The 52,411-nt window shown below is 45.0% G+C and carries 32 protein-coding genes and 2 pseudogenes; 19 read left to right on the top strand and 15 right to left on the bottom strand.

The features are described 5' to 3' along the window. Nucleotides 1–321: 321 nt before the first annotated feature. The 6 genes and pseudogenes from RLO19_RS00630 to RLO19_RS00605 form a co-directional block, all read right to left on the bottom strand. Complete coding sequence (locus tag RLO19_RS00630) at nucleotides 322–477, bottom strand: HNH endonuclease (RefSeq protein ID WP_446352906.1); 156 nt, start codon at nucleotides 475–477, stop codon at nucleotides 322–324. A 120-nt stretch (nucleotides 478–597) separates the two neighbouring features. Further along, nucleotides 598–1,908: pseudogene (locus RLO19_RS00625) on the bottom strand (NF041680 family putative transposase). Between the two features lie 584 nt (nucleotides 1,909–2,492). Then, nucleotides 2,493–2,996: a group II intron maturase-specific domain-containing protein gene (locus RLO19_RS00620; RefSeq protein WP_446352904.1), complete on the bottom strand. Its 504-nt coding sequence runs from the start codon at nucleotides 2,994–2,996 to the stop codon at nucleotides 2,493–2,495. Next, the gene (locus tag RLO19_RS00615; protein ID WP_446352902.1) at nucleotides 2,989–3,474 is read right to left on the bottom strand and encodes a reverse transcriptase N-terminal domain-containing protein; all 486 of its coding nucleotides are present in this window, start codon (nucleotides 3,472–3,474) and stop codon (nucleotides 2,989–2,991) included. The genes RLO19_RS00620 and RLO19_RS00615 overlap by 8 nt, the downstream gene beginning before the upstream one ends. A gap of 534 nt (nucleotides 3,475–4,008) precedes the next feature. Then, nucleotides 4,009–5,613, bottom strand: coding sequence for a group II intron reverse transcriptase/maturase (gene ltrA, locus RLO19_RS00610; RefSeq protein WP_446352900.1), 1,605 nt, complete (start codon nucleotides 5,611–5,613; stop codon nucleotides 4,009–4,011). 859 nt (nucleotides 5,614–6,472) lie between these two features. After that, nucleotides 6,473–6,649, bottom strand: a complete 177-nt coding sequence (locus tag RLO19_RS00605) for a hypothetical protein (RefSeq protein ID WP_446352898.1) — start codon at nucleotides 6,647–6,649, stop codon at nucleotides 6,473–6,475. Nucleotides 6,650–7,461: 812 nt separating this feature from the next. On the opposite strand from RLO19_RS00605, the gene RLO19_RS00600 reads away from it, so the two are divergent. The 3 genes from RLO19_RS00600 to RLO19_RS00590 all read left to right on the top strand — a co-directional run bounded on the left by RLO19_RS00600 (nucleotide 7,462) and on the right by RLO19_RS00590 (nucleotide 12,958). Continuing rightward, complete coding sequence (locus RLO19_RS00600) at nucleotides 7,462–9,525, top strand: serine hydrolase domain-containing protein (protein WP_446352896.1); 2,064 nt, start codon at nucleotides 7,462–7,464, stop codon at nucleotides 9,523–9,525. Between the two features lie 215 nt (nucleotides 9,526–9,740). Next, nucleotides 9,741–11,024, top strand: coding sequence for a hypothetical protein (locus tag RLO19_RS00595; RefSeq protein ID WP_446352894.1), 1,284 nt, complete (start codon nucleotides 9,741–9,743; stop codon nucleotides 11,022–11,024). Between the two features lie 221 nt (nucleotides 11,025–11,245). Further along, complete coding sequence (locus RLO19_RS00590) at nucleotides 11,246–12,958, top strand: helicase HerA domain-containing protein (protein ID WP_446352892.1); 1,713 nt, start codon at nucleotides 11,246–11,248, stop codon at nucleotides 12,956–12,958. 123 nt (nucleotides 12,959–13,081) lie between these two features. On the opposite strand, the gene RLO19_RS00585 is transcribed toward RLO19_RS00590, so the two are convergent. The 4 genes and pseudogenes from RLO19_RS00585 to RLO19_RS00570 all read right to left on the bottom strand — a co-directional run. Continuing rightward, the gene (locus RLO19_RS00585) at nucleotides 13,082–13,981 is read right to left on the bottom strand and encodes a hypothetical protein (protein ID WP_446352890.1); all 900 of its coding nucleotides are present in this window, start codon (nucleotides 13,979–13,981) and stop codon (nucleotides 13,082–13,084) included. A 241-nt stretch (nucleotides 13,982–14,222) separates the two neighbouring features. Further along, nucleotides 14,223–14,789: a Uma2 family endonuclease gene (locus RLO19_RS00580; RefSeq protein WP_446352888.1), complete on the bottom strand. Its 567-nt coding sequence runs from the start codon at nucleotides 14,787–14,789 to the stop codon at nucleotides 14,223–14,225. Nucleotides 14,790–14,925: 136 nt separating this feature from the next. Beyond that, complete coding sequence (locus RLO19_RS00575) at nucleotides 14,926–15,273, bottom strand: translation initiation factor (RefSeq protein WP_446352886.1); 348 nt, start codon at nucleotides 15,271–15,273, stop codon at nucleotides 14,926–14,928. A gap of 129 nt (nucleotides 15,274–15,402) precedes the next feature. Then, nucleotides 15,403–15,675 (bottom strand): annotated as a pseudogene (locus RLO19_RS00570) (Na+ dependent nucleoside transporter N-terminal domain-containing protein); the annotation flags it as partial. Between the two features lie 238 nt (nucleotides 15,676–15,913). On the opposite strand from RLO19_RS00570, the gene RLO19_RS00565 reads away from it, so the two are divergent. The 4 genes from RLO19_RS00565 to RLO19_RS00550 all read left to right on the top strand — a co-directional run bounded on the left by RLO19_RS00565 (nucleotide 15,914) and on the right by RLO19_RS00550 (nucleotide 23,442). Beyond that, nucleotides 15,914–19,783: a PAS domain-containing protein gene (locus tag RLO19_RS00565; protein ID WP_446352884.1), complete on the top strand. Its 3,870-nt coding sequence runs from the start codon at nucleotides 15,914–15,916 to the stop codon at nucleotides 19,781–19,783. Between the two features lie 433 nt (nucleotides 19,784–20,216). Further along, nucleotides 20,217–21,545 (top strand): four-carbon acid sugar kinase family protein, encoded by a 1,329-nt coding sequence (locus tag RLO19_RS00560; protein WP_446352882.1) that lies wholly within the window; start codon nucleotides 20,217–20,219, stop codon nucleotides 21,543–21,545. A 355-nt stretch (nucleotides 21,546–21,900) separates the two neighbouring features. Further along, entirely contained in the window at nucleotides 21,901–22,434 is a 534-nt protein-coding gene (locus RLO19_RS00555) for a pentapeptide repeat-containing protein (protein ID WP_446352880.1), read from the top strand. 72 nt (nucleotides 22,435–22,506) lie between these two features. Further along, a complete protein-coding gene (locus RLO19_RS00550) occupies nucleotides 22,507–23,442 on the top strand; it encodes a CHAD domain-containing protein (protein WP_446352878.1) in 936 nt (311 codons plus the stop codon). Nucleotides 23,443–23,456: 14 nt separating this feature from the next. Here RLO19_RS00550 and RLO19_RS00545 read toward each other — a convergent pair whose 3' ends face one another. Next, complete coding sequence (locus RLO19_RS00545; protein WP_446352876.1) at nucleotides 23,457–23,750, bottom strand: hypothetical protein; 294 nt, start codon at nucleotides 23,748–23,750, stop codon at nucleotides 23,457–23,459. 734 nt (nucleotides 23,751–24,484) lie between these two features. Between RLO19_RS00545 and RLO19_RS00540 the strand changes: the two genes are divergently transcribed. Beyond that, entirely contained in the window at nucleotides 24,485–25,912 is a 1,428-nt protein-coding gene (locus RLO19_RS00540; RefSeq protein WP_446352875.1) for a hypothetical protein, read from the top strand. 77 nt (nucleotides 25,913–25,989) lie between these two features. Here the strand turns inward: RLO19_RS00540 and RLO19_RS00535 are convergent, their stop codons facing one another. Further along, on the bottom strand, nucleotides 25,990–27,135 hold the full coding sequence (locus tag RLO19_RS00535; RefSeq protein ID WP_446352874.1) for a response regulator: 1,146 nt from the start codon (nucleotides 27,133–27,135) through the stop codon (nucleotides 25,990–25,992). 305 nt (nucleotides 27,136–27,440) lie between these two features. On the opposite strand from RLO19_RS00535, the gene RLO19_RS00530 reads away from it, so the two are divergent. The 4 genes from RLO19_RS00530 (at nucleotide 27,441) to RLO19_RS00515 (ending at nucleotide 33,751) form a co-directional block, all read left to right on the top strand. After that, entirely contained in the window at nucleotides 27,441–28,313 is an 873-nt protein-coding gene (locus tag RLO19_RS00530) for an alpha/beta fold hydrolase (RefSeq protein WP_446352872.1), read from the top strand. A gap of 339 nt (nucleotides 28,314–28,652) precedes the next feature. Then, on the top strand, nucleotides 28,653–28,988 hold the full coding sequence (locus tag RLO19_RS00525; protein WP_446352870.1) for a hypothetical protein: 336 nt from the start codon (nucleotides 28,653–28,655) through the stop codon (nucleotides 28,986–28,988). 329 nt (nucleotides 28,989–29,317) lie between these two features. Further along, nucleotides 29,318–29,632, top strand: coding sequence for a hypothetical protein (locus RLO19_RS00520; protein ID WP_446352868.1), 315 nt, complete (start codon nucleotides 29,318–29,320; stop codon nucleotides 29,630–29,632). A 528-nt stretch (nucleotides 29,633–30,160) separates the two neighbouring features. Next, complete coding sequence (locus RLO19_RS00515; protein WP_446352866.1) at nucleotides 30,161–33,751, top strand: methyl-accepting chemotaxis protein; 3,591 nt, start codon at nucleotides 30,161–30,163, stop codon at nucleotides 33,749–33,751. A 382-nt stretch (nucleotides 33,752–34,133) separates the two neighbouring features. Here RLO19_RS00515 and RLO19_RS00510 read toward each other — a convergent pair whose 3' ends face one another. Then, nucleotides 34,134–35,912 (bottom strand): ShlB/FhaC/HecB family hemolysin secretion/activation protein, encoded by a 1,779-nt coding sequence (locus RLO19_RS00510; protein ID WP_446352864.1) that lies wholly within the window; start codon nucleotides 35,910–35,912, stop codon nucleotides 34,134–34,136. A gap of 800 nt (nucleotides 35,913–36,712) precedes the next feature. Between RLO19_RS00510 and RLO19_RS00505 the strand changes: the two genes are divergently transcribed. The 4 genes from RLO19_RS00505 to RLO19_RS00490 all read left to right on the top strand — a co-directional run bounded on the left by RLO19_RS00505 (nucleotide 36,713) and on the right by RLO19_RS00490 (nucleotide 39,186). Next, nucleotides 36,713–37,072 (top strand): hypothetical protein, encoded by a 360-nt coding sequence (locus tag RLO19_RS00505; RefSeq protein ID WP_446352863.1) that lies wholly within the window; start codon nucleotides 36,713–36,715, stop codon nucleotides 37,070–37,072. A 309-nt stretch (nucleotides 37,073–37,381) separates the two neighbouring features. Then, nucleotides 37,382–37,573: a hypothetical protein gene (locus RLO19_RS00500; protein WP_446352861.1), complete on the top strand. Its 192-nt coding sequence runs from the start codon at nucleotides 37,382–37,384 to the stop codon at nucleotides 37,571–37,573. Nucleotides 37,574–38,011: 438 nt separating this feature from the next. After that, complete coding sequence (locus RLO19_RS00495) at nucleotides 38,012–38,818, top strand: PEP-CTERM sorting domain-containing protein (RefSeq protein WP_446352859.1); 807 nt, start codon at nucleotides 38,012–38,014, stop codon at nucleotides 38,816–38,818. A 242-nt stretch (nucleotides 38,819–39,060) separates the two neighbouring features. After that, complete coding sequence (locus tag RLO19_RS00490; protein WP_446352857.1) at nucleotides 39,061–39,186, top strand: hypothetical protein; 126 nt, start codon at nucleotides 39,061–39,063, stop codon at nucleotides 39,184–39,186. Between the two features lie 207 nt (nucleotides 39,187–39,393). On the opposite strand, the gene RLO19_RS00485 is transcribed toward RLO19_RS00490, so the two are convergent. Then, nucleotides 39,394–39,984 (bottom strand): Uma2 family endonuclease, encoded by a 591-nt coding sequence (locus RLO19_RS00485; protein ID WP_446352907.1) that lies wholly within the window; start codon nucleotides 39,982–39,984, stop codon nucleotides 39,394–39,396. A 690-nt stretch (nucleotides 39,985–40,674) separates the two neighbouring features. On the opposite strand from RLO19_RS00485, the gene RLO19_RS00480 reads away from it, so the two are divergent. Next, entirely contained in the window at nucleotides 40,675–41,397 is a 723-nt protein-coding gene (locus tag RLO19_RS00480) for a THxN family PEP-CTERM protein (protein ID WP_446352856.1), read from the top strand. Between the two features lie 186 nt (nucleotides 41,398–41,583). Here the strand turns inward: RLO19_RS00480 and RLO19_RS00475 are convergent, their stop codons facing one another. Continuing rightward, nucleotides 41,584–47,901 (bottom strand): two-partner secretion domain-containing protein, encoded by a 6,318-nt coding sequence (locus RLO19_RS00475; RefSeq protein WP_446352854.1) that lies wholly within the window; start codon nucleotides 47,899–47,901, stop codon nucleotides 41,584–41,586. A 749-nt stretch (nucleotides 47,902–48,650) separates the two neighbouring features. On the opposite strand from RLO19_RS00475, the gene RLO19_RS00470 reads away from it, so the two are divergent. Together RLO19_RS00470 and RLO19_RS00465 are read left to right on the top strand one after the other, a co-directional pair. Next, a complete protein-coding gene (locus RLO19_RS00470) occupies nucleotides 48,651–48,866 on the top strand; it encodes a hypothetical protein (RefSeq protein ID WP_446352852.1) in 216 nt (71 codons plus the stop codon). Nucleotides 48,867–49,157: 291 nt separating this feature from the next. Continuing rightward, nucleotides 49,158–51,770, top strand: a complete 2,613-nt coding sequence (locus RLO19_RS00465) for a CHAT domain-containing protein (protein WP_446352850.1) — start codon at nucleotides 49,158–49,160, stop codon at nucleotides 51,768–51,770. Nucleotides 51,771–52,411: the final 641 nt, after the last annotated feature.

The raw sequence follows: 52,411 nt of genomic DNA, 5'->3' as shown, positions 1-52,411 counted from the left end.
GGAGCGTCACCCAAGTGATTATCATTCTCATTCCACTTTTCATTATCAATCAACCTGTCAATAAGCTGACATCTTTTTAAGGGGAAGAGGGGTGAAATGCAATGTAAGCCAAGCTTTTGAGCTGCTTGTCACCCCTTCAGGTGTAATTCGCACCAAGGACATTTACCCTTTTGTTGCTTGAGCAACTTAGCCTTACGACTAGGCATTTCGGGATTTTTCCCTAGTCTGGAACTCCAATAGTCGGGTAGGGCAGGGACATTGCTGTCCCCTTCCCCCCTAAGAACCGTGCTTGCAAGTTTCCCTGCACACGGCTCAAGCAAATCACTGTGTCTTCTCATGATGGATTTGCTGGTGACACATTAGATGAACAAGTTGATAATTGGAGTATGTGTCCTTTCCTCCGATTGCTTTGGGGGTCGAGTGGTGTTTATGTATGTTCTCGCCATTGAATAACGAGTCACCACACCACGGACACACATGGTTTTGTCTCTTGGCTATTTTTTGCCACGACTTATTAACTGGAGTTTAGACTACGAAAAACTAACCCAGCTATAACCGGAAGCTGAGCTGGAAGTAAAATTCCTAAAAAATTAGAGTTTAAGATGCTTTTTTGGAGGTTTTTTTGTGTCGGATTTTACCTTTTTTGACTACGGGATAACGAGTTCTTTTAGTACGTTTGTTTCCCTCAGTCCAACCAGGAGACTTTCCACGGGGTTTGGCAGCAACAGTCGGTGTGCCAATCTCCGGCAAAAGTAATGTAATCGACTGAGCGACCCAACAAGCGAGTCAAATTCTTTTGGGGGCTTTTGCCAAAGTAGATGATACTGTGACACTAAATCTCTAGCCAACCATAACTCCCAAGTCATAATCGGCATCAAATCACTCCAGCGTTCACATTGTTGAGGAGTGCTAAACTGAGGCACAGTCCAATGTAGTCGCTGCTTAATAAAACGATACCAATGATCAACCGCGAAGCGGCGCAAATATTTTCGCCAAATTTCACTCAGGGAAAGTATGGACTGACCGCTCCAGACTAACCATAAAGGTTTGGACTTGGGCTTTTCCGATTCGACTTCGAGCCGTTCTACTAAAAGCAGTTGCATTGGAGTCGAAGCACTACCTGAAAAATGTAGGTCTTTCCAGATTCGCACTCGAAGCCTCTCCAACTTAGCATCCTCAACCTCAATAGATTCAGCTGCTTCCCACCAAGTCGAGGGGTCATTCAGCTTAAATTTTTCACCATGTTTTCTTGGTCTTCCCTTACCTGTATACTCAGGAGGCGCTGCATATAAGCAACGATTAGAGCGAATCCTGAGCAAAAAGTCGGCTTCTATATCCCCTGTCTGATTCAGAAAAGAGGCATTCCCATACTCACTATCTAATAATATAATAGGGCGTAAGGGTAAATACCGACAAACTTGTTGGAGCAAGCCAGATAGCTTTACTAATTGGATTTTTCCAACTGGTAATACGCTCATGTCTTAAGGGTAATGCCCAACTTCCTTGTGCTTCAGGTATCCAAGCTATGGTACTATATCCTTGTCCAATGCTAATAGGCTTGTTAGAGACAATCGCACTCGGTTGATGTTGGTAAGTGCGGTATTGCAGTGTGGGTGAATGAAATCTTGCCCAAGGCGTATGATCGACTCCTAAAACTGGGCGTTTTTCTGTGGGTATCTGCTTGATATATAAGCGCATCAATTTGTTACGTGATGGTCTACAATCTTCTACAGCTTCGTAGACACTTGGCCATTGACGCCGAAAAAACGGGCTTAACGAAAAATCAGCTAGGCTATAGGAATTGCGAGTGGTGAGTACCGCATCCATTAACTCAAATGTTGCATCCTTGGCAAAGTTGAGTAGTTCATATACTGAGGCACGAAATTCCTGAAGTTGTTTATAATTCATAGAGGGGAGAGATGAGTGATTTTAGTTCATTCTCATTGTCTCCCCATTTAGTCATTAAGTATACAAAAGCTCACTCAAGAGAAGTTAAGTTTTTTCACGCCAAGTCGGTAGGCACACAAAACCATAGGGACAGTGAAAATACTGAAAATACATAACAGAGTCCAGACCGCGCCTGATCGCACGGGCTGTGTTAATACTCCACTACAACGATTGGATGCTCTACTCATTGAGCTACTTGATGGAAGGCTTAACCTAAAGTTCCTTTTTTACAAATACACCAATCATTTTCAAAGGACTGCCAGCGATTTCGTGGCGAAGCGGATGGCTGCCCTCGCTTAATATCACCTCTCAATTTTGGGACTCAATTAACTGGCGAGTGGCAGACACACGAAATCGAGCGCTAGCGGTCTGGCAGTCCTAGGGATAACGTTCGATAAATTCATCGCATTAGCACTTCCTGTTTTATAGTTTTTAAAAACTAAATTTAATTCGACAATTTGTAGTTTTTTAAAACTAACCAGCAGTCTTTGATTGTTGTATCCCTGTCACTGTACTTACCACCTATGGCTGATGTTGTTTGAGATTTAGTCTAAACTCCAGTTATTATAGTCCTTGGCTTGTTTTGCCCTGTTTTTCCTGAACCATTCTTGTACGTCTGGGTCAGGATTATCTGGAGAATAATCACCAGGTATCAGGGTGTGACGTTCGATATGGAACCAAGAGAATTTTGGGACGTGCGCCCCAGTTTGGTGGTCGCCAAATATCCAATTATCTTCCCTGTCGAGATTGAATCGTCCGAAATAGCGTTGGTTTCTCCATTTGTCACTTTTGTTTGGGTGTCTCTGTTTGGCGTATTTCTTAGCACGGTCGAACATCCACTTATCGAGTTCGTGGAAGACCTCGCAGGCTACCATCTTTCGGTGGTAATTTGCCCATCCTCTGACGACGGAAGTCAGTTCTGTAATGACTGCTCCGATTTCCTTGCCCCGGTTAGAGAGCCAGATTTGTCTGAGTTTATCGCGGATGTTTTTGATGGATTTGGCACTAGGCTTGATTAGCAGTTTGTACCCTGATTTTCTGTCAGACACTTTGTAATGTCTGAAGTTCCATCCCAAGAAATTGTGCTTCCCAGCATGGTTCTAGCGCGTTTAACACGATTGCCTGAAGACATCGATCTATTAGCGTAGGGATTCCTAGAGGACGCTTCTTGCCATTAGGCTTTGGAATGTACACCCGTTTAGTTGGTAGTGGCTTCCAGGGGATGAATTTCTTGAGGGCATCCACCAGAATTCCTCTTCCTTTTGGGTTGAGAACTACCAATCCGTCAACGCCTGGAGTTTTCTTGCCCTGGTTCTGTTGTGTACACCTCCTTACAGCCAGGTATATGTTCGACAGCGATTTCATCAACAATCGCTGAAGATTTCGGACTGTCTTCCAGCGTCCTTCACGAGTAGCCTTGAAGATTCGCTGTCTCAGGTTCTTAACTACACGGTTGGCTTTCCGCCAGTTGATGGCGTGCCATTGAGTGTCGTTCTTGTCAGTTACGTTTACGGCTCGAAGAGTCATATCTAACTTTTCCTGACAGGTTCAGCCCCGTCTCATTGAACTTCAAGAGATTCACCTGTCTTCCGTCTGCACCCTTTCGGGTTGGGTATCTCAGGTTTCTACCTGCCCTATCCGTCGAGTTATAGGCTTGTGCCTTTTTCCTCTGGACTTTCGTCCTGACGGCATTCGCTTCTGAAGACATCCCTCACCCGCTAAGGAATTAGAGTCACCTTACGGTTTCTTTACTACTGCGTTGGAAATTAGGCAGTAGACCTTATCGGGGTTATCTCGTTCCACACCAGATGGAGATATAACTAATTCGGTGTCCTGCTTTACTCCGGGGACTAGGCGCTCACACAATCCACCCAGCTCTTTGGATTATCTATTGTCCCTACACTCCTGTTTCAGTCACTTTCAGAAGCTCGGCTTAACGAAGCGTCATAGCAGGTTCGCTGTTGCTACACCTAATTAGTTTTGCCCTTGCCTCCCTTTGGGACGTGACTTCCTACTTAGGTTCGGCTTCTTTCCTTAGCTATGAGACACAAGAATTGCTTCTTATGCCCCAAGGAAATGGACACTGGCATTTGAGCGCTTGCCAGGGGAGTCTTTGAGGCTCCCACTCTCTCGTGCGGCTTCGATTCGCACAACCAGGTTTCCGTCGAATGGACTTTTATCGCCTTTAACTTTCACAAAGGTGGTGCTACTGCTGCTAAATTCCTTATGTAAAAGTAACCGCAGGGGGTTCGCTTCCCCTGTCCTGGTTGCGAATACCCATTTATTGCCGTTTATGGTTGTCCAGTATTTGGCATGACCATCACTGATATTTCCACATCGGCGTTTTGCCCATCTACGAAGTTTCAGGTATGTTAGGTGGTCTTGTTTGGATAATTCTCCAACTGTTTGAGCGTCAGAGTTTGCGAAATAAGAAGTCCATCCCCTTATTACAGGGTTAAGGTCTTTGATCAGAGCCGCTTGGGGTGAAGACCTATGTTTTTTGATGATTCTTTCGACCTGTTCCTGATGTGCCTTACTCGCCTTCTTTGATGGGGTGATGAGTGTGTTAAATCCCAATATCCTACCTTGAGCGTTTATGTTACTTCGGTATTTACCAGCAGGGTATTGTCGGATGTGATGACCTAGAAAGTCAAATCCGGCTTTACCATCCTCACTTAATTCTGGGTAGAGTGTGTGAGTTAGCCTCGTCTTTTCGGGTTTTAATTCCAAACCAATACCACTTAACCATTCCGAGATTATTTCTCGGCATCTTTGGACAACAGACTTATCCTCGTGTAGGACAACGAAATCGTCGGCGTACCGAATTAAATTGGGTGTTTTAAACTTGGTTCCTTTTTTGTGAAACCAAGTTTCCCTCATGGTATGACTCATTTCGGGAAATTCCTTTTTAATCCGTTCTTCCAATCCGTGGAGGGCGATGTTTGCTAGTAATGGGGAGATGACCCCACCCTGCGGTGTACCCTCAGATGTAGCAGTAAATGCTCCTTGGTCTATCACACCGGATTTTAGCCAGGACTTTATTTGTTGCCTGACCTTTCCTTTGATTTTTAAGTTTTGGAGCAGGGATTCATGGCTAATGCAATCAAAGCACTTGGCTATATCGGCATCTAGCACGAATTTTGCCTTTGAGTGTAGACAGTTTTTAATCTGTCTGATTGCATCGTGGCATGCCCGTCCTGGTCTAAAACCGTAGGAATTGGGTTCAAAAGCCGCTTCCCATTCAGGCTCTAATGCAGCTTTGATAACTGCTTGCAAGGCTCGGTCGTACATTGTGGGTATTCCTAATGGTCGCTTCTCATCTGTTCCAGGTTTTGGTATCCATACCCTACGTGTAGGGCGGGATTTTCTGGTTAATTTGAGACGCTTTGCTAGCTCAAATCGTGCTGTTGGGGACAGAGATTTTACACCATCCACTCCTGCCGTTTTCTTGCCAGTATTATCTTGTGTAACCCGTCGTACCGATAAGACCCTGTTATACCAAGACCTCATCAACGTCTTTTGGAGTTTACGAACTCGCTTGACATCGCCGCGACGTGAAGCAGCATAGATTCGCTTTTGTAACTTGAAGACGTATCGTTCGGCTGTTCGCCAATTGATAGACTTCCATCCCTCTGTATTCAGAGAATCAGAATTAGGCTTGTTCATCACTACTCATGACTCTAGCTTTCACACATTGCGGTTCACGTCTGCGTATCCCGGCAATTACGCCATCCCTTTTCAGGCATTACCCGTTGTTTCGGGTTGGGTTTTTGCTTCTTGAACCATCCCCCCCGTCCATTGCATCTGGCTTGACTACCTACCTTATCAATCGACCTCGATAAGGAGCAATGGATGGGTTACTTCGTTCCTACTATCCATTGATTGAGTCTTTAGGGCGTGTCTCTCCACCGGGGTTTTAAGAGGTGTGCTATCTCGGTAGCATAATCCTGATAGTCTTTACCCTTGTCGGATGTTTCCGACCCAAGAGGTAGGTGTGAACCTACAAGCTTATTTCCCTTGGCGGAGTGGTTACGGTGGTTCGGATGACACTTCGTTTGTTCTACCCAATGAACTCTTGCTTGCAGTAGGTGCTTTCAGCTATTACCACCTATTACTGCTTTCACCCCCGCTTTACAGATTTGATAGTCAGTCTCTTCTGTAGGGGCTACCAGATGTCTGGTAGTCTGTGTGCTTTCAACCCCACACCAGGGCGATAGGATTTAGTGTTTTCTGGATTGGGTTATGATGTCGGTGTGACCCTTCACTTTTCCCTTTCTCCCCTAGCTGTCTTAGCTATTGCTCGGCTAGGTTTCCTTGCCTACATGGATAGTAAGTTGTCAATTAGTAGAGGATTAAAGTGCGAACTCTACCCTATTGGGTTACTCTACTAAAGCCTGGAATCGCCCTATTTCTAGGTTTCTCCAGAACGAATCGCACATAGCCTTCCATCCCTCAGTATTCTTTTGTGAATCTGATTTAGGCTTATTCATCACTACTCCTGACTCTAGCTAGAACACATTGCGGTTCACGTCTGCTTATCCCGGCAGTTACGCCATCCCTTTTTAGGCATTACCCGTCGTTTCGGGCTGGGCTTTTGCTTCTTGAACCATCCTTCCTGTCCATTGCCTGTGGCTTGACTGCCTACCTCGCCATTCGACCTCAACGAGGAGCTTTGGACAGTTGTTTCGTTCCTACTATCCATTGGTTGAGTCCCTTAGGGCGCGTCTATCCACCGGGGTTCAAGGAGGTGCGCTATCTCAATGCAGGAAATTTGATAGTCCTTACCCTTGTCGGCTATTTCCGACCCAGGAAGTAGATTTAATCTACAAGCTTATATCCCCTGGCTCTGCGTTAAGATGGTTCATACGACGCTTTGCTATTTCTACCCATAGGCTCCTGCTTGCAGTAGGTGCTTTCAGCTATTTCCACCTATTCCTGCTTTCACCCCCGCTTTACAAATTTGATAGTCAGTCACCTTTGTAGGGGCTACCAATATTTGGTAGTTTGTGTGCTTTCAATCCCGCACCGGGACGGTAGGATTTAGTGTTTTCTGGATTGGGTTGTGATGTCGGTGAGACCTCCATCCTTTCCTTCTTCCCCTAGCTGTCTTTTGCTAATGTTCGGCTAGGTTTCTTCACCTACATGGATAGTAAGTTGTCATCAGTAGAGGACTAAAGTGCGAACTCTACCCTATTGGGTTACTCTACTGAAGCCAGTCATCCCTCTTTTTCAGATTTCGACTGAACGAATCGCACACCGCATAGCAGAGCAAACTGCTGTATCTACAGCGGCGGGAGCCGCTACTCCTGGGAGGCAGAGCCTCCCAAGGAGCATTCCTAGGCTCTGCCTAGGAACGAGAGTACGAGAGTGAGTGATGAGGGTAAGCGCCACGGGAAATCATCATCCTCTATGCAGATTCCAGCCATTCACCACCTTGGTAAACTGCCAAGGTGGGGATACTCATCCTGCAATATCCCGACCCAATTTCTGTTGCTGACTCCATCGTTTTGAAGAATGACCCAACCGCAGGTTGACAAAAGCCAGTATAAATTACCCCTAAAGCAATGGTTTAAGGGAATTATTAGTGGACTACTCGGATTCATCCTGTTTCTGTCCCTGTCAGGCTTTCCCTCTGTGGCGCAAAATGAACCCTTCCAGATTCCCACTTTAGATCGCCCACCGCAGGAAGCGATTGAAAAAGAACCCCCGGTTTCCCCAGAACCCGGTACGCCCGGAATTATTAGCCAACAGGAAGTTACCACATTTGTGAACAATTTCTTTGAACAGGAGATGCCCAAGTCTCACGTTCCTGGTGCGGTAATTTCTGTGGTTAAAGATGGAACTCTTTTATTCGCCAAAGGCTATGGTTATGCCAACATTGAGAAAAAAATTCCCGTTGTTGCCGATCGCACGCTGTTTCGGGTTGCTTCTTTGTCTAAACTCTTCACTGCTACCGCCACAATGCAATTATACGAGCAGGGACAGATTCATTTAAATGATGATGTTAGCCAATACCTGGAACGCTTTCAACTCGACAACCCATACTCTGAACCTGTGACCTTTGCCCAGCTAATGATGCATACCGATGGTAGCACGAAGCGTCTGGTTGGACTCGCCGCCCGCACTGAACAAGAGATGACGCCCTTAGGGGATTACCTGGCTGATCATATGCCGCCGATTGTCTGGCAACCGGGAGAATTGTACAGCTATTCCAGCCATGCTACAGCTTTATTGGGTTATTTGGTGGAACAGATATCAGGTCGCCCATTTTTGGAATATATTAACAACAATATTCTACAACCTCTAGATATGCAGCGCAGCAGCTTTGCTCAACCCCCGCCACCGGATTTAGCGGATGATTTGGCGGTTGGCTATCAGTATCAAAAAGGCAACTACAAAGCTGTTCCCTTCCTCTACCTTAATATTGCACCCGCCGCCTCCCTGAGTGCCACCGCCACGGATATGGCACATTTTATGATTGCTCACTTGCAACATGGTCGTTATCAAAACCAGCGTATCTTAGAGGAGGATACGGCGAAACTCATGCACCAAACCCATTTTAAACCTCACCCAAAATTACCCGGAACTAGCTACGGGTTTCGGGAACGCTTGGTTAATAATATCCGCGCGATCGGGCATTTAGGCAGCTTACGGGGGTATTCGAGTTCACTGACGTTAATCCCTGACCAAAATATTGGTATTTTTATTGCCTCTAATAGTTTTAGCGGAATTCATAGTAAATTACTCACTCAGTTTTTTGATCGTTATTTTCCGGTTGACCAAGAGTCTACACCGATTCAATCCCTTGATGCTTCCCAGGTAGAAATTGATCGGTTTACGGGGACTTATAGAGATATGGAATATCCACGCCATACGTTTACAAAACTGGCAGGAACATTCAAACATATCAATATTAAAAAAACTGATGACAACCGATTGGAAATTCAGGCTCCTAGTCTCTTCTTTTTGAATAAAATCAAACCCGTTCAGCTTGAACCTGTAGAGCCACTGTTATTTAAACGAGTGGATACGCCGACATTTACGGCGTTTGAGGAAAATGAGGAGGGACAGATTACATTTGCCTACAATCCCCTGTTTCCCAAGATTGGCACTTATGAGCGGATATCCTGGTATGAAGGGATTTGGGTGCATTTTGGACTTGTCGGGTTTTGTGTTGTGGTGTTCCTATCCGCCATAATTAGGGGAATCATACAACCCTTAATTCAATGGTGGCGGGGCAAGCCTAGTCAAGATAAACAGCAGTATAACTCAGCGTGGCGATTAGCGGGAGCGATCGCGACTTTAAATTTAGTCTTCCTGATTGGCTTACCCCTGTCACTCTGGCTGATCGGCGTCTGGAAGTTAGCTTATGGAGTTCCCCCTGTCGCGATCGCACTCTTGGGTATTCCTGTCTTAACTGCTTTAGCTACCTTGGGATTACTGGCTTTTACCGTGTTAGCTTGGAAAAAACACTATTGGTCTTTTGGGGCGCGATCGCATTATTCTGTGATCACATTAGCCGCCTTAGTTTTCATCGGGGTTTTGGCATACTGGAATTTACTAGGATTTCAGTTCTAATCTGGAATTCCTGACTTTCTGTCCCATTAACATCTTTAGCCTGACCCCTGCAAGTCTATTGTTTTGACGTTTTATTAGGAAATGTAAATAAATATCACAAAAAGGGGTATTTTCCGTAAAAGCTACCGTTCAATCTAGAGTAACTAGTGAAGGTGATTTCGTATCTGCTAACCGCTTCGATATAATCTGAATTTACTCAAACTGGAGACAGGGTTATGGCTGAGCCAAACACGTTAAAGCTTGCTAAGCAAGGTAATCCTAAAGCAATTGCGGCAATGATCAACCGCTCACTGCGAGCTAAGCACATTATCGCCAAGGTTAATCGTGAGGACGATTGTTTGCAAGTATTGGTGGAATCAGCGCAAATTCCCAATCAAAAAGCGACAGTTTCTTTTATTCGTCAGGGTTTAACCAAGCTAGGCGTTGAGACGATTAAAACGGTGCAAGTTTATGGGCGTCAGCAAGGACAAGAATCCCCAGCTTGGAATCAAAGCTTTGAGATAGAATCCTCATCCTCTCAATCCGCAGATGTTCAAGACTCAGATCCCGATTTAAATCTGTACCAAACTCCCGCAGACGTTGCTGCGGAAAATGATACATCTTCCAGTTTCCAATCTCCTGGCTTAGAACCACCACCGGGTTCCAATTTTGCCAAAGTTCCTAGTCACGCTGTTGGAGGGTATACATCATCACACAATCGACAAACAAGCGCCCATACTCCACACCATAGCACTCAATCCAGCCATTCCAGACCTCGCCAACCCATGAAACCCTTGAGTGTGGGTAATGTGGTTAGTGCGAGTCTGCGGTTGTATCGCGATCGGTTCAAACTATATTTTGGTCTGGCATTTCAGGCATTTTTATGGGGAATAGTACCGATTTATGGATGGGCAAAATTTTATCAAATTCAGGGTATTATTTCACGTCATGCTGTCAGTGAATTTTCTGAGCAACCGGAAACGATCGATAGTATTCGTAATCAGCTAGATCGGAAAATGTGGGATTTCTGGATAGCGCAAATTTTAATTGGTTTGATTGCTTTGGGAGTGAATTTTGGTTTGTCGATCGCCTCAGGAATCATCGGAGGAATAGCACCCAGTCTAGAAAGTATCATTAACTTGGTCACTCTCGGCATTTACCTCTGGGTATATGCCCACTTCTTTCTGACTGAGTTACCGTTAGCCGTAGAAGGAAATATGAAGCCCAAAACTGCCATTAACCGCAGTTGGGAGTTAAGCAAGGGATTTATTCCCAATATTATGGGGATAATTGCCGTTGCGAGTCTAATCACAATTCCGCTAGGCTTAATCGTCTTAATTCCTATATTGATAACGATTCCCACTGTACTGATTAATCCATCGCCAGAGGCATTACTTACTGCATTAGGAATGTTAGTGCCGTTACTCTTTATTGCCTTTGCCTGTATTGGTCTTTTAGTCATGCCCTTTTGGCAGATTATTAAAGCGCTAATTTACTATGATCTCCGCAATCTCCGGTAAGGAACAGGTTTACAGCTACGCCATTGATCCAACCGCTATAGGGTGCATCGTTTGTGTGACGAGACAAGGACTAAAAAGAAGATAATACTGACAAAAGAAATCGTGAGCAATCCGGTTTTCTTCAAAATATTGCTAATTTACCCATTAAATCCCAGGAAAACGCCCAATAACCCAGAAGAGAACGATAAGATAGGCTTGGCTTCGTTCAAACCCTAGCAGTAATGGATGTAGATAAACCCTTAGGTTCAGTCATTGAAGGTTCTCTCTCCGCCGGATTGGAAGTGCGATTACATGCGGATGTCTCCGTGGAAGATATGCGCGTGGGCAAATTTCTGGTTGTTAACGGGGTGCGATCGCGCTTTTTCTGTATGCTGACGGATGTGGCGCTAGGAACCTCCAGTCAGCGGATTTGGGCGAATCCCCCCCATCCCGATGATGAATTTTTGCGTGAGGTTCTCGCCGGAAGTGGCACCTTTGGTACGGTGAATCTAACCCCGATGCTGATGTTTACGCCAAACGCGGGAAAACGGGAGACACCTAACCTTAATCTGAATGGCAAAAGCCCTTTAGCGTCATTTCAACCTCAAAGCAGTGAGGACATGGAATTGCTTCCCGTTAAAACAATTCCCAGTCACTTCTCCCAAGTCTATGACGCCAGTGAACGAGATTTCCGCAAGGTGTTTGGCTGGGAAGATGACCCCCATCGGCGTAATTTTTCTGTCGGTCAACCCCTTGACATGGAAGTGCCAATATGCTTAGACCTAGATCGGTTTGTGGAACGCAGTAATGGTATATTTGGCAAATCGGGAACCGGGAAATCCTTTCTGACTCGCTTATTATTATCCGGGATTATTCGTAAGCAAGCGGCGGTTAATTTAATCTTCGATATGCACTCGGAATATGGATGGGAAGCCGTATCGGAGGGAAAACAATTTAGTACAGTCAAAGGATTGCGCCAACTCTTTCCCAATCAAGTCCAAGTTTACACCCTTGACCCGGAATCCACCCAACGCCGAGGGATTCGAGACGCCCAGGAAATGTATCTCAGTTTCGATCAAATAGAAGTCGAAGATATTATGCTGGTGCGAGGGGAGTTAAACCTGTCTGAGGCGAGTCTAGAAAATGCGATTATTCTCCGCAATGAGTTTGGCAAAACCTGGATTACTCAACTCCTGAATATGACGAATGAGGATATCCAGATATTTTGCGATGAGAAGCGGGGACATAAGTCTTCAATTATGGCATTACAGCGCAAGTTACTGCGTCTGGAGGAGTTAAAGTACATGCGAAGTGCTTGTCCTAACAATTATATTGACCAGATTCTACAATCCTTGGATGCGGGGAAGCATGTGGTGGTGGAATTTGGCTCTCAATCGAATATGCTCTCCTATATGTTGGCAACGAATGTGATGACACGCCGCATTCATGGTAAATATGTGCGTAAGGCGGAGAAGTTTCTGCAAAGCAAAAATCCATGCGATCGCCCGCGCCCATTGGTGATTACGATTGAAGAGGCGCACCGTTTCCTGGATTCAGCGACAGTGCGTCAAACGATTTTTGGCATTATCGCCCGGGAGATGCGGAAATATTTCGTTACATTACTAATTGTCGATCAGCGTCCATCGGGGATTGATAATGAAGTCATGTCTCAGGTTGGCACCCGAATTACCTGTTTACTGAATGATGATAAGGATATTGAGGCTATCTTTACCGGAGTTTCAGGAGGTCAAAGTTTGCGATCGGTTTTAGCTAAGTTAGATTCTAAACAACAGGCATTAATTTTAGGACATGCAGTACCCATGCCAGTTGTTGTGAGAACTCGTCCTTATGATCAAGCATTCTACGCAGAAATTGGCGAACCTTCTTGGGATGAAATGTCCGATGAGGAGGTATTTGCTGCAGCCGATGCAGCTAAAGCAGATTTAGGCTTTTAATCTAGGTTCGTCATTGCCCTGTCTTCGCCATAAGCTTGGAAACACTCATGAGTTATTTTGCCACCTACCTAAACAAAATCTGTACCTCCCAACCCATTCAATCGATTTATTTCAGTAACCCATTTAAGGAAGATTGCTAGAATATTCGCGGTGGAATTCTTCGTAAATTATCCTTAATATTTTTTCCCGGTCTTCCATGTCTTCAAATTGAGACGCTAACTTTAAGATTTCCTTAATAGTAATTGATTGAACCTTCATACTAATTAAGTAACTTTTAATATCTTTCGAGATATCATCAATAATCAAAATCACATTGCCATCGCTCAAGCGTTCCCGGTCAAAATTACCCTTAAGTTCTGCATAAATATCATCCGCTACAGCTTTGCTATAAACCTTTAGTTTTTTAATTTGATAAACCACCCCAAAGTTAGTCGATATATCAACTCCGCTATCATTTGCCGATGTGCGGGTATCTCGATAGAGTTTACAGGAAAATTTTTCAAGATGCACCTTGATAACAGCAAAGCTGAATATCTCAAAATTGGTTGAATTTTGACGAATATTCTCTTCTATGAAATTAAGAAATTGATTATTGTGCAATGATAGTTCAGAGCGAATTCCCCGATTGCTTAAGAGAGGAATTTCACCTAATTTACCGTTAATATGTTGCTCAATTCTTTCAGGAATCCATTGCTCCAGCAATTGAGCATTATTTACATAGGGTGACGTAAATTCATATTCACCGCTATTAATCGCTCTTAACACTCCGTATTTGGGTAGATTCCTCGACGGATAGGCATCATAGTATTTACCCCCTATATGTAAATCATGTTGCAAATAATCAATCATATAGTTAACAGTTTTTTGATAAGCTGCTTTAATCTCAGAGTTTAAAAAAATAGTTTTTTTATTAGATAGGTATTCCTTAACCAAGGCGAGAGTAATTACAGGAAAAATAACTTTAGTTTGCGAACGACTTAACATCATGTTGATGTTGTTTTTGCAAAAGTTTTCGTCATTCATGAGAGTATCTTAATATGAATGGCACAGACTTAAACCCTGAACCAAAGCTTATACCTTTTAAAACTCACATCTTGCACCAGTCTCATCAACCGCCTTGGGTTAAAACCCAAGGCTAAAAGCGAAAGTCGTCTTTAGACGACTGCATCTCTAGTTTTAGTCCATTAAAATGGACTTGAGCTTTTAGCCAAGAACTTGAGTTCTTGGCGGGTGTCAGGGCTGATAAGGCTTACTCTAATTTTTATTAAAAATCTACATCTTCATAAAGCGCTATCAACGTTCCGGTAAAATCAATACTTTCAAGTATAAATTCTTTCTGTATAGGAGTATAAAACTGTAACACCCACTGCCCTTTATCGTTGCGGCGGAAGCAATCAACTCGTTGCTGTTTAGTATTAATTAATACATATTCACGGAGACTTGCCAGTTCCTGATAGTCGGCAAATTTATCCCCTCGGTCAAACGCTTCAGTAGAATCCGATAAAACTTCGACAATCAGAGTTGGAAATCGTTTATAAGTCGAGGTTTCTTGATCCCGTGAGTCACAAGTGACCATAACATCAGGATAATAGAATCGATTTAATGATTCTATGCGGGCTTTCATGTCAGAAATATAGACTCGGCACCCCGAACCTCGGACATGACTACGGAGTAACGTGGCAAGGTTAAGGGCAATCGTAACATGAGGGTCACTGGCTCCAGCCATAGCATAGATTTGCCCATCAATATATTCGTGTTTGATGGGACTCTGTTCCTCCATTGTGAGATACTGATCAGGTGTAAGATAGGGATGTTCAGGAGCAGCAATCATCGTAATTTTTTTATAAAATGTTTTCCATAGTATAGCAAATGTAGGGGCGCAAGGCTTGCGCCCCTACATTTTGGGACGCAAGCCTTGCGCCCCCAACTAATTAGATACACTGACTACAACATTTTTACAAAAGACGCTAACCGCCACTAATTTTTGCTTTATACCCCAACTGGGTCAAAATTTCCAGCAATTTTTGAGCATGATCCCCTTGAATTTCCAAGGTATCATCTTTAACCGTACCACCACTACCACATTTAGTTTTAAGCTGTTTTAAAAGTTGGGTTAAGGTGTCCGGTTTACATTGAAAACCACTAATCACCGTAACGGTTTTCCCCTTACGCCCCTTACGAGAGGCTTGAATACGCAAGTTTTGCTGATTGGGTGGAAGTTCTTGGACTCCGCGTTCCGTAGCCACCGGATTACTACCAAATTCTTGGTAAGCTACACGCTTTTGGGAGGAGTTAGAGGATTGACGTTTAGACATAGCTGTTAAATCGTTTTGTTCAATTATCGGTGTGGAGGGCGGGTTTTGTTGTTCATTTATCGGTGAATATCCGAATTTAGTCCCTAAACCCGCCCCTACAGTGGCTTATTCAATTATTGGTGGCGAGGGGACTTTGAACGCAATAAAACGTTCCTCTAAATTTTCCCCCAAGACAAACTTTGCCCCAGCATCAGAGAAATCCAGGAACTGAGTCACTAACTGCCCTAAAAACTCAAAGACAACCACCCCTGGTGCTGTCCTGAGAATTAACACTGCCAGAATTAACTGCAAGGCAATTCCCCATAATACAGGTTGCCAGCGAATCGCCCGCCGATTGATTGATAAAACGTAGCCTAAGCCGATGAATACCAGCAGCCCCAAGGCAGAAATTAAGCGTTCCATGGTATTTCTATGACCCAAACATACAGAGATCCCCAAAAGTCGTCTATACTTAAGGTTTACTCATTGGACTTGATAGGTTTAATCGTAAGTCATTTATTGGCGATCGCAGAAAAAAAGTCACCCCTGCACGCAGTATGAAGTATTAAGAGAAAAAATGGGATAAAACCCTGAAACAAGTCTACAAATCGTGAATTAAATAGGAAGATAGAAAAACCTTTGGCTTCAGGAGCGCTTCTCCATGAGCATTGCTACTGCCTTTAAACTGAATCATAGCAACCGTTTAGCCATCGATCGCTACCCTCTAACCGCGACACCCGATATCTCGGTGAACGAGGCTTTGGCGCGGATGAGTCAGACTCACAGCAGTTGTCTACTCGTATTAGGGAATCATCAACCGAATAGTCCAGTTGTGGGTATTTTTACTGAACGAGATACGGTGCGACTGATTGCTTCTGGTGAAGACTTGCGTACCATGTCTGTGGCGTCTATAATGACCACTTCAGTGATTACGATCACAGAAACTGAAGCTCAAGATATTGTTACCGTGATTAATCGGCTACGTCAGTATAGAATTCGCCATCTTCCGGTGGTGGGAGAAAGGGGAAACTTAGTTGGTTTAATCACACCGCAAACGATTCGGGATGTTCTCCAACCCGTTGATTTACTCAACTACAAAAAAGTCTCTGAGGTGATGTCTACCCCTGTGATTCACGCCATCGGGACAGCTTCTATCCTGGAATTAGCACGATTGATGACTTCACAGCGAGTCAGTTGTGTGGTGATTGTCGAGGAGGCTGAATTCCCTTTTTCAACCCAAAATTCAGACGTATCACGTAAAGTCTCTACACTCAAAACATCGGTGGGGGCGGGTTTAGTCAAATCAGGGCGGGAAACAAACGATAATAGTGAAAAGAGCCCCTACATTCGGAAAAACTTGCTCCGTCCAATAGGTATTGTCACCGAACGAGATATTGTCCAGTTTAGCAATTTGGGATTAGATCTCGCCCACACTCCCGTCGCCGCCGTGATGAGTACCCCCCTATTACCGATTCAACCGACTGATTCTATTTGGACGGCGCATCAACGTATGCAGCAGCATCGAGTGCGAAGGTTGGTGGTGTCAGGTGAAGCGGGAGAATTAGTGGGTTTGATTACTCAGACGCAGGTGCTAAACGCGATTAACCCAATGGATATCTATCAAACTGTGGAAACATTGGAGCATTTGTTAGATCAGCAAACCTACCAATTACGCCAGTTAAATCAGCAACTGCAACAGGAAATTAGTAAGCGTGAATTACTACAAAAGAAATTATCCACGTCTGAGACAAAAATCCGGGCTGTGTTTGAGGCGATGACGGATGTCGTTTTAGTTATTAATACTTACGATAATCAAATTCAAGATGTCGAAGTCATCCCAACGGCTTCGAGTTGTCTAGGTGAAATGACGGATTTTATAGATCAGATCCAGGGATTGTTGAAAGATCCCAGCCAAACCAATCCGGTTTGGGTAGAAACGATTCAGCAGGCGATCAAAACCAAGCAAACCCTTACCCTAGATTACTCTGTTGAGCTACAGGGGCGAGAGGTTTGGTTTAGTGCGAGTATTTCCCCGATCGCAGAAAACTCCGTCGTCTGGGTGGCGCGGGATATTAGCGATCGCAAGCAAATGGAAGAAGCCCTGCGCGGAAACCAGCGGTTGCTGCGTGCGATTACTCAGGCAAATCCCAGTATCTTGTATATTTATGACCGCATCAGTAAGCAAATTCTTTATTTTAATCGCAAAATTCAGAACCTGCTTGGCTATACACCGGAAGAAGTGATTCAGATGGAAGATGATATTCTGGTTACGCTGATTCACCCCGATGATTTACCGGGAATTCTCCACCATTTTCAGCAACTAGAAACCGCCCAACTGGATCAGGTGTTTGATTTAGAATATCGGATTAAACACAAAACAGGGGAATGGCGTTGGCTTTCTAGTCGTGAGACAGTCTTTACGTGGAATCAGGAGGGGAAGCCGGAGCAAATTTTAGGGACAGCCACCGATATTAGCGATCGCAAACAAGCCGAAGCCGCACTCAGGGAAAGCGAGGAACGTTGGCAATTAGCCCTTCAGGGGAATCAAGATGGAATTTGGGATTGGAATATCTCCACCGGTCAAGCCTTGATTTCTGATCGCTACCGCAAAATCTTAGAATACGATGACGATCAATTTGAACTCGATTTTCCTGAATGGCAAAGTCGTTTGCATCCCGATGATCTTGACTTCGTTAATCATAGTCTCCAAGATTACCTGGAGCAAAAAATACCCCACTACGCCATCGAATATCGTCTGCGCTGTCAGGATGGAACCTATAAGTGGCTACAGTCTCGCGCTCAAGCTTTATGGGATGACGCGGGATATCCGGTGCGAATGGTGGGTTCAACCCGGGATATCACCGAACGCAGACAAGCTGAAGCCCAACTCCGGTATCAGAAAGAACTTCTACAAACTATTTTTGACCATATTCCGGTGATGATTTGTTTTTATGATGCCACAAGTCAAATTCAATTAGTTAACCGAGAGGTGGAACGGGTGTTAGGCTGGTCTAAAGCCGAACTTGATCAGATTGATTTGTTAACCGAATGTTATCCCAATCCCAAGGATCGCCAAAGCGTCTGGGATTTTATGTTAAATGCTTCGGGAAAATGGCAAGATTTCAGCATCCGGATTAAAAATGGTCAAACTATAGAAACCTCTTGGGCAAATATTCGCCTCAGTGATGGAACCAGTATTGGCATTGGACAGGATATCACAGATCGCAAACGCGCCGAAACTGAACTGAGAAAGAGTGAGGAACGCTGGCAATTAGCGCTCTCAGGTAATAATGATGGGATTTGGGATCATAACTTGATTACCCAGGAGCATTTTTTATCACCCCGTTGTCTGGAAATAGTGGGGTATGACTATGAGGAAATCGATAATTTTGACAAGTGGATGAGTTATATTCATCCTGAGCATGTTCCTTTAGTCAAGGAAACCTTTCAACGGCATCTCAACCGGGAAACTGCTGATTATTCCCTAGAGTATCAGATGCGCTGTAAAGATGGCAGTTATAAATGGTTATTAGCGCGGGGACAAGCCCATTGGGACGAGTTAGGAAACCCAGTTCGCGCTGTTGGTTCAATTACGGATATCACTGAGCGCAAACAAGCGGAAGAAGGAGAACGGGAAAAAGCACGGGAGCTACAACTCACCCTCAACGAATTAAAACGCACCCAAACCCAATTGATTCAAGCCGAAAAAATGTCCTCCTTGGGACAAATGGTGGCGGGAATTGCCCACGAAATTAATAATCCTACCAGTTTTATCTATGGGAATATCGAGCCAGCAACGGAATATGCTCAAACCCTCCTCCACGTAGTCGATCTCTATCGACAGCAGTACCCGGAATCAGTGGGCGCGATCGGGAAACAACTCGATAGTATCGATATCGATTTTATCAGCTACGATTTTCCCAAACTGCTGGCATCCATGCAAGAGGGGGCGAAGCGAATCACTAAGATAGTGAAATCCTTACGCAATTTTTCGCGTCTGGATGAAGCGGAGTATAAGCGGGTTGATATTCATGAAGGGATTGATAATACCCTACTGTTATTACAGCACCGACTCAAACAAAAATCCTCCCGCCCTCAGATTCATCTGATTAAAGATTATCATCAACTTCCCCAGGTTAAATGTTATCCGGGTCAGCTTAATCAGGTGTTTATGAATATCCTCAGTAATGCCATTGATGCCCTAGAGGAGAAACTGGAATTCGACCTAAACTTTGAACCTAAAATTTGGGTTCGCACGGCTATAATTCCCCGGAATCATGGGTCTGAGGATAGTGATAGTCAGGCAGGTTCAAAGGTGGTGATTTACATCGGGAACAATGGAGAGGAAATCCCTGGCGAGGTTTCCCAACACATATTTGATCCATTCTTTACCACAAAACCTGTAGGCAAGGGAACAGGTTTAGGGTTATCCATCAGTTATCAGATCGTCGTGGAACGCCATGGGGGTGAGTTACGATGTGATTCGATTCCAGGTCAAGGTACCGAGTTCGCGATCGAATTACCCAGTTAGTGATAATGCTGTCGCGCATTTAAATAGTTTAGGCTGACGGGAGAACTCCGGAGACGGGGCGAGATTTGGATGGATCAAAGTCCCCCTTTAGATCCCCCTTCCGTCCCCCTTGAGATCCCCCTCCCGTCCCCCTTAAGAAGGGGGAAGCCATAGGATGCTTCGCTTTTTTTGCACGGGGGAAACCAAAGGATGCTTCGCTTTTTGTTCCATGGGGGATGCGAGGGGGATCTAAACCCAATAGAGAAATCCCTAAACTTATTCAAGAAAAGAGCAACTTGAATAGAGATCCCCCCTCGCCCTGCTTCAAAAGGGGGGAACAAGTTTATTCTGTCTAGTGAACTATCCGACGCCCTAAACGTGCTTCCGACTCGATATCCTGATACTCTGAATTCTAGGGACGAATTAACCATTGCCGATCGCAGGACAACAAGAGATGACCAGCAAACCCAAAATTATCGTTTTGGATGATGACCCGACCGGTTCCCAAACCGTTCACAGTTGCTTGCTGCTGACGCGCTGGGATGTGCAAACGCTGCGCTTAGGACTAACGGACGCTTCACCGATTTTCTTTGTCCTGACAAATACTCGGGCGTTGACCCCAGAGGAAGCCGCAACAGTAACCTGTGATGTTTGCCATAATCTGAAAATTGCTATAGAAACCGAAAAAATCGACGATTTTCTCGTCGTCAGTCGCTCTGACTCCACCCTACGGGGACATTATCCCGTAGAAACTGATGTGATTGCCCAACAAGTGGGACCCTTTGATGCTCATTTCTTAGTCCCGGCGTTCTTTGAAGGTGGACGAGTAACCCGCGACAGTGTCCACTACCTGATGGTGGATGGTGTCCCCACACCCGTTCATGAAACCGAATTTGCCCGTGATTCGGTATTCGGTTATCACCACAGCTATTTACCCGATTATGTCGAAGAAAAGACCAAAGGAAGGATTAAAGCCGAAGACGTTGAGCGATTTGTCCTATCCGATATTCGCCAAGGGAGTTTAGAACGCCTCCTTAACCTGAGTGGGAACCAATGTGGTGTCGTTGATGGGGAAACTCAAGGGGATTTAGATAAATTTGCGGCTGATGTCCTTACCGCCGCCGCTCAAGGAAAACGATTTTTATTTCGCTCGGCTGCCAGTATTTTAACCTCTCTGGCGAATCTGGGCGCTCAACCGGTTCCGCCAGAGAATATGGCACAGTATGTGAGAGAGGGAAAACCCGGAGTTGTACTTGTGGGTTCTCATGTTAAAAAGACCACCCAACAGCTTGAACAACTGCTCAAAGTCTCCGATATTGTCGGGGTTGAGGTGGATGTTACTGATTTACTCGAAGAGTCACAAACCCAACGGGATGCACTTTTAGCCAAAGTTCTCGCTACCGTTGATGAGATTCACAACTCTAATAAAACACCAGTAATTTATACCAGTCGTGAGGAATTGGTCTTTAAAGACGTGGAAACTCGGCTCAAGTTTGGCGCAGCAGTTTCGGCGTTATTAATGGATATTGTCCGGGGCTTACCCGGAGATATTGGCTTTTTAATTAGTAAGGGCGGGATTACCTCGAATGATGTCTTAAGTACAGGATTAGAGTTGAGAGCAGCCCGGTTACTGGGTCAAATTATTCCTGGCTGTTCAGTGGTGCGAACCCCATCGGATCATCCCCAGTTTTCGGATTTACCTGTTGTACTGTTTCCGGGTAATGTCGGAGATGCGGATGGGTTAGTTACCGTTTATCAGCGCTTTTGCCAAGACAAAAAATAATAATACCCTTCTCCCTTATATCTAATCCCATTTATTGGTAACATTGACTTAATATTCACCCCTGCCAACCTCCCCTGACTAAGGGAAGATGTCGTAAGCGGTGGGGTAGATAAAGTGCAATTTTATACAGAATTGGGATAAATCCCTTTCTTTTAGCAGAGGGCGCTATAGTCTCTGATTCGAGTAAAATAGCGACGTAGATCACAGTGGGGAACAAATTAGAGTCACGCAGGATGGTGGGTTAAGTTACCTCGAAAGCGGATTAAATTCACCCAAAAGGAGGACGTTACTCAATTAATCGTCCAGCCCAATACCTGAAGATTAACTAAGTTCAATTTATCAGGAAAAAAAGGCTATGCAATCCTCTGATCGAAATATCCTTAACCAACACCAATCCTCGGCGTCGGCTAGAAAGCAAGAGTTGTTTAAGAAACTCGAACGGATAAGAGTAGTACCCGATCGCCTACTGGAGGAGTATGGGGCGGGAGAACGGGATTATCGGGGATTTAACCTCAGCAACTTAGAGTTAAACGGAGTAGATCTACAGAGAATCGACTTGAGTCAGGCAAATCTTGAAGGTATTATTTTAGAAAAAGCCAATTTGACTCGGGCAAACTTGAGTAGAGCTAACTTATGTCGGGCGAATTTACGCCGAGCAGATTTGATTTGGGCAAATTTACATTGTGCTAACCTACAAGGGGCAAACCTGAGAGGTGCAGATTTAAGTGGCGCAGATTTGAGTGGCGCAGATTTAACCGATGCGGATTTAGGGGGTGCAATACTACCCGACGGAACGATTGTTTTAACCAGTGAACAGTCAAGTCTGTTATGTAGTAGGCTGAAGAAATTGCCGCAAGGGAAACCACGTAGGATATATGTTGATATTTAATTCCCCCTGCTTCCCTATTACTGGCAGCATTGTCAGCTTACTCTAATTCCCAGCGCGATCGCACACTTAACCATGGCATATCGATTAAAGGCACACGAATCTATATCTCAGGGAGTTCAGCGCATTGCTTACGAACAAATTGACAAAGCATTAGCCCAATTATTGGGTCAAACCGATGATAGCCAAGAGGAAGCCGTTCACGATGCTCGTAAGCGGTTGAAGCAGCTACGAGCCTTAGTGCGCTTAGTTCGCGATGAAATTGGTTCACAGACGTACCACCAAGAAAATAACTGTTTCCGAGATGCAGGGCGATTGTTATCGGATGTGCGGGATGCTCAGGTAACGGTTGAAACCTTAGATGATTTAACCGAACATTTTGCCAAAATTATCTCAGCCAATGGCTTTAAGGAAGTTCGTCAAGCATTAGAAGCCCGCAGTCAATCCATTAGTGAGCGGGTTTTGGCAGAAAAAAATGCTCAAGACGATGCCATTCGGATGATTAAAGAGGCGCGGAAACGGGTTAAGCATTGGTCAATTAAAAGCAATGATTGGTCAGCCATCGAGTCAAGTCTCCAGCGTGTCTATAAGCGAGGGGATAAAGGATTAAATTGTGCCGTTAAGCAGCCCAGCGTTGAGAGTTTTCATGATTGGCGCAAGCGGGTGAAATATCTTTGGTATCACCTGCGAATTCTCAAATTAGTTTGGCCCGATTTGATGGATCAAATGGCATCCGAGACGAAAGAGTTAGGCGATTATCTAGGGGATGATCATGATCTGGCGGTGTTGCACCAGCTGCTGAAACAGGAGCCCAAACTAGCTCGCGATCGCACTCAACTAGACGCCCTATTGGGTTTAATTGACCGCCGACGACTACAATTGCAGCAATCCGCCCAGTTTTTGGGACGACGCATTTATGCGGAAAAACCGGGAGTGTTTGTTGAGCGGATTGGCGTTTACTGGCAAGTTTGGCGAGCGGAACTTGAGCAGCCAATTCCGGCTCAAAAGTAGGTTCATGCGTTGCGCTATCTTCGCCCTAAACGCATCAGATTTCCATCACAAACCACGTAAATCGCATCATCAGCCACCGCCAACAAAGACGTAATCGGCGCGGGTGCTTCCCACTCATCCAGGGTTGGACTTTGGGCGATATAAACTTGTCCTGCGGTTCCTACAGAAATTGCCACCGGAGTTTTTGATATCGGGTATTCCCATAACATCTCCCCTGACTCCGTTACTGAAACAACCGCTTTTTTCCCATCCACCCCGGCTGTAGCAATTAGCGTTAGTTCACTATCTGGAGACTCAAAAACTGTCATTTGAGCTTTGAGCATCTGCAAGCGGACGCAAGTTTGTATAGCTGCGATTTCCTTTTCAACAGGGGGAAAGTGCTTTGTAATACAAATATTTCCATTTCCGGTCTATTTGTCTTACACCGTCTCTATGTAGGAATAACTGAGAGAATAAACTCACAACCCTTGTATTTTCTATATTACGTCTATAGCTGCTTATAGCAATATGTTTCAATTTATCACAAACTGTTTTGTCTTAGGACTAAGACTGTAATACTAGAAGCATCTAATTGTGCCGACAAATTCATGAGCAGCTAATACAAAAAAATGCATTATATCACATCAAGACAATTACTAATAATCTTTTAATAAAACTTTTTTTACGAGTATTTACTCAAGTATATTTTTAGTTTTTTCACAATTACCTCTTCTATTTAAAGGTGGAGAATATCTCCGCAAACAAAAACTATTATCCATTTTTAACGGTTTCTCGCCATTTTTAGGCAAATCAGTTTCCTTAGGGTTAAAACCCTATCTATAATGCTTTTTGCTCTTAAATTCTCTATATCTAGTGCTTTTGCGCTTTATTTACCTAAATTACCAATTCAAAATGAATCATTTTATATAAAGAAACCATAAAGTAATGTTTTTGTTTTTTTAAAGCAATGATGAAGTTTTTTTCAGTCGTTAGAAAAAGGTTGCACAAGTTTAAATGAATTAGTTAATATGCTATTCAGAACGAAAAAACCAGGGAAACTTGCATGTCAAACTCTGCTTTGCCTCAAGATAGTCCAATGCACACCGCTTCAAATGCGAGCAAAACACTTAAGAAAACAAAGCAAAAGATTTTAATTGGCACGCTTGCCGTATGCATTGGTGTAATAGGTTTAGGAGGAGCTGGATTAGCTTATCGCCAGACCACTCGATATAAAGTCAGCGATGCAATTCAGGTTAATCTCAAGGAATTATCAAATACTAAATATCCAGCCAACACATCAAGTTTAAGTAAGCAATTCCGACGCTATAACGACCGGACATTAACCGTTATCAAACGAGATGATACCCATTTCGATTTTGTCCTAGAGCCGAATAACGACCACACGGCTAAAATCGTTATCAAAAATATTGACTTAAGCCTTTTAACCCCAAAAGCACCAGAATGGGTCAAAAACGATAAAGGGTTAGAAGTTATTGCCTTTACTGACCGCGAATGGAACCGCCAACAGATTAGTTTTCCGGCTGACTCCGAACATATTGAAATTAGTGGCGGCGATGGCTTTGAAAAAGAAAACCTCGTTCAAGTTGCCTTGGCAAATAATTGCATCAATGGTGGATTATGGGAAGTTATTCTAACCGCCAAAGAGGATGGAGATAAAGCCCTTTACTACCAAGGATGGTTCGACTTCCCCTTAGAATATTACAAACAAGTCTTTGAAAAAATCAACAATATATCCTATTGGAAATACTGGCGACGCCTAGAACATTGGCAAGATCCCAGTGGCACCGTTGTCAAGACTGATTTGCTGAGAAATGTCATCGATGAGCAAGAGGTTCAAGCCGATTTCCCCCTTGATGAAAAAATAATTGCTTCCGGTGAGCAAACCCGTAAAGTCAGAACAGTTCTCGCGAATAATTTACAAACCTGGGGCGATTTTTATAGCGGTGAACATGAGATTCAGTTTGCCTCTTTTGTTTCCCCTGGATACTATAATACAGATAAACCCTGGGGAAATGAATACTGGCGCATTGGTCAATTTGACAAAGCCGTTCTTCGGAATATTGATCCTGTAGGTGTCGATGAAACATTACAGGAACTGGAATTGACATTCACGGATACGAAAACCGGGGAAGAAAATAAGTTGTTTATCAGTGGCGTCAATATCAAAGACCTGCCGCAGTTACCTATAGACAACTATAATAAGGGGTTGTATATGCCTCTAGGGATTGGTATCCCTCCTTTTTATCAAGACTACGAAGAACTGAAAGCCAACCATCCGGATAAAAGTCCTTATTTCAGCGTATTACTGGATTCTAAGGGCGGGTGGATTGACCATCACAAACTCGCCTTAGATGGCGTTGTCATGCATCTTGATCAGGATAATCCCGAACTCTTGCATCTGTACTTCTTATCCTACGAAAGGATGACCCTAATTGCCCATTTCAAAATTGATGTGAAATCTCTCAATTAGTCACTTGTTGTTGTATAGCAACCACTGACATCGGTTAAGACACAGTAGAGACGTTCCGGCGGAACGTCTCTGTTCGCTTATCCCAGATGTTTCTGCACCATGTCCAACAATTCTTGGGGTTGAGGTGGTTTTGCTAAAAACCCTGTTGCACCCACAAGCTGAGCACGAGTCCGGTCAATTGACGTATTTTTAGCCGTCAATATAATAATGGGTATCTTTTTAAACACAGGAGTTTCTCTCAGAAACTTACAAATACTATAGCCATCAGCATTGGGCAAAAGTAGGTCAAGTAAGATTAAGTCTGGCTTGTATTCAATAAGTTGGGAAAATCCTCGCATCGGTTCGGGAATACTCAACACTTGATACCCATTGGGGACTAAAATTTTTCTTAAGGTGAGCGTTAACACCGGACTGTCATCAATGCAAGCAATTAAAGGCGTTTTGTTTTTGAGTGGAGTCAGTTTAAATTCCGGTGGTTTTCTGTCGGCGACTACCGGAGTATCTACAACGTTATCGTTACTCGTTGGTAACGCTAAATCACGAATGTCTTTAAATTTGAGCATCCCTTGCTTAACCCAATCCGTCAAAGACTGAGTGACATCAACTATGGATTTATTTAGCTCAACAGCAATATCCCACAAGGTTAATTTTCCGTTGAGATACTTGTTTTCAATCGGCAACTCAGAATTGTCTGCTCCCTCTTGTAAAATAGGAGCTAGAGTTGGGCTAAGGTGACTTAAGCCAGCCGCTTGCCATTGTTGCTGCATTTGCATGGCTGTACCCAGAATCGTTTGTATTTCGTTGGTGGATAAGGCGACAACCTTGCAAAATGTCGATATCGCTGTTTGGGTAGGTTTCCAGTCGCTGTTTAAATCCGGGTAAGGGCTAAGTTCAAATAAACATTCTTGAACTAAACTGCGAATGACTAACTTGGCTTGAATCAGACTAAGTTGTTTTTTGCTCAAGCCGCGATCAATGAGCTGACATTCCCAACTATGATTGTCTGAAAACTGGGAGTAATCATCCCTCCAGTTCCAATTCGCTCGATGCTGCCTTATTGCTCTGTTCCAGCGCCTCACTGGATGATGTTTACTCTTGGGATAAAGTAATTGACCCCGAACCAGGTAAAGTGTCCAAACTGTCTGAGCGTTTTGTAGAATTAGCTCGCCATTACCATGTTTACTAAAGTTGTTTAATTCTTGAATTAGACGGGTTAAATTCATTTTAAATAATTTTATAAATAAAAATTAATGTCAGGGTGCAAGCGGCTCCCCTACATCATCAACTAGATGTTCAGGTCACTTATGTTAATCTTTCTGTAGAAAATCAGCATCTGATTCGATGATGGAACCGATGTTCTAGAAGGGTAGATGCTTACCTTGAAATGTAAATGCCCTCTCGTTGACTCAACGGCGCGATCGCGATAAGAAAAAGGATGAATAATCTGAGTTCCAGCAAAATACCATGCCTGAATATAAACTAACGTACTTGGTTAAGATCTGTCTACTTGTCCCCCATCGGCACAGTTATGTTTGAGCAATTTACCCAGCACCGGATTTCTACCTCAGGTGCCACGATTAATCTGGTGATGGGTGGCGCAGGATATCCTCTGTTACTACTCCATGGTTATCCTCAAACTTATGTAATGTGGCATCAGGTTGCGCCACTTCTGTCACAGCACTTCACTGTGGTTTGTTCAGATTTGCGCGGCTATGGTGAGAGCGAGAAACCCACTTCTGATCCAGCCCACCTGACCTATTCTAAACGGGTAACAGCCCAAGACCAAGTAGAACTGATGGATATCCTGGGTTTTCAGCGCTTTTTTGCCGTCGGGCACGATCGCGGCGGACGGGTGTTGCATCGCCTCCTGCTTGACTATCCTGAGCGGGTTGAGAAGGCGGCGGTTTTAGATATTGTACCCACCCGAACTATTTTTCAAACGGTGGATAAAGAGTTAGCCACAGCTTACGAACATTGGTTTTTTCTGATCCAGCCGAATAATTTTCCCGAACGACTGATTGGTGCTGACCCAGAATTTTACCTGAAGACCAAGATACACCAATGGAGTGCGACACAGGCGGGGTTTACCGAGGCGGCGATGGCGGAATATATTCGCTGCTTTAGCCAACCTGCTGTGATTCACGCCACCTGTGAGGATTATCGCGCCGCCGCATCCATTGATCTAGAACACGATGAGGCAGATATTGACCAGAAGATTCAATGTCCTCTGTTGGTGCTATGGGGAGCAAAAGGCGTAATGCAACGCCGCTATGATGTCTTACAAACCTGGCGCGATCGCGCGATCGATGTTCGGGGTCAGGCGTTGGACTGCGGTCATTTTCTGCCAGAGGAAGCGCCGCAAGAGACAGCGAAGGCGTTGCTGGATTTTTTGGCGGAATGAGAAAGATGGGGTGCGGCGGTACACAGGAAAAATTTTTCAATTACCACTCACCTATCCCTAATCACCCATATTGGTGATCAGCCTATTGCCGAGAAGGGTGCAGATTGACTATCATGCTATTGGTGTATTACGTGTTTTACGCTATCTTACGGTTAAGTACGTTTTCAGGGTCATCGCAATGGCATAGAAAAGAAACCCTCCTTTGAGAAAAACTCAAGCCAGAGGAGGCATATTCTCTAGTCCGTTGCGAGTAAGTGCATCTACGACACCAAATTGAAGAGTTCAACCTTGAGTTCACCCATTGGGTGTATAACTTAACCTTTTTATTTAAGGTTTTTTTTGACAAAACAGTTATTGAATTATCTGTGCGAGGAGTTTATTTTGGCATTCATCCGACTCGCCGATTTGATCATAAATATGGACTATGTTGCTGCGGTGACGTTCAGCACCTACAACGGATTGGGTGAGGGAAACGAGATCCCGGTTGTTAACATTTGTTTAGCAATTCCAGAGGGTTCCCTAGATGGTCAAACTTCAGATGGTCAAACTTCATCATGTACAGGAGATTGCCAGAATTGTCGGGGTATAGAAAAGCTGGAATATGAGAATGATTTAGCGATCGCGATTTGGAACTACTTTACCCAATCAAGTGAGGTGACGGTTCTGTTTGAGTAATGTCTCAGGGGTGGGTGAGGAGGGGAAGTGATGGGGAAATTCTCCCTCATTTCCCCTGTACCCCCCTGTCCAAGTTTATGAAGACTCGATAAAACCTCCAAGACTTTGTTGCTGATACTCGTGTAGTTGCCCTATGATAAGGAAAGTGTCTTACAAGTTATACGACTGTCTTACAGATTCAACCAGATGTGGGAATGAAAGCCTAGAGTTAGCGATCGCTCACCTTTATTGCTTCCATTCTCCTCAAGGTTGGACACCACCAGGGTAATCTATCGTTTTCGCTTCAATCCCACTATTCCTGAATGTGGTGTTTTTTAGGTACTAGCGCTATGAGTTCATTCAAATCCGAAAACCAATTAAGTCAGATCAATCCCTCAACCCCTGATACTGTATCTTCTGAAGAAGTGCAGCAATTTGACCTAGAAAATCAATTAGCAGAACTTGCCGTTCCTTTAGCCCAAGCCTGGAAAGACAATCATCCAGAAGCGCAACCCGCATCAGAAGCAGATTTAGATGTTTGTACGTTGGCGGTGGCGATTGAAATGGCGATCGCGGGGGAAGCTGTTGGTGGTCCCATCGGCGCTTTGATTGCCTCTGGTGGGGGTGTAAAGGCGGCTAGTGTGGCTTGTAGACGAGTGCTTTAGGCGTCGTAGTTAATTGACAATTGAAAATTGACAATTGTCAATTATCATTTTTCATTCGTGAATTAGGATTCAAGCAAAAAGTGCGGGGTTTATTTTTGCACACCCCCTGAGGATAAACATCTGCCGTGTTTTTTACACCAAAGTCACTCGGATATCCTTTGGGATTTTAGATTTTAGATTTAGGTCTAGTTTTCTAATGATGTAAGGCTAATATAGCATTTCCCGTGTTGATGAGTGGGAGAGAGGAAGACAGGGGAAAGTTGAGCTGTTGTATTTAGAGCCAGCCTACAGAGTTTCGTCTGTCAATGTGGCAACGGATTTGGTAACAAATATAACCAATGAAGTATAAGGCTGTTTTGAGTTTTGAGTAGGGGTGCGTTTCAACATTATCTTTTTTTGACCCTGATGTTACTCAACCTATCCAGAGCCAATACCATAATTCTTTGACGTAGCTTGCTTCTCGAAGAGCGAGTATGACAATCAACAATCAAAAATCCAAAAAGACTCTCATTTCAAGGACATAATTTAATGGCTACTCAGTTTGATCCACTTAACACTTATAACTCTCAATCCCATGAACTCACCGAAGACGCTTTGAATAGAGGGTATCAAAAAAGTGCAACGAATTATCCCCACAGTCAACCCCCTCTAGAACCCGTTCCACCTCCAGGAATGACGCCTCCAGAAGGGGCTAAACAGCCTTTCGTGTGGCGTACTCTTTCCGGAGGCTACAATCAGTTGTCATCCCAACCCAGTACTCCCCTGCGGACTCAGTTATTACAAACCATTTTGCCGGCGGTACTGGTTCCCCTGGCATTAGCAGGATTGGTGACATCTGGAATTATTTCTGGGCGCAGCCAAAAACAAACTGAGCAGTTATTACAAAATGAAGCATTGTTAACCAGTGATCTTGTTAATGAGTTGTTAGCCGAAGCCGAAAAAATACCGGCGATTGTGGCAAATAACCCATTAGTTATTAACGCGGCTAAAAATACGGCGATAGTGGCTCAAGAAGAAGGACTGCCGACAATTCCGATTGAACAGCTTGAACAAACCTTTGCCACGAATAAAATTGTCCAACTCAATCCCTCTCTGAATAGTTATCTTCAGAAAACGGCAGAAATTGGCGAATTTGCTGAGTTATTTTTCACCGATAAGCACGGGTTTAATGTAGCATACAGTCAGCCACTTTCGGACTTTGTGCAACGGGATGAACAATGGTGGCAACAGACTAAAACGGGTGAGGGTCGGTTGCTCGAACCGACGTTTGATCAATCGGCAAATACCTTTGGGATTGAACTGAGCCAAGGGATTACTGATCCGAACTCTGGGGAATTTTTGGGTGTGGTCAAAGGTGTCTTACCCGCTACAGTGTTCGCGACGGTGCTGAATAATTTGCTCTCAGAACTACACCGGGTTGATTCCCAAATCATACAGCTTTTAGCCCTAACAAACGAGGGCAATGTCACCGTCATTCATAACGTGGGGATTCAGGATGAACAAGGTCAGCAGACAGTCGTAGGCGGTGATGCGATCGCGCAAGGTGTCAAAATGTTGCTTGATAGCGTACAGTCTCAGAACTCTGAGGCGGAATCGGTGGTGAGTAATCTACCATTTAAGGAGCTAACTATCGAGTCCGTCCCCTCTCAGGTTGGCGATTCCTTAAAACGTGCCACTTTTACCTACGCGGATCGCCGTTATCTTCTCGTCCCCGTTCCCAAAACCAACTGGGTAGTTGCAGTTTCCATGGAACTAAGTGATCTCCGCAAAACTGGGTCTCAAGCCACGTTGACCTTTTCCTTAGCGTTTCTGCTTTTAGGCGGTGCGATCGCGGCAACCCTGTTGTTTTTAGCCCGTCGCTTGGCAATGCCCTTAAAACAATTGGTTGGCACGGCTGAACAGATGATCGGTGGGGATCTCAATGTGCAAGCTGAACCCGTGGGTTCGACAGAAACCCGCCTCTTGGCACAAGCTTTTAATAATCTCGTGACCAGCGTTAAAGGATTATTATATCAGCAATCAGCAGAAACTCAACAGGCAGAATTATTTACTAAAATCGCCATTTCCCGCGCTCGTACTGAACGAGACTTAGAGGAAGTCTTCCAGACGGCTGTTCAAGGAGCGTTACAAATTCTCAGCGTTGATCGGGTGGTAATCTATCGGTTCCAACCCGATTGGCGGGGATACATCTCCAATGAAGCCGTCGCTCCCGGTTTTATTCGGGCTTTGGGGGATAAAATCGAAGACGCTTGTATTGGGGATGCTCTCATCGAAGCTTATCAAAAAGGGCGCGTCGTACCCACCAATAATGTTTTTGAAGCCGGTTTCCATCCGGAGCATCTCCAGTTAATGGAACGGTTACAAATTAAAGCCAATTTGGTAACCCCAATTCTCAAAGATGAGCAGTTATTTGGTTTACTCATTGCCCACCACTGTAATGCTCCCCATAATTGGCAGCAGTCGGAAATTGAGTTTCTCAAAAAGTTAGCGATTCAAGTAGGTCTGTCCTTAGACCGGGTGAACTTCTTGGTGGAGAAAGAAGCGGAAACCGAACGGGCGCAACAACTAAACGAAATTACGTCAAGCATTCGGGAATCTGTGACCGTGGAAGAAATTTATAATGCCGCGATTACAGGAGTTCGCAAAACGATGAAAACCGATCGCGCGATCGTTTATCTGTTTAACGAAAACTGGAAAGGAACAATCAGGGCGGAATCTGTGGCGGAAGGTTTTCCCAAAGCCTTGGGCGCGAATATTGCTGACCCCTGTTTTGCGGAGCAATATGTGGAGAAATACAAGAAAGGTCGAGTCAAGGCGATTGAAGATATTCAAAAGGCGGGTTTGACCAAGTGTTATTTGGGTCAACTCGAACCCTTTAAAGTCAAAGCCAATTTAGTCGCGCCGATTTTGGCGTATGGTGATCTTCACGGCTTGTTAGTGACTCATCAATGTTCCAGTACCAGAGCGTGGCAAGAATCAGAAATTACCTTCTTTAAACAGGTGGCGATTCAACTCGGTTCAGCCTTAGATCGTTTAGATTTCTTAGCTCAAATTGAGCAATCCCGTCAAAAAGCCCAAATGCTAGCAGAGGAGCAACGTCAACAAAAAGAAGCCATTCAAATGCAATTAGTTGAACTGCTCAATGATGTAGAAGGAGCAGCCAGAGGTGACTTAACAGTACGGGCAGAGGTAAACATTGGTGAAATTGGCACCGTTGCTGACTTTTTTAACTCGATTGTTGAGAACTTGCGGCAAATTGTAATGCGGGTACAAGAGTCAGCGCTTCAGGTGAATATGGCGGTTGGGGAAGACGAGAAAGCGATTCACCAACTGGCAGAAGCGGCACTGAAACAGGCAGAAGAAACAACTCATATTTTAAATTCTGTCGAACAAATGACCCAGTCGATTGAAGAAGTCGCAGAGAATGCTCGCCAAGCGGCTATAGTTGCTGGTACAGCATCCAATACTGCACAAATGGGTCAAGCCGCGATGGATTTAACGGTAGAGAATATCTTAAATCTGCGGGGTACAATTGGTGAGACAGCGAAAAAAGTGAAGCGTTTGGGTGAGTCGTCTCAACAGATTGCTAAGGTGGTATCTATCATTGAGAAAATTGCCCTACAAACCAACTTACTTGCCATTAATGCCGGGATTGAAGCAGCACGGGCTGGTGAAGAGGGTCAAGGCTTTGCCGTTGTTGCTGAAGAAGTAGGAGAATTGGCGGCAAAATCGGCAGCGGCGACTCAAGAAATTGAAGAGATTGTCGAGAGTATTCAACGGGAAACAGCGATGGTGGTTGAGGCGATGGAACAAAGCACCAAGCAGGTGGTAGAAGGGACACAGTTGGTGGATGATGCGAAGAATAGTTTAGGTCAGATGTTAGAGGTATCCTATCAGATTGACCAATTGGTGCAGTTAATTTCTACGGCTACGGTGTCTCAGACTCAAACGGCTCAAGCGGTGAGTAGTTTGATGTATGAGATTGCTATGGTTTCAGCCCAAACCTCAGATTCCTCAACGAAGGTGTCTAATTCACTGCGGAAAACGGTGGAAGTGGCGCGAGAGTTGCAGGCGTCTGTGGGGACATTTAAGGTTGATCCGCAACTGGATTATGAGTAAGGTTTTCTTGGCGGTTTAGGCGCTACCTGTAGGGGCAATTCATGAATTGCCTCTACCAGAGATTAAATTGTAGGGGCGGGTTTAGGAACTCAAACTAGCTTGTTACTAATAACTCCCCAACAAAACCCGCCCTGATTTAATTGTAGAGAAGAAATTTTAGGGAGTTTCTGGGCGCACGCCGTGCGCCCCTACCACTTTCTCAGAGTTTGATGCGATCGTCTTTGTTTTTACCTGATCTAGGAAATTTTCCACCCCTCCCTAACCATCCCAAAATCGGCGGTGAGGGAACAAGAAAGTCTTTAGTTTATCCCTGACAAAGGACTAATGACAAATAACGAATGACGACTCCACCGTTAACTTTTCGGCGTGCCTACCTAATTTATCAAAATGGCTGATAATCCAGGGAAAAGTGGAAACCCGATTCTTGCAGTGAATCCCCCCGTTGATTGACTTTAATTAAGGGGATGCCATAGTCTAAATGTAAGTCTAAATCGGAATTCATGCGCCAATTTAACCCTAATCCTAAACTAGCAATGGTGTTGGGATTTGGGTGATCATCTTGATTATTCCAAGCTGTACCGATGTCAAAGAATGGTACGAGTTGTAATTGATTGGGGTTTGAGGTGAGGGGAATCCGGACTTCTAGTGAACCCCAAATGCCATTATCAGTCACCAATTGATTTTGGCGATACCCTCGAATGCTATCTCCACCGCCCATCCCAAATCGTTCTAGGGAGAGTAAAGAGTCGGGAGTGAGTTGAGTATTGATTTGTGTCAGGAGTACGGTTTTGGGTGATAATCGCTGCACCCATTGAAATTGTCCTAACCAAGAAAAGAATCGCCCATCGGTTCCTGTATTATTAATTGTGGCATCAAAGGCATCTAGTCCGAGACTAAATTGAGAGCGAGCTGCTAAGATGCGGTTAGGTGTGCGATCGCTCCATTCCTGAAAGATGCGAAGTACGGTAACTTTGGATTCGCCATCCTCTGGTCCTTGGGAGAAGGAAAAGGGGATATCATTGAGTAGGAAGCTTTGGCTACGACGCCAATCGACAGTGACACCCAGGGCAAATTCAGTTGTAGGCGATCGCGCGATGGGTTGACGGAAATTTACAGATAGGGTGCGGGATTCGCTTCTGATGCCTAAGTCTTCAAAGCCGGCTTCTAGAATCCGACTGTTACTATTGCTATAGCTGAAGCTAATTTTACCATCACGGGCATTGATGGGAATCCCGTAGTTAAAACGATAGAAGTCTAATCCGGCGGTGAACCCGTATTCAGCAGTCACGCGATCGCCAAATCCGAATAGGTTATCATGGCTGATAAATAGATTGGCTTGTTCTGAGCCGATACTGGGAGATTGATTATTGGCACCAGATACACCGGCGTGAAAGGATGGTGTTTCTTGTAAGTCTAGGAGTAAGATGTTTTTGCCAGAACCACTGCCAGCGATTAGTTCAGCATTGACTTGATTTAGGAGGGGGTCAAGTTGCAGAAGTTGTAAGGCTTCTTCGAGGCGATGCTGATTGAAAGGAGTATCGGTTGCTAATTCCAGGCGACGGCGCACATATCCTGGTTTGAGGTGGTTTAATCCCTGGATTTGAATCTGTTCAATTTCACCTTCAACGACTTGAATTTGGATCATCCCATCACTAATATCTTGTTTGGGTAAAAAGGCGCCAGAGGTGACATAACCCTGTTGAATATACAGTTGAGTAATGCTTTGGCGTAGTTCGAGTAAGGCTTCAAAGGTGACGTCTTGGTTGTGATAGGTTTGGGTTAATTCGGCGATTTCTGATTGCAATACGGTATTGCCGAGAACTTCTATTTGATTAATGCGGAATACTTCTGGGGATAGAGAGGGAACTTGAGGCGGTTGGGGAGTCGCAGGTAACTGTAGGTTGGGTTGAGGTGGGGATAGGGGAGTTTCCTGTGGTAGAGGAGGGGATAAATCAGTTGGATTGGGAATGGTTTGTTCCAGGGTTTCTGGTGCACCTTCTGGAATCGTTATCCCAGGGGGTGGAGAAGATTGAGCCACTGTATCGGAATTTCCCAATGCTGATGGTACAGCTATCTGTAGGGGTGCAAGGCTTGCGCCCCCACATATTGAAATGGTAATGCCAACCTCTACAAATGTTGTCCGTTTCCCGGTAAGATACATCCTGATTTAATTGTCATTTGTTATTTGTCATTTGTCATTAGTCATTTGTAATTTGTCATTTGTCATTTGTCATTCGTCAGGGTAACATTATGGTTTTTCCGTACTTCAGAATGCTGGCATTACCTCAGATTACGCCCAAAAATTTTGCATTGATTTTTGATACAGCGCAACAGCAAGTTTTAGGACTTACGCACAGCCTCTGTCTGTAGGGTGTGTTAGGGTCGCGTAACGCACCATTCCCACTATAGATGGTATAGCTGCGTAAGTCCTGAAGTTTTTAAGGTACGGTATTTTCACCCTGAGTAATTAGTATTACTCCGTTTGTGTACTTCATTTACCTGCAATCTGCTGTAATTTCATTTGTCGTTGTCAGGTGACATTCATTCCCTTGTCGGGTTCCCAATTTCCGGTATGCTTGCGTCCGGCATTAATGTGACACGGGCGCAAGACGAAGCGCCCCTACATTCGCCCCGAAATTTGGGTGTAAAGGATTTTGTCAGATTTTACCAGATTTCCTTTTGTGGAGACGTTGCATTTTAGTCTCTACTGTCAATGTCTCTCAAAGTATTGATGGCTCAGGGTTTCCAGTTTGTGCGGCAAGCCCTATGTAGTTTTGTGCAATGTGATATGTAGTTTTGTGCAATCTGACTGGCTCAATCCTGCCAAGAGCCTTGTTGATTTACGCCATCAAATTGGCAGAAAAGGTTAATGCATTATATAAACCTGACTTTTATTCTAGAAATGTAGCGTATTTACGCAATGGCTCAGTAAACAATTCATTGACATAAAAATCAAGTAATATGGTTGTAAAATCTGGCGGTTCCGGAAATGACTTGCTACATGGCGGTTCCGGAGCCGATAAGTTTGCCTTCTATTCCAAAAACGAAGGGATTGATACTATCATTGACTTCGATGTGCGTAGTGACAAGATCCAAGTAGATGACCGAGGCTTTGGTGGTGGATTGCGGCGAGGCACACTGGATTCTAGTCAATTCACCATCGGTTCAAGGGCTTCAGATCGTAGCGATCGCTTTATCTATAACAACCGGACAGGAGCGCTTTTCTTTGATGCTGATGGCATAGGTGGGAGCGCACAAGTACAATTTGCGACGCTCGACAGGGGACTGAATTTATCAAGTAGTGACATTGTTGTTTTCTAAGTAGGTGGACACAATAAAAGCTAACGGTGGATATCGTCATTCGTCCTTTGTCATTCTTCCTTTGTAAGGGTTTGAGGCTTGTTTACAAAACTTAGTACAGTGCTGTTTTCTTTTGTCCGACTACTTAGAACTGATTCACAAGAAAACAGCGGCAGGATGGCAGCCTCGACAATTAAATCGAGGCTTGATACCAATGCGGCTCATTGATTGCCCTAACTGGGATATGTGAAAAGAAAGTTTCTCCCGCCATAGTTGCTGTAGTGGCTCGGCACACCTAAGCAAGGTGGAATAGAATTGTAGGGGCGCACGGTGTGCGCCCTTTTACTGCACCCATCTGCGCCCGATTTCACCGCCAAATCGCTTTATGCAGATGGAAAGTCCATGACTCGGGGCGCAAGCCTTCAGCCAGGGCGCACGTCTGTGCGCCCCTACGGGATTTGTGATAGTGTCATCCTGATCAATGGGATGCGATCGCGCTTTGTGTTGTCCTCTGTGTGTTAATCTGTGTGATTCTCAGAACCTGCGATCGCGTTGGCTTGATTTGAATGAAAACATTTGATGCGCTCGTCTTGGTTTTTCCCAAATCCACCCCACCCTAATCCCTACTTAATATAGCCTTACTCAAATAGCCCTTGGTAGAGTTCCGGTGGAACGTCTCTTACTGGTTTTCTAGGAACTGGTAAAGACGTTGCATTTTAGTCTCTACTGTCAATGCCTCTGAAAGTCTTGATGGCTCAGGGTTTCCCGTTTATGCAGCCAATTTTGTGCAGTTTTGTGCAATCTGACTGGCTCAATCCTGTCAATAACCTTGTTGATTTACGCCATCAAATTGGCAGAAAAGGTTAATGCATTATATAAATCTGACTGGTATTCTAGAAATACAGCTAATTACGCTGTTGATTTAACTTCATTGAGATTGTCTCTAAAATACCTGCAAAAATGACAACAATAACCAAGAAATCGGTAGCTCCACTGTTAATGGCTACAGCAACCGGAACAACGACTTTACTTCTAAGTTTTTCGGGTTCTGCTCAGGCTGCTCTTATCGACTTTGAAACCCTTCCCGATGGCATAACTACGCCGACAGATAACGCGGCTTTGACGAATTCTTACACAGTAAATGGTACTACCGTCACTTTTGGTTTTGATACAAATAACGACTTAACCATTGATGCCGATGCCCTATTTGAGAGTCGTAACGATGGAGGAAATACGGGTCGCGCTTACACTTCTTTTCCTGGTGGTGTGGACATAGACCGGACAGCAACAAATGAAGGAGGCGACTGGTTGCTACGTGCTCCTGGAGGATTTAATGTTTTTAGTACCGATGATTTCATTGTGAAATATACAGGTACACCTGCAAGAAGCGCATCAGGTCAACTCTGGGATCTTGATCGGGGCGAAATATACTCGATCGCAGCGCTTGATTCTACAGGGACAGTCGTTAGTTCCATTACCACACCTCCTATCCCTGGTGGTGAAGGTCCTGATACTTTCGATGCTTTGCCCTATAACTTTTCCTTCAGCGATTTAGGCGGTGATATCGGTTACATTCGGATTTCTGGTGTTAGCCGTGGGGGAGGTGGCGGTTTTGCCTTTGATAACTTTAATGCCACACAAAGTACTGTAAACCCAGAACCTGTACCTGAACCCTTAACTATCCTTGGTTCAGCCACTGCTTTAGGATTTGGAGGTTTGCTCAAGCGACAACATTCCCAGAAGCAAAAGCAAAAGAAAGATAAGTAATCTGCTTAAATGCAGTAGCCAGTAGTGCCGTGACCCACCTAAAATGGTGAATTAGAATTGTAGGGGCGCACAGACGTGCGCCCAATTTAACCATCAATCTATTGCACAATTTTAGCTGGGTCATGCCAGTAGGGTGCGTTAGGCGCATATTTCTTAGTTAATGAACGTCTCAAAGAACACAAGCCGCAGAGCACCCACTTTTCCGGTGGGTTACGTAACCCTTCACAAATCGCTTTATGCAGATGAAAAGTCCATCTGTAGCAAGCCTTCAGTCAGGGCGCACGTCTGTGCGCCCCTACGGGATTTGTGATATTGTCATCCTGATCAATGGGATGCGATCGCGCTTTGTGTTGTCCTCTGTGTGTTAATCTGTGTAATTCTCAGAACCTGCGATCGCGTTGGCTTGATTTGAATGAAAACATTTGATGCGATCGTCTTGGTTTTTCCCAAATCAACCCCACCCTAACCCTCCCCTTACCAAGGGGAGGGAACCGGAAGGGAACAAGAAACTTTTTCGAACTATAAATTAGGTAAGAATCTGGACAATATATTAACCGGGTGCAAGCTATCAATTCCTACCAAATTTCACTCATGTCTAATACAAAACCTGGAAGCACCATCTCACCCGATAGGGTTTCCGGATTCTGTAAACAGTCCTGAGAACCATCTTGACGATAAATATAAACTTGGCAGCCAGTACGGTCAATTAGCCAACCCAATTGTACGCCCAAACGTACCCACTCCTCCATCTTTTTTTGTAAGGATTTCAATGTATCACTGGGAGAGCGTAATTCTACCACAAAATCCGGGCAAATTGGGGGAAATTTTTGCTGCTGTTCAGGCGTCAACGCATTCCAGCGTTCTAATCGCACCCAAGCCGCATCCGGTGACATGGGTTCTTTGATTGCTCCTGGAATCCGAAATCCGGTGCTAGAGTCGAAACCCATCCCGGTTTTATCCTGTTTTACCCATGAACCAAGTTGAACGATTAGGGAAAAATTGCGATTTCCTGTTTCTCCCCCCGCTGGCGTCATAATCCAAATTTCTCCGGTTTTCAGGTTACGTTCTAATCGCAAATCATGGTTGATTTGGCACAGTTCAAAAAACTGGTCATCGCTGAGTTTAATTGAGGGTGGAATCGTCAACACTAAGGGCGAGGAAAGCATCATTGGTCATTGGTCATTGGTCATTGGTCATCGTAACATTATAGTTCTTCCGGACTTCAGAATCCTGGCATTGCCTCAGACGACGCCCAAAAACATTGGGTTGAGCTTTGATAATTTCATTGGTAGGACTTACGCAAAACCTCTATTTGTAGGGTGTGTTAGCGAAGCGTAACGCACCTTAACCACTAAGCTGTCATGCATTTTAATTGGGAATGGGTAGCGAGCAAGATGCTCACAGTACAAGGATTTCGCCATTATTGACATTAAGGAAGGTTTAAATGCCGAACAGCTTATAGCGCTACGAGAGGAGTCAAAAGTCAAAAGTTGACTACTATCGCTTCTTTAAAAGGCAACAAAACTCGCTGTCAAAGGCAACAAAAATATGTCTGTCGTCTCAAAAAGGTAGCAAGAAGCCAGAGACGACACAGCAACTTTTGGCTTAGTCTTTATGGATTGACCTGGACTATTGGATGGGATTTTTGTTAAGCCATGGTTCAGAAAATTATGCACCTTAATCGGTTGTCCCTTTGTGCAGTTTTCACCCTTTGCAGTTTTCTGCAATCTGATTGTCCGAATCTTGCCAAGTGCCTTGTTGATTTACGCCATTAAATTTGCAGATAAGGGTATATCCTTACATAAACCTGGCTTGTATTATGGAAGTAATGACTGGAATGTAATAATTTGAAATCAATGAAACATCTGAATAAAGCTCTGGGAACTATTGCCTTTGCTACCTTGGCGTTGGGTTATACTAATGTCGCTAATGCTGCCACTGTAACCACATCAGGAACCTGGTCAAATCCTCAAGGAACTGCTGCTGACGTTATGAATAACGGGAACACTATCTCTTGGGGAAATCCGGCTAACACATCTAACAATCAAAGTTCATACGTTTTCGATGGCAACGGTGGCGTCGAAGTAGATGACACAACGTTTCAAGTCTTCAAACTTGGCACATTTACTCATGACAACTTCCCGATTAGACAAGGCGACTTCCTAGGTGCCACGTTGACATTGAATCTAGATATCGATGGGCAAGTGAGTCAAGACTTTACATTTGATTTCGCTCACAATGAAACTCCTAACAGTACTCCCTGTGATCCTCAAGGCTCCACGGTATGTCCTGATGTCGTTGATATTCCCAGCGCTATAGGTGAAGAAACGATTTCCTATAATGGAAAGACATTTAAGCTACAGATTTTAGGCTTTTCAGATACTATTGATGGTCCCAAAGTAACTCAGTTCATCACTGAAGAAGGCATGTCAAACCAAACGATGCTGTTTGGTCAATTGAAGCCAGAGCCAGTTCCAGAGCCTCTGACTATCCTTGGCTCAGCTACAGCTCTAGGCTTTGGATCATTTTTAAAACGAGAGTATTCTCGCAAAAAGAATAAAACAAAGCAAGATGTTTAATCAATCAATATTTCATTGATTAAAAGATTTATAAAAACTCCAGAGCCTGTCTGGGGTTTTTGTTTGCCTCATTGCACTCTGAAAATTTCAAAACAATTCTACATCCTTAAAACGATTTTGTTGCGATCTGCGCTTCGCAGCGGCGCTTCGCCATCGCGTCTTAAGCAATCGAGTTGATCGGAGCATTTAAGAACAATCTCGACTCATCACCAATCGTCCATCAGGGAGTCGATAGACTCCAGTGGATTCCACAATCGGATCGCCTTTTTGCCAGGGGCGAGTGGTACTTTCTGTGGGAATCATCCGCACGGTGCCCGTGGGATAGGGGGAAATGGTAAGATCACCGGGACGCAGGGGTAAGTTGCCAGCGCCGGTGATGATGAATCTGCCATTTTGCTGATCAGCCCGAACCATGCAGCTATTGGCAATTAGATTGTCGCTGTCGATGAAATTGTCGGGTAAATCGATGAGGCTATTTTCAATAAAAGTGAGGTCGGGTATGGTAATTATGCCATCGATCGCGGCATCGGCATTGATATCGACACGCTGGTTATGATCTAGGGTAGCCGGATCAGTGCCTTTGGCGGCAGGGGTATAGCCGAAGCCAAAGAAGATGGGAGTATTTAATGTGATGTCGCCGCCTCTGCCATCACGGGCAAAGGCTAAGATATCGCTATCAGCAAATGCCAGGATGGAGTCAGCGGTGATCATGATGTTCCCACCGTTGTCACCTCCACTGGAGACACTGGTGGTGATGTCGCTGTCGCCCCAGAGTCGGATATCAGCGGCGGTGATATTAATGGCGCCGCCAGCGGATTGATCGGTGGCGGTGAGGATACTGCTATTGGTGGCGGTGAGTGTGTCGGCAATAGTTAGAGCGATTTTGCCAGCGTCACCTTCTCCTTGACTTCGGGCAGAGATTTGTGAGCCGTTTTCCAGGGATAATGTTTGAGTTGCGATCGCTAAGTCTCCAGCGACTCCAGTTGAGCCGGAAAGGGCGGCGGTAAATAAACCACTGGGTACTCCATCAGCGGCAGTACCCGCGATTCTGATGGTGTCTGAGGCGTTGACGATTATATTTCCCCCGGCTCCTTGATTGACTGTTGCTGTTCCAATTTGTGAACCGTTAAAAATGTTCAGTTGGCTGGTGGTTATTTCGATGTCTCCAGCATCGCCGTTCCCTGTTGTTGTGGTTAGGACTAGACTGTCATTGAGTAATTCTACGAATTCAGCGGCATTGATGGTAATTGTTCCTCCTTTCCCTGAACCCAAGGTAGAAGCGGATAGGATTGTGTCAGTCAAGGAAACGGATTCAGCCTGAATCGTAATGTCCCCAGCTTGACCTGAATCACTGCTAGGACTCATGGTACTACTACGGATGAAACTATTGGCTGAAGCAATTCTCCCTTGACTGGTGAGTGTAATATTACCGCCACCATTTACCCCACGAGCGTCAAGATTGCCCAGGGTAATATTACCTTGAGCCGAAAGGGCGATCGCACCGCCAGCCCCTAAGGAAAATGTACGGAGCGTACCTTGGGTGGTATCGATAGAACCGTTAGTGCTGGTGAGTGTGATTGAACCACTGGGGTTAAATATATTTTGGCTGGTAATGTCTCCTCTGGCGTTGACATTGAAATTGCCAGAGACTGAGGAGTTGATTAGGTTAATATCATTGCGATCGTTAATTCTCACATTTCTGCCACCGTTTATACTAAGAGTTCTAAAATCATTGTTTTGATTTAAAATAATATCGCTGTTACCCGCCTTCAATGTGGTTATACCAGTCAGGTTTAAGGGTTCGGTTTGGGTAATCGCCCCGCCAGAGGTAATCGTCAAGTTACCATATACATTAGAGGCGGCTAATTGAGTGGCTAAGGTGTTGAGTAGGGTAACATTACCCGTCCCATTGGTGGTAAAGTGGATATCTCCTGTGAGTTGGTTATTATTGGTCAGGGTAATTGGGGCATCGGGTTGTAACGTGGTAAAATTTGATGTACCTGTGACGGTAAGATTTCCATCTTGGCTAATCCCACGATCAGCAATTAAATTTAAATTGCCTGTAGCGGTGGAGTTAAGTAGATTAGTTGTGCCATTTTCCCGAATGGCAATATCTTTACCAGTAAAAGCGAGAGTCCCAAATTGATTGTTGGAGTCATTGAGGGTAATCGTGCCGTTTTCGGCATTGAATGTAGCTGTACCGCTGACGTCTAAAGAACCGCTTTGGGTAATGCCGGGAATACCTGTGGTGCTAATCCCGTCTTTGCTGGTTTGAAATCTTAAGCTACCGCCAAAGGAGTTGGCTTGATTCAGGGTAATGGCGGGGTTATCTAAGACGGTGTTAAACGATAGAACGGCTCCCGGTAGGCTATTGACGGTGAGGTTTCCGGTAACGGTGTTGGTGGGTAAGTTAACAGTTCCCACTTGGGTGATGATTAAATTCCCATTCTCTTCGATGGGTGAGGTGGGAAGAGCAAGACTATTAATTAAAGGATTACTGCTATCTCCGTTAACCGAGATGTTGCCAGCGACTTGCAGGGGTTCTCCCGGTGCATGGGAAATGGGTGAGGGTGAGTTGAGCCGGAAGTTACCGCCAATAATCGAGTAGCCGATGGTGGTGGGGTTGGTGTTGGTGACGCTGACAGTTCCAGCGTTGGCGAGGGTGGTGGTGAATGTGGCGTCACTGTTAATAGAGAGGATACCGTTACCGAGGATGGCTCCGGCTGAATCAACCGTGAGGGTTTCGGCGTTGATGTTATCCAGGGTGATAGTACCAACGGTGTTATGAGTTAATCCTTCCCCTGTGTCTAATTCAATGGTGACATCGCCAAAACCCGTATTAATAGTAGTATCGGGTTTCATGGTAATTTCGGCTGCACCAGGTTCTCGTTCTGAGTTAATCACTCCTGCTGCTAAAGGCTGATTCCCTAACAGAGATAGGTTGCCGTTATCGGTGGTGATATCGGCATTGAGGAGAATACTTCGTCCGGCTTCTAGGGATAAGGCACCGCCACTACCTGTAGGATTATCAGTGATAATGGCTTGGTTAACGGTAATATCGTTATTCGCTTGCAGGGTGACAGCAGTTCCAGTATCGGTGATGCGGGTAATTGTGGAGGGAGTGAGGGTAATATTGCGGTTTGGGAAATAGCTGTGGGTGAGGGAGGAGGAGGGGTTGGCGATGCCGATATCTACTTGTCCGGCTCCATTGTTGGCGGCGGGGCTAGCTACCAGGTAATTACCATTGCTTAAGGCGGTTATTCCACCAGAGCCGAACTTATCGTTTCGGTTAGTACCAGAGAGACGGCTAATTTCCTCCCCTGTGGTGCCATCAGCTAGAATTACTGTCCCAGCATCCACTACCCCCCCAATATCTGCGTTGGGATTGGCAAAAACATAATTACCATCGCTCAAGATTCTTATGTCACCGTTGCCGAAAAAATCCTCTGGGTTAGTGCCAGAGATCCGGTTAATTTCTGTCCCCGTGGTGCCATTAGCCAGAATCACTGTCCCAGCATTCTGTACCCCCTCAATATCTGCGTTGGGATTGCCGAACACATAATTACCATTGCTCAAGTCTGTTATTCCACTATTGCCGAAAAAATCCTCTGGGTTAGTGCCAGAGATACGGTCAATTTCCGCCCCCGTTGTGCCATCAGCCAGAATTACCGTCCCAGCATTCACTACCCCTCCAATATTTGCAAAGTGATTGCCGAAAACATAATTACCATTGCTCAAAGCTGTTATTTCACCACGGCCGAAATTATCGTCTGGGTTAGTACCAGAGATACGGCTAATTTCCGCCCCCGTTGTGCCATCAGCCAGAATCACTGTCCCAGCATCTTTCACTCCTCCAATATCTGCCAAGTTATTGCCGAAAACATAATTACCATTGCTCAAGGCTGTTATTTCACCCCAGCCGAACCAATCGTTTGTGTTAGTACCAGAGATACGGCTAATTTCCGCCCCCGTTGTGCCATCAGCCAGAATTACCGTCCCAGCATTCCGTACCCCTCCAATATTTGCCAAGTGATTGCCGAAAACATAATTACCATTGCTCAAAGCTATTATTGCATCAGAGCCGAACGCATCGCCTCCGTTAGTACCAGAGATACGGCTAATTTCCGCCCCTGTGGTGCCATCAGCCAGAATCACTGTCCCAGCATTCCCTACTCCCCCAATATCTGCATCTAGATTCCCGAAAACATAATTACCATTGCTCAAGGCTATTATTTCAACATAGCCCACACTTTCTGGTATGCCAGTATTAGAGATACGGCTAATTTCCGCCCCCGTGCTGCCATTAGCCAGAATTACCGTCCCAGCATTTTCTACTCCCCCAATATCTGCTCTTTGATTGGCAAAAACATAATTACCATTGCTCAAGGCTGTTATTCCATCAGAGCCGAACCTATCGATTCCGTTAGTACCAGAGATACGGCTAATTTCCGCCCCGGTGGTGCCATTAGCCAGAATTACCGTCCCAGCATCCTCTACCCCGCCAATATCTGCAAAGCGATTACCAAAAACATAATTACCATTGTTCAAAGCTGTTATTTCACGATCGCCGAACTTATCCCCTGGGTTAGCACCATGAATACTTCCGAGTATCGCTCCGGTGTTCGAGTCAAATAGGTATACTGCTCCGGCATCCTCTGCCATTAAATCGTCTTGTGGAGAACTCACGACAATGTTGCCGTTTGGGAGTACCGCAGTCCCGAACCCAAATTGATTTCCTGGCGCTGGATTAGGATTCAAGAGTTGGAACGATGCACCCGTATTAGCTGTATCAATCGTAATATTCTTCGGGTCTAATAATAGCTCCCCCGCCACCCCATTCGCCGCACTCGCCTCTCCAAATCCCCCAAACACCAAACTCCCTTTCCCCGATACCTCCAACACTCCCCCATTCCCCGCCAACGCCCCACCTCGCGCGGTCAAATTCCCATAAAAATCCGTTTCCCCATCTGCCCAAACAATCACTTTCCCCCCATCCCCAACCCTCAATCCATCGGCTTGTAACCTGGTGCCATGATTCACCAGGGTATAGTCGGCATTCTCTGCCCCCACGGTATTTCCCTGATAGTCTCCACCCACCAGAATCTCACCGCCACCCTGATTCCCACTGGCATTTACCCCTGTTCCCAATAGTTGCAATCTCTCCCCAAATAACTGAATCTCACCCCCCAACTCCCCCTGTGCCTGGAGATTCCCAGATGTGGTGAAAACCTGTCCTCCCTGAAACCGAATCCTCCCCGCTTTTTCACTCCCGGTTACAGAAGTCAACGCCGTAGCGGTTTGAATTACCGTACCCTGATAATCGACTTGAATCGTTCCCCCATCCCCAGCATTTCCTGTGGCGCTGAGAACCCCAGTATCGAGAAAATTAGTAACATTAATAGTGACACTACCGCCCCGTTCACCATCCGCCTGAATCTCTCCCCGATTTTCCAAAAAGGTACTGGTGAGATTAATTTCACCCCCGGTAACGCCGCCGGAATTAATCACCCCATTGAGTAGTTGAATCCGATTCCCTGTCACGTTAATTTCACCGCCACTACCCAGAGGATTTGAGGCATCCACAGAACCTAAAATTGCCACAGTGCCTAGATTAAAATCAATCGGAATATCGGCTTCAGTTAATCCAGCATTTTCCAGTAACGTTGCTAAACCTGACGCCGAAGATAGAACCGGATTTGTATCATTATTAAGTGGTAAATCAACAGAGGTAATTTGCCCCGTTAAATCCAGATGAATTAAACCTTGGCTTGGCACAGCCGCCAGACTAATTGTTCCTCCGGGTGCTGATAACTGCCCCGAATTTACCACCGTACCCCCCGCCAGGGTCAAATTCTCTCCCTCTCCAACTGCCAAATTCCCTGCATTCACTACCGCTGCTGGCTGTCCATACTGCAACCCCAAGGGTACACTAATCGTTAATAATGAGGAGTCTTCTGGATTCGTGGCACTAAATGATGAGCCATCTTCAAATACTACAGAATTCGCCGTACTCGCCACAAAGGAACCCTGAATATCTAACTGAGCATTTTCGCCAAAAATAATCCCATTGGGATTGAGGAAAAATAGATTCGCCTCGCCATTAACTCCCAATGTTCCTAAAATTGCTGAAGGGTTATTCCCGGTTACCCGACTAAAAATCGTTTCAATGCCGACTGGATTGGCAAAATAAACCCGTTGTCTTTCTTCAATATTAAATTCTAGGAAACTGTGGAACAAGTTAGCTTCTCGGATTGCCCCCCCTTCTATCAAATCGGCTAATCTTCCCCGCACTTGAGCATTGGGTGTGACGACAGAACTTTCTGCTTCTAAGGTATTATCTGGGGTAATTTGGGCGCGAAGGGGAGTATCCTGACTAATCAAGACAGTAAGACTGGTGAAAAAACTCGCCAACCCTAACTGCCAATACCTGGGTTTTGAAGATTGAATCTGAGCCAGGTAGGAACACGTTACTCCTGTTGAATTTTCCAAGAAGGGACTGTTCATCAAAACCTCCAGGATACTCGATCTGAACTGTCTTGTTTTGTCGCTTAAAGGGTGCACGTCGGTCATCTGTGTCAACTTAAGCCATAACCCTTACCCATTCTAATTTTCAGCTATGGGATTTCTGCTCCCCTGGTTATTTTAAAGGGCGGGTTTATTCAAGTTATCAGTTGGGTGCCATAAGTTATCTGTAAAACCCGCCCCTACATTCTCGCTCTAAGAACTCTTTACCTTAAGGTGACACGGGCGCACGTCAGTCATTGGTGTCAACTTAAGGTGAAAGCTCGGTTGAGCAAGGGTGTCGGGTGTCGGGTGTCGGGTGTCGGGTGTCAGGATGGAATTGTCTGTTGGAGGCTTAAAAACCTCACACCTACCACCATTCACCTCACCTATTCATCCACAATGTTTTTTTCAAACAGGCTCCGTTTAATACATAGTGAGCCAAAATTGCTCGCTTTCCCCCACACCCCACACCCCATACCCCACACCCAGTATCCTATCGTGGGTAATGTGGCTTAAGTTGACACGGGCGCACGTCGGTCATTGGTGTCAACTTAACCTCAACCCCTCACCCCCAGCCCCTCTCCCAACCCCCCTCGTTCCCCCCTAGGAGGAGGGAGGACTAAGGATGCTTCGCTTTTATGGCACGGGAGAGGGGAGCAAGAAGGAAGAGGTATTCTAGATGTGATGCCAGAAGCTTCTTTATTCCCCTTCTCCCTTGAAGGGAGAAGGGGTTAGGGGATGAGGGTGAAATGCTTGCCAGTCGTGCTTTTTACCTTAAGTTGACACCCATGCACGTCGGTGCGCCCCTACGGAACCTGTCCAAATTGAACAATACCCCGGCAAATAACCTGAATATCTATACCATACAGGCAAACCGACAACAACAGGTTGCACTTTTCTGCCAACTCAAGTTCCTAAACCTGACAAGTCAATGGCACAAAATGACCAACCTATTCCAGCCCTGACAGCCTAATAATGCGATAAGCTGAAAATCAGTGAGTGATCAGCCTTCCATGGACAGTCTCATTCCCAAGTCCGATTTATAATTAAAATAAATTGTAATGAATCAGACAGCCAAGTGCTATTTAATATGCAAATTACCATTGAAGTGCCTGACAATATAGGTAGTCGTTTGGCGGTTCGTAGTGAGGGCTTTAGCCCTCTCCAGCTAGGCGGAGCGAGAACTAAAGTTCTCACTACAAACAAAACCCCTCGGTGCGTCTGTCTCAACCAGCCATTTAAAAGCGTGACAGCTGATGCAATGCTACCGATTCAGACTTAAATCCCTAGGCTTTCTCACCAGCCTACTCCTGTGCTTGTGGCTGAATCATCTGCCCTCAATCGCTGAATCGGTGCCAGCGAATCAATGGGTGCAACAGGGAGTTGAGCACTACCAAGCTGGCGACTTTAAAGGCGCGATCGCACTTTGGCAAACAGCCCTAGAATACTACCAAGAAACCCATAATCTTACCAATACCGCCATTATTCGAGAAAACCTCGCCAGAACCTATCAACAACTGGGGCAAATGGAACAGGCTATTGAGTTTTGGCACCAAGTTATTGCTGATTATCGCCAACTGGGAGATAGGCAGAATCTGGGGCGGAACCTGACTGAACTGGCTCAAGCTTATACTACCACCGGACAACCCCGAAACGCGATCGCACTTTTATGTGGTGTCTCAGATTCCCCCACAAACTGCCAACCGGAAACCGCTCTATATATTGCCCGCACCACTGAAGACAATCAAGGAGAAGCCGCCGCCCTGGGAAGTTTAGGAAATGCCCTTCTGCTCACCGGAAATTATGAAGACGCGATCGCGGATTTAGAAGCTAGTTTAGCGATTAACCACCCCACCTATCATACATCAACCCTGAACAGTTTAGGCAATGCCTACATCCGTAAAGGACAAAGCCAAGAGCGCTATGCTGACTCGGCTCAACAACGGGGTGCCAAGCAACGGGCAAGTCAATTTCGGCAAAAGGCGCTAAATGATTACCAACAGGCTTTTGGTTATTTTCAGCAAAGTCTAGAATTGGCTCGCCGATCACAGGATCAACCCAATCAAATGGGAGCCTTACTTAATTTAATTAAATTGGCTCAACATCCCCTAATTTCCCCCCAAATAGACGCTGCTCAAATCAATCAATCCCTAAAAGAGGCTCTGGATTTACTCAATCAACTTCCCGATTCTCGTAATCTGGTTTATGCGGCGATCGATTTAGCCAATCTCCAACCAGCGACTTCTACCATAACCCAAAAGAAATACCAATGTTCCCCACGCCAACTACCATCCCAAGCTGAATCCCTACTCGAATCAGCCGTATCCATTGCTCAACGCCTAGAAGACTCCCGTTCCGAGTCTTTTGCCCTGGGGGAATTAGGTCATTTCTACGAATGCCAGAACGACTATCGCCAAGCCTTACAATTTACCCAAAAAGCCCGGTTAGCCGCCGATCAAAACCGAGACGCCCAAGATAGCCTCTATCTCTGGGAATGGCAAGCCGCCCGCCTGTTTCAAGCACAGGGAAACCCAGAGCAAGCCATCGCCGCTTACCAACGTGCGATCGCAACGTTAACTGATATTCGCCAAGAACTACTCATGGCTGACTCAGATGTCCAATTTGACTTTCGCGATCGGATTAATCCCTTACATCGAGATTTTGCCCAATACCAGTTAGAACGAGTCGAACGTCTCCCAGTTACCGAAGCTCAACTGGAAATAGAATCTGCCCTGAAAACTATAGATGCCCTCAAACTTGCCGAACTGCAAAATTACTTTGGCAATGATTGTCGATTGACACCCAATTCTCAGAACTCTGTAGAGCAACTGGTGGGAGACGATACCGCTATTTTCCGTTCAATTATCTTCAACAATCATACCGCGCTCCTGCTCACCCTACCCAACAAGCCAACCCAACTCAAATGGATTAATATCGATAGTCAAACCCTACGAGAAACCGCCAATGAATTTCGCCGAGGATTGGAAAGACGACGGGATCTGATTTACGACCCCAAACCTGCCCAAAACCTCTACGATTGGATAATTCGCCCCTTTATTACCGATTTAGACGCCGCTGGGATAAACACCCTAGTTTTCATCTCAGATGGGATCTTACGCAGCATTCCCATGGCTGCCCTACATAATGGGGAAAGCTTCTTAGTGGAAACCTACGCCATTGCCACAACCCCCAGTTTAACCCTCACTGCACCTCAACACTTAACCGATGAATCCCTTCAAGTGTTAGCCCTGGGGTTAACGGCAAAAGCCACAGTAAACGGACAAACCTTTCCCGCCCTCACCAACGTTAAATCGGAACTCCAGCAACTTGAGAGCCTATTTCCCGGCAGTAAAACCCTCTTAGACGATGATTTTACGCGCGATCGCTTACAAGCCGAACTCAACCAAACGGTTTATCCGATTCTCCATATTGCGACTCATGGACAGTTTAGTGCCGTACCCGAAGATACATTCTTAGTCACCGGGAATAATAATAAACTGACGCTTAAAGACTTAGAAACCACGATTCGTCAGGTGAGTCAGGGGGCTGATGCCGTCGATTTACTTGCCCTCACCGCTTGTCAGACAGCCGTTGGCGATGAGCGTGCCACCTTGGGTTTAGCAGGTATCGCCGTTCAAGCTGGCGCTAAAACTGCCTTAGCCTCTCTCTGGTTTATTCCCGACGCCTCGACCAAAACCCTCGTCACTGACTTTTACCACAATTGGTTCAACTCTGAAATAAGTAAAGCCCAAGCACTGAGCCTAGCACAACGAAAACTGATTCAAGCCCAAAACAGTCCAGAAATCAACAACCAATATGCCCACCCCGCCTACTGGGCACCCTTTATCCTCATCGGTAACTGGCGATAATCTAAGTAGGTTGTCAATCTGTGTACCTGACTATTCACTGTTCTGAAAACTACCATTCCATCTGTGTAATCTGTGTTTTTGTCAATACTTAGCAATGATTTTTATCGAAACTTTAACAAAATACATGCGTCCACGGGGACATTGGCAGTGAGACAAAAACCATAAATTATACAAAGTTGCCCGAATATTCAAGAGGTTTAGCTGCGTCAAGATTAATTTTGCCCACAAAAAACCCACCATAAATAGTATACCTTAAAATCGCACAATCTTCTCACAATCGCCGTAACCCTTGAAAACTCGTAGATAATTTTGGAAAAGGGGTAAAAAAAGAACAATTATGACGTTTTGTTAAGACAGGACTCTGATTGGAAAATTTAAACCTTTCTGGGGGAACTAATCGTTTAAATTATCAGAACTTGACAAGTTTAACCGAAACGACATCGAGTCAAGCTAAGAAAATGTCAGTATATGCTCTATCTGTAGGGTGCGTTACGCTACGCGACGCTGCTGGCGAAATATTGCTTAACAAAACAATGAGCAAAAGCCTTGGCGATTAAGAGAGGACAACCTGAAGGGGTGACAAGCCGCTTAAAAGCTTGGTAGACAAAGCATTTCACCCCTCTTTCCCTTAAAAAGATGTC

Source organism: Coleofasciculus sp. G2-EDA-02 (assembly GCF_040226375.1).
Classification (GTDB): Bacteria; Cyanobacteriota; Cyanobacteriia; order Cyanobacteriales; family Coleofasciculaceae; genus Coleofasciculus.
This window is presented reverse-complemented; position numbering and strand designations above follow the sequence as displayed.

Excerpts from the sequence above, each read along its gene's own strand:
- RLO19_RS00505 (WP_446352863.1), top strand. The coding sequence starts at position 36,713 with ATGGTTGTAAAATCTGGCGGTTCCGGAAATGACTTGCTACATGGCGGT.
- RLO19_RS00605 (WP_446352898.1), bottom strand. The coding sequence starts at position 6,649 with ATGGATAGTAGGAACGAAACAACTGTCCAAAGCTCCTCGTTGAGGTCG.
- RLO19_RS00555 (WP_446352880.1), top strand. The coding sequence starts at position 21,901 with ATGCAATCCTCTGATCGAAATATCCTTAACCAACACCAATCCTCGGCG.
- RLO19_RS00540 (WP_446352875.1), top strand. The coding sequence starts at position 24,485 with ATGTCAAACTCTGCTTTGCCTCAAGATAGTCCAATGCACACCGCTTCA.
- RLO19_RS00585 (WP_446352890.1), bottom strand. The coding sequence starts at position 13,981 with ATGAATGACGAAAACTTTTGCAAAAACAACATCAACATGATGTTAAGT.
- RLO19_RS00475 (WP_446352854.1), bottom strand. The coding sequence starts at position 47,901 with ATGAACAGTCCCTTCTTGGAAAATTCAACAGGAGTAACGTGTTCCTAC.
- ltrA (WP_446352900.1), bottom strand. The coding sequence starts at position 5,613 with ATGAACAAGCCTAATTCTGATTCTCTGAATACAGAGGGATGGAAGTCT.
- RLO19_RS00465 (WP_446352850.1), top strand. The coding sequence starts at position 49,158 with ATGCAATGCTACCGATTCAGACTTAAATCCCTAGGCTTTCTCACCAGC.
- RLO19_RS00550 (WP_446352878.1), top strand. The coding sequence starts at position 22,507 with ATGGCATATCGATTAAAGGCACACGAATCTATATCTCAGGGAGTTCAG.
- RLO19_RS00480 (WP_446352856.1), top strand. The coding sequence starts at position 40,675 with ATGAAACATCTGAATAAAGCTCTGGGAACTATTGCCTTTGCTACCTTG.
- RLO19_RS00565 (WP_446352884.1), top strand. The coding sequence starts at position 15,914 with ATGAGCATTGCTACTGCCTTTAAACTGAATCATAGCAACCGTTTAGCC.
- RLO19_RS00560 (WP_446352882.1), top strand. The coding sequence starts at position 20,217 with ATGACCAGCAAACCCAAAATTATCGTTTTGGATGATGACCCGACCGGT.
- RLO19_RS00595 (WP_446352894.1), top strand. The coding sequence starts at position 9,741 with ATGGCTGAGCCAAACACGTTAAAGCTTGCTAAGCAAGGTAATCCTAAA.
- RLO19_RS00530 (WP_446352872.1), top strand. The coding sequence starts at position 27,441 with ATGTTTGAGCAATTTACCCAGCACCGGATTTCTACCTCAGGTGCCACG.
- RLO19_RS00575 (WP_446352886.1), bottom strand. The coding sequence starts at position 15,273 with ATGTCTAAACGTCAATCCTCTAACTCCTCCCAAAAGCGTGTAGCTTAC.
- RLO19_RS00580 (WP_446352888.1), bottom strand. The coding sequence starts at position 14,789 with ATGATTGCTGCTCCTGAACATCCCTATCTTACACCTGATCAGTATCTC.
- RLO19_RS00515 (WP_446352866.1), top strand. The coding sequence starts at position 30,161 with ATGGCTACTCAGTTTGATCCACTTAACACTTATAACTCTCAATCCCAT.
- RLO19_RS00600 (WP_446352896.1), top strand. The coding sequence starts at position 7,462 with ATGACCCAACCGCAGGTTGACAAAAGCCAGTATAAATTACCCCTAAAG.
- RLO19_RS00590 (WP_446352892.1), top strand. The coding sequence starts at position 11,246 with ATGGATGTAGATAAACCCTTAGGTTCAGTCATTGAAGGTTCTCTCTCC.
- RLO19_RS00485 (WP_446352907.1), bottom strand. The coding sequence starts at position 39,984 with ATGCTTTCCTCGCCCTTAGTGTTGACGATTCCACCCTCAATTAAACTC.
- RLO19_RS00490 (WP_446352857.1), top strand. The coding sequence starts at position 39,061 with ATGAAAAGTCCATCTGTAGCAAGCCTTCAGTCAGGGCGCACGTCTGTG.
- RLO19_RS00545 (WP_446352876.1), bottom strand. The coding sequence starts at position 23,750 with ATGACAGTTTTTGAGTCTCCAGATAGTGAACTAACGCTAATTGCTACA.
- RLO19_RS00535 (WP_446352874.1), bottom strand. The coding sequence starts at position 27,135 with ATGAATTTAACCCGTCTAATTCAAGAATTAAACAACTTTAGTAAACAT.
- RLO19_RS00615 (WP_446352902.1), bottom strand. The coding sequence starts at position 3,474 with ATGACTCTTCGAGCCGTAAACGTAACTGACAAGAACGACACTCAATGG.
- RLO19_RS00520 (WP_446352868.1), top strand. The coding sequence starts at position 29,318 with ATGAGTTCATTCAAATCCGAAAACCAATTAAGTCAGATCAATCCCTCA.
- RLO19_RS00470 (WP_446352852.1), top strand. The coding sequence starts at position 48,651 with ATGCTTGCCAGTCGTGCTTTTTACCTTAAGTTGACACCCATGCACGTC.
- RLO19_RS00510 (WP_446352864.1), bottom strand. The coding sequence starts at position 35,912 with ATGTATCTTACCGGGAAACGGACAACATTTGTAGAGGTTGGCATTACC.
- RLO19_RS00495 (WP_446352859.1), top strand. The coding sequence starts at position 38,012 with ATGACAACAATAACCAAGAAATCGGTAGCTCCACTGTTAATGGCTACA.